The 55,607-nt window shown below is 65.6% G+C and carries 57 protein-coding genes and 1 pseudogene (1 of these 58 running past the window's edge); 27 read left to right on the top strand and 31 right to left on the bottom strand.

Going from position 1 to position 55,607, the window contains the following annotated elements; all coding sequences use genetic code 11:
* Nucleotides 1–263 precede the first annotated feature (263 nt).
* Nucleotides 264–1,181 (top strand): sugar phosphate isomerase/epimerase family protein, encoded by a 918-nt coding sequence (locus AC4D14_RS17875; protein ID WP_490904026.1) that lies wholly within the window; start codon nucleotides 264–266, stop codon nucleotides 1,179–1,181.
* Between the two features lie 358 nt (nucleotides 1,182–1,539).
* On the opposite strand, the gene AC4D14_RS17870 is transcribed toward AC4D14_RS17875, so the two are convergent.
* From AC4D14_RS17870 to AC4D14_RS17840, 7 genes are all read right to left on the bottom strand, one after another.
* A complete protein-coding gene (locus tag AC4D14_RS17870; protein WP_490904025.1) occupies nucleotides 1,540–2,325 on the bottom strand; it encodes a hypothetical protein in 786 nt (261 codons plus the stop codon).
* A gap of 297 nt (nucleotides 2,326–2,622) precedes the next feature.
* The gene (locus AC4D14_RS17865) at nucleotides 2,623–2,754 is read right to left on the bottom strand and encodes a hypothetical protein (RefSeq protein ID WP_490904024.1); all 132 of its coding nucleotides are present in this window, start codon (nucleotides 2,752–2,754) and stop codon (nucleotides 2,623–2,625) included.
* 646 nt (nucleotides 2,755–3,400) lie between these two features.
* Nucleotides 3,401–3,787 carry a hypothetical protein gene (locus tag AC4D14_RS17860; protein ID WP_490904023.1) on the bottom strand — a complete coding sequence of 129 codons (387 nt, stop codon included), beginning with the start codon at nucleotides 3,785–3,787 and terminating at the stop codon, nucleotides 3,401–3,403.
* A 75-nt stretch (nucleotides 3,788–3,862) separates the two neighbouring features.
* Nucleotides 3,863–4,771 (bottom strand): alkaline phosphatase D family protein, encoded by a 909-nt coding sequence (locus AC4D14_RS17855; RefSeq protein WP_490904022.1) that lies wholly within the window; start codon nucleotides 4,769–4,771, stop codon nucleotides 3,863–3,865.
* Entirely contained in the window at nucleotides 4,714–5,151 is a 438-nt protein-coding gene (locus AC4D14_RS17850; protein WP_490904021.1) for a DUF7800 domain-containing protein, read from the bottom strand. The genes AC4D14_RS17855 and AC4D14_RS17850 overlap by 58 nt, the downstream gene beginning before the upstream one ends.
* 425 nt (nucleotides 5,152–5,576) lie before the next feature.
* Nucleotides 5,577–5,969, bottom strand: a complete 393-nt coding sequence (locus AC4D14_RS17845) for a hypothetical protein (RefSeq protein ID WP_490904020.1) — start codon at nucleotides 5,967–5,969, stop codon at nucleotides 5,577–5,579.
* A 165-nt stretch (nucleotides 5,970–6,134) separates the two neighbouring features.
* Entirely contained in the window at nucleotides 6,135–6,359 is a 225-nt protein-coding gene (locus AC4D14_RS17840; RefSeq protein ID WP_490904019.1) for a YegP family protein, read from the bottom strand.
* Nucleotides 6,360–6,566: 207 nt separating this feature from the next.
* Here AC4D14_RS17840 and AC4D14_RS17835 point away from each other — a divergent pair, with 207 nt between their 5' ends.
* Entirely contained in the window at nucleotides 6,567–6,695 is a 129-nt protein-coding gene (locus tag AC4D14_RS17835; RefSeq protein WP_490904018.1) for a hypothetical protein, read from the top strand.
* 138 nt (nucleotides 6,696–6,833) lie between these two features.
* On the opposite strand, the gene AC4D14_RS17830 is transcribed toward AC4D14_RS17835, so the two are convergent.
* Both AC4D14_RS17830 and AC4D14_RS17825 read right to left on the bottom strand, forming a co-directional pair.
* The gene (locus AC4D14_RS17830) at nucleotides 6,834–7,103 is read right to left on the bottom strand and encodes a hypothetical protein (RefSeq protein WP_490904016.1); all 270 of its coding nucleotides are present in this window, start codon (nucleotides 7,101–7,103) and stop codon (nucleotides 6,834–6,836) included.
* A gap of 46 nt (nucleotides 7,104–7,149) precedes the next feature.
* A pseudogene (locus tag AC4D14_RS17825) lies at nucleotides 7,150–7,692 on the bottom strand (FGGY family carbohydrate kinase); the annotation flags it as partial.
* 259 nt (nucleotides 7,693–7,951) lie between these two features.
* Between AC4D14_RS17825 and AC4D14_RS17820 the strand changes: the two are divergent.
* Nucleotides 7,952–8,449, top strand: coding sequence for a hypothetical protein (locus AC4D14_RS17820; RefSeq protein WP_490904015.1), 498 nt, complete (start codon nucleotides 7,952–7,954; stop codon nucleotides 8,447–8,449).
* A gap of 1,084 nt (nucleotides 8,450–9,533) precedes the next feature.
* Here the strand turns inward: AC4D14_RS17820 and AC4D14_RS17815 are convergent.
* Together AC4D14_RS17815 and AC4D14_RS17810 are read right to left on the bottom strand one after the other, a co-directional pair.
* A complete protein-coding gene (locus AC4D14_RS17815; RefSeq protein WP_490904014.1) occupies nucleotides 9,534–9,884 on the bottom strand; it encodes an ArsR/SmtB family transcription factor in 351 nt (116 codons plus the stop codon).
* A 63-nt stretch (nucleotides 9,885–9,947) separates the two neighbouring features.
* The gene (locus tag AC4D14_RS17810; RefSeq protein ID WP_490904013.1) at nucleotides 9,948–10,688 is read right to left on the bottom strand and encodes an aquaporin; all 741 of its coding nucleotides are present in this window, start codon (nucleotides 10,686–10,688) and stop codon (nucleotides 9,948–9,950) included.
* A 45-nt stretch (nucleotides 10,689–10,733) separates the two neighbouring features.
* Between AC4D14_RS17810 and AC4D14_RS17805 the strand changes: the two genes are divergently transcribed.
* The 6 genes from AC4D14_RS17805 (at nucleotide 10,734) to AC4D14_RS17780 (ending at nucleotide 15,691) form a co-directional block, all read left to right on the top strand.
* Nucleotides 10,734–11,408, top strand: a complete 675-nt coding sequence (locus AC4D14_RS17805; protein ID WP_490904012.1) for an arsenate reductase/protein-tyrosine-phosphatase family protein — start codon at nucleotides 10,734–10,736, stop codon at nucleotides 11,406–11,408.
* A gap of 195 nt (nucleotides 11,409–11,603) precedes the next feature.
* Nucleotides 11,604–12,026 (top strand): arsenate reductase ArsC, encoded by a 423-nt coding sequence (locus AC4D14_RS17800; RefSeq protein WP_490904011.1) that lies wholly within the window; start codon nucleotides 11,604–11,606, stop codon nucleotides 12,024–12,026.
* 35 nt (nucleotides 12,027–12,061) lie between these two features.
* On the top strand, nucleotides 12,062–13,051 hold the full coding sequence (gene trxB / locus AC4D14_RS17795) for a thioredoxin-disulfide reductase (RefSeq protein ID WP_490904010.1): 990 nt from the start codon (nucleotides 12,062–12,064) through the stop codon (nucleotides 13,049–13,051).
* A 52-nt stretch (nucleotides 13,052–13,103) separates the two neighbouring features.
* Nucleotides 13,104–14,480, top strand: coding sequence for an FAD-dependent oxidoreductase (locus tag AC4D14_RS17790; RefSeq protein ID WP_490904009.1), 1,377 nt, complete (start codon nucleotides 13,104–13,106; stop codon nucleotides 14,478–14,480).
* 37 nt (nucleotides 14,481–14,517) lie between these two features.
* Nucleotides 14,518–15,180 (top strand): arsenate reductase ArsC, encoded by a 663-nt coding sequence (locus tag AC4D14_RS17785; RefSeq protein WP_490904008.1) that lies wholly within the window; start codon nucleotides 14,518–14,520, stop codon nucleotides 15,178–15,180.
* A gap of 370 nt (nucleotides 15,181–15,550) precedes the next feature.
* Nucleotides 15,551–15,691 carry a hypothetical protein gene (locus AC4D14_RS17780; RefSeq protein ID WP_490904007.1) on the top strand — a complete coding sequence of 47 codons (141 nt, stop codon included), beginning with the start codon at nucleotides 15,551–15,553 and terminating at the stop codon, nucleotides 15,689–15,691.
* On the opposite strand, the gene AC4D14_RS17775 is transcribed toward AC4D14_RS17780, so the two are convergent.
* Nucleotides 15,688–17,001: an FAD-dependent oxidoreductase gene (locus AC4D14_RS17775; RefSeq protein WP_490904006.1), complete on the bottom strand. Its 1,314-nt coding sequence runs from the start codon at nucleotides 16,999–17,001 to the stop codon at nucleotides 15,688–15,690. The two genes, AC4D14_RS17780 and AC4D14_RS17775, sit on opposite strands and share 4 nt — an antisense overlap.
* Before the next feature lie 128 nt (nucleotides 17,002–17,129).
* Here AC4D14_RS17775 and AC4D14_RS17770 point away from each other — a divergent pair, with 128 nt between their 5' ends.
* Nucleotides 17,130–17,708, top strand: a complete 579-nt coding sequence (locus AC4D14_RS17770; RefSeq protein ID WP_490904005.1) for a TetR/AcrR family transcriptional regulator — start codon at nucleotides 17,130–17,132, stop codon at nucleotides 17,706–17,708.
* Nucleotides 17,709–17,929: 221 nt separating this feature from the next.
* Here AC4D14_RS17770 and AC4D14_RS17765 read toward each other — a convergent pair whose 3' ends face one another.
* Entirely contained in the window at nucleotides 17,930–18,250 is a 321-nt protein-coding gene (locus AC4D14_RS17765; RefSeq protein WP_490904004.1) for a hypothetical protein, read from the bottom strand.
* 162 nt (nucleotides 18,251–18,412) lie between these two features.
* Between AC4D14_RS17765 and AC4D14_RS17760 the strand changes: the two genes are divergently transcribed.
* Together AC4D14_RS17760 and AC4D14_RS17755 are read left to right on the top strand one after the other, a co-directional pair.
* A complete protein-coding gene (locus AC4D14_RS17760; RefSeq protein WP_490904003.1) occupies nucleotides 18,413–18,706 on the top strand; it encodes a three-helix bundle dimerization domain-containing protein in 294 nt (97 codons plus the stop codon).
* 75 nt (nucleotides 18,707–18,781) lie between these two features.
* Nucleotides 18,782–20,302, top strand: coding sequence for a CYTH and CHAD domain-containing protein (locus AC4D14_RS17755; protein ID WP_490904002.1), 1,521 nt, complete (start codon nucleotides 18,782–18,784; stop codon nucleotides 20,300–20,302).
* A 45-nt stretch (nucleotides 20,303–20,347) separates the two neighbouring features.
* On the opposite strand, the gene AC4D14_RS17750 is transcribed toward AC4D14_RS17755, so the two are convergent.
* Nucleotides 20,348–20,860, bottom strand: coding sequence for a hypothetical protein (locus AC4D14_RS17750; protein WP_490904001.1), 513 nt, complete (start codon nucleotides 20,858–20,860; stop codon nucleotides 20,348–20,350).
* A gap of 170 nt (nucleotides 20,861–21,030) precedes the next feature.
* On the opposite strand from AC4D14_RS17750, the gene AC4D14_RS17745 reads away from it, so the two are divergent.
* The gene (locus tag AC4D14_RS17745) at nucleotides 21,031–24,963 is read left to right on the top strand and encodes a Pls/PosA family non-ribosomal peptide synthetase (protein ID WP_490904000.1); all 3,933 of its coding nucleotides are present in this window, start codon (nucleotides 21,031–21,033) and stop codon (nucleotides 24,961–24,963) included.
* Nucleotides 24,964–25,004: 41 nt separating this feature from the next.
* Nucleotides 25,005–26,372 (top strand): M1 family metallopeptidase, encoded by a 1,368-nt coding sequence (locus tag AC4D14_RS17740; RefSeq protein ID WP_490903999.1) that lies wholly within the window; start codon nucleotides 25,005–25,007, stop codon nucleotides 26,370–26,372.
* 138 nt (nucleotides 26,373–26,510) lie between these two features.
* Here AC4D14_RS17740 and AC4D14_RS17735 read toward each other — a convergent pair whose 3' ends face one another.
* Nucleotides 26,511–27,203 carry a 4'-phosphopantetheinyl transferase family protein gene (locus AC4D14_RS17735; RefSeq protein WP_490903998.1) on the bottom strand — a complete coding sequence of 231 codons (693 nt, stop codon included), beginning with the start codon at nucleotides 27,201–27,203 and terminating at the stop codon, nucleotides 26,511–26,513.
* Nucleotides 27,204–27,574: 371 nt separating this feature from the next.
* On the opposite strand from AC4D14_RS17735, the gene AC4D14_RS17730 reads away from it, so the two are divergent.
* Nucleotides 27,575–27,736, top strand: coding sequence for an ATP-binding protein (locus AC4D14_RS17730; RefSeq protein WP_490903997.1), 162 nt, complete (start codon nucleotides 27,575–27,577; stop codon nucleotides 27,734–27,736).
* A gap of 230 nt (nucleotides 27,737–27,966) precedes the next feature.
* Entirely contained in the window at nucleotides 27,967–28,569 is a 603-nt protein-coding gene (locus AC4D14_RS17725; RefSeq protein WP_490903996.1) for a hypothetical protein, read from the top strand.
* Between the two features lie 215 nt (nucleotides 28,570–28,784).
* Here the strand turns inward: AC4D14_RS17725 and AC4D14_RS17720 are convergent, their stop codons facing one another.
* Both AC4D14_RS17720 and AC4D14_RS17715 read right to left on the bottom strand, forming a co-directional pair.
* Entirely contained in the window at nucleotides 28,785–29,537 is a 753-nt protein-coding gene (locus AC4D14_RS17720; RefSeq protein ID WP_490903995.1) for a hypothetical protein, read from the bottom strand.
* Nucleotides 29,538–29,727: 190 nt separating this feature from the next.
* On the bottom strand, nucleotides 29,728–30,114 hold the full coding sequence (locus AC4D14_RS17715; RefSeq protein ID WP_490903994.1) for a VOC family protein: 387 nt from the start codon (nucleotides 30,112–30,114) through the stop codon (nucleotides 29,728–29,730).
* 1,183 nt (nucleotides 30,115–31,297) lie between these two features.
* On the opposite strand from AC4D14_RS17715, the gene AC4D14_RS17710 reads away from it, so the two are divergent.
* The 3 genes from AC4D14_RS17710 to AC4D14_RS17700 all read left to right on the top strand — a co-directional run bounded on the left by AC4D14_RS17710 (nucleotide 31,298) and on the right by AC4D14_RS17700 (nucleotide 33,236).
* Nucleotides 31,298–32,164, top strand: coding sequence for a DUF2382 domain-containing protein (locus AC4D14_RS17710; RefSeq protein WP_490903993.1), 867 nt, complete (start codon nucleotides 31,298–31,300; stop codon nucleotides 32,162–32,164).
* A 158-nt stretch (nucleotides 32,165–32,322) separates the two neighbouring features.
* Nucleotides 32,323–32,946 carry a hypothetical protein gene (locus AC4D14_RS17705; protein WP_490903992.1) on the top strand — a complete coding sequence of 208 codons (624 nt, stop codon included), beginning with the start codon at nucleotides 32,323–32,325 and terminating at the stop codon, nucleotides 32,944–32,946.
* Between the two features lie 95 nt (nucleotides 32,947–33,041).
* Nucleotides 33,042–33,236 (top strand): hypothetical protein, encoded by a 195-nt coding sequence (locus AC4D14_RS17700; RefSeq protein WP_490903991.1) that lies wholly within the window; start codon nucleotides 33,042–33,044, stop codon nucleotides 33,234–33,236.
* Between the two features lie 322 nt (nucleotides 33,237–33,558).
* On the opposite strand, the gene AC4D14_RS17695 is transcribed toward AC4D14_RS17700, so the two are convergent.
* Nucleotides 33,559–33,981: a hypothetical protein gene (locus AC4D14_RS17695; protein WP_490903990.1), complete on the bottom strand. Its 423-nt coding sequence runs from the start codon at nucleotides 33,979–33,981 to the stop codon at nucleotides 33,559–33,561.
* The gene (locus tag AC4D14_RS17690; protein WP_490904044.1) at nucleotides 33,947–34,498 is read right to left on the bottom strand and encodes an MFS transporter; all 552 of its coding nucleotides are present in this window, start codon (nucleotides 34,496–34,498) and stop codon (nucleotides 33,947–33,949) included. Before AC4D14_RS17690 ends, AC4D14_RS17695 begins: the two co-directional genes overlap by 35 nt.
* Between AC4D14_RS17690 and AC4D14_RS17685 the strand changes: the two genes are divergently transcribed.
* From AC4D14_RS17685 to AC4D14_RS17675, 3 genes are all read left to right on the top strand, one after another.
* Nucleotides 34,409–34,714 (top strand): hypothetical protein, encoded by a 306-nt coding sequence (locus tag AC4D14_RS17685; RefSeq protein WP_490903989.1) that lies wholly within the window; start codon nucleotides 34,409–34,411, stop codon nucleotides 34,712–34,714. The genes AC4D14_RS17690 and AC4D14_RS17685 overlap by 90 nt on opposite strands.
* Nucleotides 34,715–34,827: 113 nt before the next feature.
* A complete protein-coding gene (locus AC4D14_RS17680) occupies nucleotides 34,828–35,079 on the top strand; it encodes a hypothetical protein (RefSeq protein ID WP_490903988.1) in 252 nt (83 codons plus the stop codon).
* 986 nt (nucleotides 35,080–36,065) lie between these two features.
* Nucleotides 36,066–36,524 carry a GNAT family N-acetyltransferase gene (locus AC4D14_RS17675; protein ID WP_490903987.1) on the top strand — a complete coding sequence of 153 codons (459 nt, stop codon included), beginning with the start codon at nucleotides 36,066–36,068 and terminating at the stop codon, nucleotides 36,522–36,524.
* A 219-nt stretch (nucleotides 36,525–36,743) separates the two neighbouring features.
* Here the strand turns inward: AC4D14_RS17675 and AC4D14_RS17670 are convergent, their stop codons facing one another.
* Both AC4D14_RS17670 and AC4D14_RS17665 read right to left on the bottom strand, forming a co-directional pair.
* Nucleotides 36,744–37,352: a flavodoxin family protein gene (locus tag AC4D14_RS17670; RefSeq protein ID WP_490903986.1), complete on the bottom strand. Its 609-nt coding sequence runs from the start codon at nucleotides 37,350–37,352 to the stop codon at nucleotides 36,744–36,746.
* 729 nt (nucleotides 37,353–38,081) lie between these two features.
* Complete coding sequence (locus AC4D14_RS17665; protein WP_490903985.1) at nucleotides 38,082–38,717, bottom strand: DUF305 domain-containing protein; 636 nt, start codon at nucleotides 38,715–38,717, stop codon at nucleotides 38,082–38,084.
* A gap of 508 nt (nucleotides 38,718–39,225) precedes the next feature.
* On the opposite strand from AC4D14_RS17665, the gene AC4D14_RS17660 reads away from it, so the two are divergent.
* Nucleotides 39,226–40,389: a heparan-alpha-glucosaminide N-acetyltransferase domain-containing protein gene (locus AC4D14_RS17660; RefSeq protein WP_490903984.1), complete on the top strand. Its 1,164-nt coding sequence runs from the start codon at nucleotides 39,226–39,228 to the stop codon at nucleotides 40,387–40,389.
* A gap of 107 nt (nucleotides 40,390–40,496) precedes the next feature.
* On the opposite strand, the gene AC4D14_RS17655 is transcribed toward AC4D14_RS17660, so the two are convergent.
* From AC4D14_RS17655 to AC4D14_RS17645, 3 genes are all read right to left on the bottom strand, one after another.
* Nucleotides 40,497–41,636, bottom strand: coding sequence for a sensor histidine kinase (locus AC4D14_RS17655; RefSeq protein ID WP_490903983.1), 1,140 nt, complete (start codon nucleotides 41,634–41,636; stop codon nucleotides 40,497–40,499).
* Nucleotides 41,633–42,355, bottom strand: a complete 723-nt coding sequence (locus tag AC4D14_RS17650) for a response regulator (protein WP_490903982.1) — start codon at nucleotides 42,353–42,355, stop codon at nucleotides 41,633–41,635. The genes AC4D14_RS17655 and AC4D14_RS17650 overlap by 4 nt, the downstream gene beginning before the upstream one ends.
* Nucleotides 42,356–43,284: 929 nt before the next feature.
* Entirely contained in the window at nucleotides 43,285–44,055 is a 771-nt protein-coding gene (locus AC4D14_RS17645) for a GVDTG sorting domain-containing protein (protein ID WP_490903981.1), read from the bottom strand.
* A gap of 561 nt (nucleotides 44,056–44,616) precedes the next feature.
* Between AC4D14_RS17645 and AC4D14_RS17640 the strand changes: the two genes are divergently transcribed.
* From AC4D14_RS17640 to AC4D14_RS17630, 3 genes are all read left to right on the top strand, one after another.
* A complete protein-coding gene (locus AC4D14_RS17640; protein WP_490903980.1) occupies nucleotides 44,617–45,087 on the top strand; it encodes a hypothetical protein in 471 nt (156 codons plus the stop codon).
* 125 nt (nucleotides 45,088–45,212) lie between these two features.
* Complete coding sequence (locus AC4D14_RS17635; protein ID WP_490903979.1) at nucleotides 45,213–47,030, top strand: glycoside hydrolase family 15 protein; 1,818 nt, start codon at nucleotides 45,213–45,215, stop codon at nucleotides 47,028–47,030.
* 40 nt (nucleotides 47,031–47,070) lie between these two features.
* Complete coding sequence (locus AC4D14_RS17630; RefSeq protein ID WP_490903978.1) at nucleotides 47,071–47,847, top strand: SDR family NAD(P)-dependent oxidoreductase; 777 nt, start codon at nucleotides 47,071–47,073, stop codon at nucleotides 47,845–47,847.
* A 57-nt stretch (nucleotides 47,848–47,904) separates the two neighbouring features.
* Here the strand turns inward: AC4D14_RS17630 and AC4D14_RS17625 are convergent, their stop codons facing one another.
* Nucleotides 47,905–48,498: a TetR/AcrR family transcriptional regulator gene (locus tag AC4D14_RS17625; protein ID WP_490903977.1), complete on the bottom strand. Its 594-nt coding sequence runs from the start codon at nucleotides 48,496–48,498 to the stop codon at nucleotides 47,905–47,907.
* 648 nt (nucleotides 48,499–49,146) lie between these two features.
* Here AC4D14_RS17625 and AC4D14_RS17620 point away from each other — a divergent pair.
* On the top strand, nucleotides 49,147–49,956 hold the full coding sequence (locus tag AC4D14_RS17620) for a GAF domain-containing protein (protein WP_490903976.1): 810 nt from the start codon (nucleotides 49,147–49,149) through the stop codon (nucleotides 49,954–49,956).
* Between the two features lie 220 nt (nucleotides 49,957–50,176).
* On the opposite strand, the gene AC4D14_RS17615 is transcribed toward AC4D14_RS17620, so the two are convergent.
* The 6 genes from AC4D14_RS17615 to AC4D14_RS17590 all read right to left on the bottom strand — a co-directional run.
* Nucleotides 50,177–51,058 (bottom strand): DNA/RNA non-specific endonuclease, encoded by an 882-nt coding sequence (locus AC4D14_RS17615; protein WP_490903975.1) that lies wholly within the window; start codon nucleotides 51,056–51,058, stop codon nucleotides 50,177–50,179.
* A gap of 402 nt (nucleotides 51,059–51,460) precedes the next feature.
* Nucleotides 51,461–51,955 carry a hypothetical protein gene (locus AC4D14_RS17610; protein ID WP_490903974.1) on the bottom strand — a complete coding sequence of 165 codons (495 nt, stop codon included), beginning with the start codon at nucleotides 51,953–51,955 and terminating at the stop codon, nucleotides 51,461–51,463.
* Nucleotides 51,956–52,296: 341 nt separating this feature from the next.
* Complete coding sequence (locus AC4D14_RS17605; protein WP_490903973.1) at nucleotides 52,297–52,986, bottom strand: DUF8692 domain-containing protein; 690 nt, start codon at nucleotides 52,984–52,986, stop codon at nucleotides 52,297–52,299.
* A gap of 263 nt (nucleotides 52,987–53,249) precedes the next feature.
* Nucleotides 53,250–53,702: a MarR family winged helix-turn-helix transcriptional regulator gene (locus AC4D14_RS17600; RefSeq protein ID WP_490903972.1), complete on the bottom strand. Its 453-nt coding sequence runs from the start codon at nucleotides 53,700–53,702 to the stop codon at nucleotides 53,250–53,252.
* A gap of 423 nt (nucleotides 53,703–54,125) precedes the next feature.
* Entirely contained in the window at nucleotides 54,126–55,016 is an 891-nt protein-coding gene (locus AC4D14_RS17595) for a diacylglycerol/lipid kinase family protein (RefSeq protein WP_490903971.1), read from the bottom strand.
* 122 nt (nucleotides 55,017–55,138) lie between these two features.
* A protein-coding gene (locus AC4D14_RS17590) for an alpha/beta fold hydrolase (protein ID WP_490903970.1) crosses the window boundary here: on the bottom strand, nucleotides 55,139–55,607 show its end. 1,430 nt of this gene lie beyond the right edge of the window; the window shows 469 of its 1,899 coding nt (coding positions 1,431–1,899); its start codon lies off the right edge, out of view; its stop codon occupies nucleotides 55,139–55,141.

The raw sequence follows: 55,607 nt of genomic DNA, 5'->3' as shown, positions 1-55,607 counted from the left end.
CGCCGTCCACCGCCACCGGATGCCCAGAGTAATTCTCTGGTAAACCCCCCTGCTGAGGAGCAGACGGAGTGGGAGTCTGAGGGAGGGCCGATCCGTACTCGTGCTCGATCATGAAAGGTTTCGGGACTTGACGAAAAGACTGCTCGGAAGATGCGGGTACGCGCCACGTAACGACGCCGGAAAGGCGGCCGATGCATCGCATAGCGTCGCGCCGGCTGCGGAACATACTCACCCATGAACCACCCCTCGCAGGAGCTGCCACGATGACTACTTCCGTAACAAAATCGAACTCCAGCCCTGCTCTCGACCTCGTGTTTTGGACCGCCTCGGTCCGGACGCGCCCGTTCGAAGAGCAGGTGAGGGCCGCCGCCGCCGGCGGATTCACAAGTTTCGCTCTGTCGCCCGACGGTTACCAGGCGGCCCGGGCTTCTGGGCTGTCGGACCGGGACATGATGAGCATTGCCGCCGATGCCGGTGCTCCGCTGCGCCACCTCGACACGATCACCGACTGGGCCCCGGTGCGCTACCCCTCCTGGCTTGAGGGACCCCTGAAGGACCGCTTCGACGTCAGCTCCGATGACATTCTGGCGATGGTCGATACGTTCGGAATGGAAACGATCCTCGCCTTCCCCGGCTTCGACGGCACCGAGGGACTGGAACTGGAGGCACTGGCCGACGGGTTCGGCCGGTTCGCCGACCGGGCCCAGGAGCGCGGAGCCCGGGTCCAGCTCGAGTTCACGCCGGTGACCGGCGTCAAGACCCTCGCCGCCGCCTGGGACATCGTCCGCACTGCGGCCAGTCCGAACTCCGGACTCACCATCGACATCTGGCATTTCTACAAGGGCGGGCTGGATCTCGAACTCCTGCGGAAGATTCCCGCCGAATACCTGTGGAGCGTGCAGCTGACCGACGGCACCAAGGGGCCCAGCGCGGCGAACCTGCTCGAAGAGGGCCTGAACGGACGCATGTTCCCCGGCGACGGCGAACTTCCCATCCAGGATGTCCTGCAGATCCTGCGGGAGAAAGGCAACCTGCGCCAGGCCGGCCCGGAAACCTTCTCCGCGGCCGCCAATGCCATGGCACCGGAAGAGGCGGGCCGTCGCGACGGGGAAACAAGCAGGGCTGCATTGACTGCGGCCGGAATCGCGGTGCCCCCACACGACGGGGCACGACGGTCCTGAACCCGCTCAACACGCCGCCCGGCCCGCGGCAGAAAGGCCCCGCACTCCTATGTTTCGACACGGTGCTCGATATGTACCTCACGACCAGGATGCGGGAGCTCCGTTCCGACATCGAGCAGGTCACGAAGATCCGCGAAGCCGCCGCCGACAGGGCGACTAAACTGACCACACCGCGGAACTGACAGCCCGGACGGGGGCTGGCCGCCAGCCAACGAGGGGAACAGCACCGGTCAAACCCGTTCGTTCACCGCCAGAGGCGGCCAGATCGAAGGCGGGAACCGACATCCCAGCGCGGAACACACCGCGCTGACTTGTCGCGTACACGATCCCTCAGGGCCGCTTTGGGATCGTTGGTGGCTTATTCTTCAGCAGCGAGTCGAGATAGCTTGCATGTTCGATGATCGAACCATGACGAGAAAGCCCTGCCCTCTCTCCAGTGCGCGAGGAAGTTCAGGTAGCCGATGTGATAGCCATAGTCGATACCGGAGAATGACTCGCCCGTCCGGTATGCAGGTGCTTCTAGCAACCCTACGAATGTGCTCATGTCTGTGCCAGCGCCTTCAGCGCGCATGAACCGAACCACACCAGGGTTGATCGCAAGCTCGAAACGGACTGACGGGCACCGGGCCGCACCGTTGAGGAATCTTCGGATGTCGTCCGGTACCGGCAAATCGTACGTCGCCAGCATGCATCCGAGCTGTTTTGCAAAGTACCGCGCTAGATCCTTGGAGCCGCTCCGCCAGTCTTTGCCGTATACGTCTTTCCAATTGAAGCGGGTTGCATCGGCCATCACATCGAAACGCGAGACGAGGAACGCCTCGAAGGCGTCGTATGCGCGGTCGAAAGTCTGACTCTTGGAATCGTTGCAGCTCGCGCACATGTTCCTGCGCCAGCGGACCTGGGCGCCCTTCTTGAGTGTCTGAAGAGACCTCTGATAGTCCGAGCTCATTTTGAAGACGTTGCTCGGCTTTGTAGTGCCGTCTTCAGCTCTCGCCACCCGCCGAAGCGTTGACGCCTTTATCCGATGCTCCTCGGTAGTGGCAACATCACCACACCACCAGCAGCGGTCAGTGGCAGGGACTCGAAAACCATCAAGTGCTGGATCAGGCTCCAGCACTCCGCGCCTCATGTCTTCAGCCCCCACTGCATCATTGTCTCGCGACGAAGTGACATCCGCTCGGTTTCTGCTTCTGGCGACACGGATTGCATATATAGAGCGCCGGCTAGCCGTTCCACCACCGCGACACTGCTTTCGAGGTGGGCTGTCACTGCAATTGCCGTTTGAAATTGGGTATCGCCGAGTCGCGTATACCTCGCCCGAGAAAAAGCCCGGTGAGGGTAGCCCAACCGCTGCACTGGATGCAGGGGCCGCATACGGGTCGCGGGGGCTCACTGAAGTCGCGTTGGGCAGTGCCGGCTTGGCAGGACCGGTGAGTGAACTTCAGTCGATCCAGCCGGCCCACATCTCCTTCAGGGAGCCTGTCGCTGTTGCGGTGCCCCCTGGCGGCGCTAAGTCGCCCTTGATGATTCCGTCATCGAGGTCATTGGCTGTGACCTTGCGTTCGGACTTCATTGTGTGTCCTTCGGGAAGTTCTAGGATAGAAGAGCAGAGGCAGCGGCATAGAACACGAATGCAGCCGACGGGCTGAAGAGCACCAAGAGAGGCACCGAGTCGCGCTGGAGACCTGCTTGACGTCTAGACCTGGAATAGGCGTAGTAGACACCCGCGAGAACCAGCAGTGTCGGCACTGCAACAATCACCGCCATAAAAACAGCAACAAAAGGTTCCTGCGCGAATCGGGGATTCGGGGTCACATTTCCTAGGAGATCAGCGATTTCATTGGCCAAAGCGAAACCGACGATTCCGCCAGGGATGAGAAGTACAAGACCGAATAGTGAAGCGAGGACTAGGATCGCGATTCTAAGGGAGCGTTCTCGCTGCCTGAGGAGTCGACGCCGCTGCTGAGCGGCCATCAGAGAGTCCGCAACGGCGCACTGAATCTGACACACATTCCAAAGAGGCCAAGCACCTGTCCACCATACGCTGCCGCATCCAGACCTTCGCCGTTGTATCGGGCCAAGGTGGCTTGAGTTGGTTGCTCGTCGAAGTCGAGAGTCGCGGTCGTCCGAGGGTGAGCCGAGAGTGCCAGTGGAACAGTAACTGAATGGTTTAGAGACCCATGCGCTCGAACCGGGGGACACGGCGCTGGAGGCATTTCCTACTGTCGCCGTCCTCTCCGTGCCCGAGTGCCCTTGGACGTCGAGAGCGCTGACTCGGGCACAGCTTCCCCTCCCGGGATGTTCCCGGACCCACGCCGCGGCACTGTCATGGCGGCAACCTGCCTGAGCCGGGGGTGGAGATGGTCCTCGCCGTCCACCGTTCCGGACTGCCACGACAGCGTGAGCCCGTCCGCGGTGTCCTCGAGCGATGCGAGGTTGTTGTCGAACCACGGGCCCCTGATGTTCCGCCAACGGAACGGTGGGTTGGGAACTTTCACGGAGCGCGCCACGAGGGCCCCGAGAGGTGCCGCCACGGCGTAGGAGAGGATGGCGGTGGAGGAGCGCAGGAGCCGCGGCAGCGGATTACGGATCGGGGAGCAGACCACCTGGAGGATACGGCTGCCCCGACGTCCTGTCCACTTCCGCGACGTACGAGAAGTGGACGTCTCCCGACAGGAAGGTCACCGTCTCCGGTGCCGGGCCCCGGTTGCCGTCTGCCACCTCCGTCGCCATGAGGGCCACGGCGCGGAAGCTGTTCTGGAAGGAGGCCCAGTGTTCGAGATCCATGCCTGCCGCAGCTTCTCACCCAGCCGTGCGCCCCGCGCGCCCCACGCACCCTGTGCGAGGGCCTCGTCCCACGACTCGATGTGATGCAGCCCCAGCGGCAGGAGGAACGGCAGCGAGGTTCCCACCAGCAGGTGCCGGAATCCGCCCACCATCCTGTGATCCAGCCACGCCGTCTCCTCCTCGGTGAGCAGGGCCCGCGCATCGGGTGTCAGCACGCGGGATCCGCGGGAGTCGACCACGATCAGGCGCGAGTCATCGAAGTCGCGGCAGTAGCTCCAGCGGTAGCTGGCCGGGTCCTTGTCCGCCCGGTCGGCGAAGGCGTCGAGCTCCTCGCTCAGGTCGAGCTCGGCGGCGTCGTGATGGTTGACGATCCGTTGCCAGTTGCGGTCCTCGGCGCGCCGGTCCGGTGACATGTTGCCGAGGTGCTGGTACACCCAGTACGACGCCAGGCCCGCGACGATCCGGTCCTGCCACCAGGAGGTGGCCTCCATTTCCTGCTTCCAGGAGGTGGAGGCGTTCCAGTCATCGCGGATGTCGTGGTCGTCGAAGATCATGGCACTGGGAAGGGTGGACAGCAACCAGCGGTTGGCACTGTCGGACCGGGCCAGGTTGTACAGGTGGGCGTACTCCTCGTAGTCCTTCAGCTCGGCGCCGGGCTCCTCCTCGATGTCCCTCCGCCCGCGGATGAACTGCTGCATCTCCTCACTGGTGGAATCGGCGTATACCTGGTCGCCGAGGAAAAGAATCAGGTCCGGCCGCGGTGAACTGTCGTCCTTTGTCCGGTTGAGCGCGTACGCACGCATGGCATCGATGCCGTGGGTCCGGTTGCCCTCCTTGGTGTAGGGACGCTCGTGCGGCAGGACCCGAAGGCCAGTCGCAGGGGCTTCCCCGGGGTGCGTGTCGCAATGCTCGAGGGCGGGAATTCGGGAACCGATCCCGGGTCCGGCCAGGCCTGCTGTCCGTTGATCTCCACCGTGTAGGAGGTGACGCTTCCCGGCTCGAGTCCGTCCACCTCGACGAGCGCGTAATGGTGCCCGTGGACCGCGAACGTGCGTGCTTCCCAGGATCGCTGGGCGGCCCGGACGACGACGCGTGCCGCGGTGCCGACCTCCACCCAGATACTTGCCGAGGTTTCGTCGACGTACCGCAGTATGGGGCCAAGGACCAGGGGAGTTGGTGTCATACGCATGTTTTACCCTTCGGCCCGCAGGCCCCGTTGCTATTCAGTGGCTGAGGGCGCGAGCCTGAACGAGCGTGATGCGGTTTCTGCGCAACGCCGTACGGAGCAAGCGGTCATGCCGGCTAAGTTGACGCGGTCGGTGATCTCGAATCAAACGGCCAGAACGATCTGGCAAGTCGCAGGGCGATCCTGAACAAGCCGTCCTGCCGGCCCTGAAGATGGCGGTCCTACCCACCCGGGCGTGAAGGTTGGCGGACACCTGCGCTTGATACGTTTAAGGTGCCCGTCGAGTTCGACGCCGGCGCCGTGTTCACCCGTAGCACCCCACGGGTGGGATTCGGAAAAACATTCGTTGAGGTCGACGCGATGTGCGCCGTTCCCTGAACTTGCCGGGACCTTGTGCGGCTCAGGGGTTCGAGGGTTTGCAGCTATCTAATCCTTTGAGCTGCCGCAGGGTTTTCGAGCGTTGCTTGAGCGAGGCGCGCCCGGGAAAGTGATCGGTCGAGTCTGTCGAGGTCCAGTACGGCGGCCGAGAGCATCCGTTGACCATTGTCCTGGCTGTAGGACTCTGTTTGAAGGTTCCGGTGCGCGTATTGGACCGTCTGGGCCAGCGTGGTCCGTTCGTGCTCCAACGACACCACATGTTGCCGTACCGCTATGAGGTCCGCAGGAATGTCCGTGTCCCAATTGTCATCGATCTGACACACGGGAAGTTCTACCTCGCGGAAATGGAGCTGTCCTGACTTTTTCATGAATCCCTTTTTCATTATCAGTAGTTCGTCCGGGCCCGGTTTGTGCTGCTCAGTCTTGCTCGAGGTCACCACAACTCCTGAGATGCCCAGGTAGTGCGAGGATCGGCGGAATTGACCCTGCCACAGTCGTAGCCGAGCAGATTGACATTCTCCGGGGCGGCAGCAGCGAAGGTCTAAGCCGCGGTTGTTAGCGGACCATTCACAGGTGGGCCGATCGTGTCCGACGGACAGATCTCAAGAGGGGCCCGGCTTCTCCACCACTGCTTCATGAAGAATCGGTGGGCAAAGGTCCGCGATTAGACCCATTCCGGCGCACTCACGGACGACACGGATCCCCTCGACGGCCAAGGCCTTATTAGAGAACTGCCCCGATATGGCTACGACTTCCCCGTCGGGAGCCTTCAACCTGAACCCGAAGGAATTGCCTCCGTCATAAAAAAGCTCGAACGTTCCGGCCATGGCTACCTCCTGTGATCGCCCGAGCAAGGACCGCTCGGGCTCGTCATTTAGTCCGGGGCTCACCGTCACCTGCCAGTCGGCCCGGTAACGGGACAAACCCCCTAAATGTGACCCCAACCACCCCTGTAGCGTAACGACATCAACTCGTACTAGCGAGTAACCCCCGCCGGGGGGCCTGAACGCGCGAAGAGACGCGCGAAGGGGCGCATGACCGAAGAAGCTGCCCGTCTCGTCGCCGCCCTCGCACCCAGAAGATGGTCCGCCAATCACGAAGCGCTGGGCAAGTCGGAGCTGATCTTGAAAGCAGGATCAGCATCGGTGTTCGCAACACCATGATGAGGATGGTGCCCGCCGGACCAGCAATGAAAGCAGGAGCATCGGTCCTCACCTGGAAAGCCACGACCTGAGCATGCGCCGATTGCACCTGACCGTGACAGGTTTGGGTCCACCAACGCGTTCGGCGGACCCATAGACTCACTGACGGGGATCGAGTTGATGGAGCGCGCGCGGACGCATGCTCCAGGGGCGAAGCTCCTCCTTCTCACGGCTTACGCGGACACCGATGTCGCAATCAAAGCGATTAATGACATCGGGCTTGATCATTACCTGCTCAAACCTTGGGATCCGCCCGCTGAGCGGCTGTATCCGGTGGTGGATGACCTGCTCGATGACTGGCGTCGGGCTAATACCGATCACACATCCGATGTGCGGGTGATTGGCGCCCGCTGGTCGGACCGTCGCCACGAGATCAAGACATTCCTTGCCCCGCAATCATGTGCCCTACCGCTGGCATGACATCGAAAGGGACACGGAGGCCGCACATCTGCTGGATCTTGCAGGAAATGTAGGCGAAGTCATCCGTCTCGGCCGGTACCCCGGCGACGGCGGAGGCGGTGTCGTGCGATCCGACAGCGACCACCGGGGTTGCTGCCGGGAGACCAGTGCGCTCGGCTATGGCGGGGAGCAGGGTGCCGATGGTTTCGCCGGGCCGAATCAGCGGTGGGAAAAGGTTCTCCGGCAGCTCCAGGGCGGCGAAGAATTCGGTGGCCCACTGACCGGCGATGGCGTCGAAGAGGCCTGTGGTGGAGGCGTTGGTGGCTTCGGTCCGGCGCTGGCCCGTCAGCATGAAGGCGAACAGGTCCGGGATGAGCAGGGCCTGAAGGCCGTCACAGTCAGGCTCGGCGGCCAGTTGGTAGATGGTGTTGAAGGGTAGGAACTGCGACCCGGTGGTGGTGTAGAGCCGGCCCGGGTCCAGTTCCCGGTGAACCCGGGCCACGGCAGTCCTGCTGCGTTCGTCGCGGTAGCTGGAGGGCCGGGCGATGAGATCACCGGAGAAGGTTCCCGGCGCACTGACGGCCCGCGGCCCGGTCGCCTGCGGCTGCCCTGCTGATCCGGCCAAGTCCCCATCGTTCATGGTCCCATTATGAGCGCGCGGCTCACTCACGGTGTTGCCGGGCGGGCTGGGCACCGGCCTACCCCGGCAACACATCACGCCGTTCCGCCGGTATGCCCATAGTCCGGGTGATACGGGCATGCCGGCCCTGCCCCGAGGGCGTCTTCCGCCGCCGCGGGCCTGTCGATACTCTGATTCCATGGAAACGGTGCTGACCTCGTGGGCGGAGTTCAACGTCGCAATCGCCGGAGCCGGCGCAGCGCTCGGCGGGCTGCTTATCGTGGCCCTATCCGTGAACATCAAACAAATCGTGGAATCGCGCGGCCTGGCCGCACGAGCCGGAGCGGCCATCTCAGCGCTGATCCTTGGTGTGGTCCTGGCGTGCGTCGCGCTCATCCCGGACCAGCCGCTGTGGGTGTTCGGAACCGAGGTCCTGGCCGGTGCCCTCGCTGGAGGGGTGGTCGCGGCCCTGGCAGGCAGGGCGATCCTGCAGGACGGCAGCCCCGAGCGCCGACGGGATTGGGACACCCAGCACATCGCATCATTCGTGATGCCTCTCGTTATCTACTTCGTGGGCGGCGTGCTGCTCGTACTATCGGTTCCCGCAGGCATGCTCGTGGTGGCCCTGGCCACCATCGTGGCACTGATCGGCGCCGTCATCTTCTCCTGGGTCGCGCTCGTCGAAATTCTGCGCTAACCCAAAGCTCAGTCGTATCCGCGAACCAGCGCTCCATGTCGACGCCGTGCTGCCGGGACCGGGCGATGCCTGTCCGCTGCCGTTCCCAGATAGGAGAAGTCCGGGCCCGGTATAACCTGGTCCGTCCACTCGCAGAACGCCCGACTCCGTCCTCGTGCGGCCGCCCTACCCTGCTGGACGTTCAGGGCCGTAGGTGTTTCTTGGGCGGTTGCGAGCAGTTCTTCGTGTCAGGTTGGGTATGCCTGACTGATCAAATCCCTCGCATTTGCCTCCGACTGCACAGTGACAACACCCCTAGGAGATACGGAAGCAGTAGAGGAGCAGCCCGACCGGACTGACTTAGGCAGTCACGAAGAACTCCATCATGTAGCCATCGGGGCGCGGAGCAGCTGATTTTTCGAGGAGCTCGACGTCCCAGCCGGTCACGGATCTCGAAAATGAGTTGCTCTTCCCTGTGCTGCTGGGGACTCTTTTCGTTCGGCATGGCACCCTCGCTCGGCGTCAGCCGAGTCTATGACGCCCACCGGCGGTGATCGGCGGCATCGTTCAGCAGGTAGGACTTTAGACCCCCCACAGTTCCAGGACCTGATTGACCCGGGCCGCCTGCGGGGCGGCGTTGGTGTAGCGGAAGGTGTCCCGTTGGCCCGCTCGGCCTCCTGGTCCGTGTCGCCCCAGTGTGGACAGTGTCCACACTTTGGGTCTCGGACTGGGCCGTACCGGTGCCGGTTTGGGCCGGATTGCGGATGTTTTCGGGAGAGTGGCGGGATTTCCGGGGCCGAGTGTCCGGTTCGAGTCCCACTTCGGGCACATGTTTTCCCAAGTCAGAGACCTTTTTGCTCTCTGACTGTGGACAGCCGACCCAATTCTGCGGTCCGGGTGCCGGTTCTGGTGGCTGTTTTGGAGTTTTCCCGGGGGCTGGGTGCCGCCTTTCTGTCGCGAAACCCGGTTTGGGCGTTCTTACTACTTCATGGGGAGCGGCGGGGTAGCTGCATGACTTGGGTGAGGATTCTTTGACCTGACCATCCTCCTAGCCGGGCAGCTCTGCCGAAGCATCAACCCCGCATTGGGCGGACTGCTGCCGCGGTCATAGCTGTGCGAGGCTGCCGACGATGTCGTCCAGGGCACCGGGGGTGAGGGAGAAGTAGGCCCAGATGCCGCGCTTCTCACGCTGCAGCAGGCCCGCTTCGAGAAGGACCTTCAGGTGGTGGGACACGGTGGGCTGGGTCAGGTTCAGCGGGTCGGTCAGGTCACAGACGCAAACCGTCCCGGCAGGTGCCGCCTTGATCATGGAGAGCAGACGGAGCCGGTTCGGATCGGCCAATGCCTTGAAGACCACTGCCCGCTCCTTCGCCTCGGCGGCATCCAGGGCAGAGGGCCCCGCCGGGTTGCACGTTGCTTCGCCGGGGGCCGGAGCGAGGGCGGGCTGAGGGTTCATGCACCCATTATGGCGTATCGATGCACATCAATGTCGGTCACTATCTGCGGCCCTGCAGGGGAGTCAGTTTCTGGTCAGTTGACCGTCATGGGGAAGCACGGCGTCGTCCGCGGTGTCGGAAGCGGAAGGAAACAGGGCCAGGACCAGCACCAGGCCTGCTGCGGCGCCGATGAGCTGCGCGGCGACGAAGCCGGGGACCGAACCCGGGGCGATGCCGGCGAAGGTGTCGGTGAAGATCCGGCCGACCGTCACGGCGGGGTTGGCGAAGGATGTGGAGGAGGTGAACCAGTAGGCGGCCCCGACGTAGGCGCCGACCGCCGGGGCGGCAAGGGCGCCGCGTTTGGTGGCGGCCAGGGAGAAGATCAGCAGCATCAGCCCTGCGGTGGCCACGACCTCGCCCAGCAGGTGTCCGCCGGTGGCCCGGTGGGTGGTCGAGAGGGAGGTCCCCGCCTCGAACATGGCGTTCGCGCTGACGCTGCCGCCGATGGCGCCCAGCGTCTGGGTCAGGACGTAGACGCCCAGCCCGGGCAGGGTCAGCCCGGTGCGCCGGCGTCGGCCCAGGACCCAGTCGACAAGGGATACCACCGGGTTGAAGTGCGCACCGCTGACCGGGCCGAAAATCAGGATGAGAACGGTCAGACCCAGCACGGTGGCGGTGCTGTTCTGGAGCAGCTGCAGCCCGACGTCGTCGGGGGAGAGCTGCTGGGCGGCGATCCCCGATCCGACCACGGTCATCACAAGCAGGCTGGTGCCGAGGAACTCGGCCAGGGCGCGGCGCCACAACGGCGGCAAAGGTGAGGTCATGGCACCAGCTTGACGGATTCGAATAGCTCAGTCAAAGTTGAGTCAATGAGCACTGAACCAGTAGAGGCACTGCGCCGGCGGGCCGCCCGGCACGCCGCCCTCGCCGATCCGGCGCGGCTGCGCATCGTCGACCTGCTGACGCTGGGGGACTTGTCCCCAACGGAGCTGCAGGCCGAGCTGGTGATGCCTTCGAACCTGCTGGCCCATCACCTGCGCTCCCTGGAGGAGGCGGGCCTGGTGACGCGGCACCGTTCGGAGGCCGACCGGCGCCGCAGCTACATCCGGCTTGCCTCCGGTGCCCTGGAGGGCCTGGTTCCCGGAGCCGGGCACGCAGCGCGGCGGGTGCTCTTTGTCTGCACCCGCAACAGCGCCCGGTCCCAGCTCGCGGCCGCCCTCTGGCAGCAGGTGAGCGAGATTCCGTCGGCCTCGGCCGGAACACGCCCGGCGGAGCGCATCGCCGAGGGCGCCCTCGAGGCCGCCCGCCGGCACGGGCTCGACCTCCAGGAGCGCCCCCCGCAGGGCCTGGACCGGGTCGCCGGGGACGGGGACTTCATCGTGACGGTTTGCGATAACGCCCACGAGGAACTTCCCACCCTGCGGGGGATCCATTGGTCAGTGCCCGATCCGCTGCGGGCCAACACCACGGAAGCCTTCGAAGACGCCTTCGCCGACATCTCCCGACGCGTCCATGACCTCGCACCCCGCCTCCACGCAGCCTGATCGCCACCCAGTCACCCTGCACCACCGGCGACCCGAAGGTGCATTGAACTGGCCACGTGCTTACATTGACAACCATCGATCAATCGTTCGATACTCCGTATATCGACATCCATCAATGCGGATGAGTTTGTGCGGGGAGCGGATGAACCAGCACCACCAATCCATCCCAATCCCACACCACCCTCAGGAGACCCAGTGAGTACCGATACCATCCAGAAGCCCTCCGTCCTGTTCGTCTGCGTCCATAACGCCGGGCGGTCCCAGATGGCTGCGGCCTTTCTCAGCAGCCTGTCTCAGGGGGCCATCGAGGTCCGCTCCGCCGGTTCCCAACCGGCCGAGAAGATCAACCCCGCGGCTGTGGAGGCGATGGCCGAGGTTGGCATCGATATGTCCGCGGAGGTCCCCAAGGTCCTGACCACCGAGGCCGTAAAGGACTCCGACGTCGTGATCACCATGGGGTGCGGCGATGAATGCCCGTTCTTCCCCGGCAAGCGCTACGAGGACTGGGTCCTGGAGGACCCCGCCGGAAAGGGTGTCGAGTCCGTGCGCCCGATCCGCGACGAGATCAGGGGCCGCATCGAAGAACTCATCGCCTCCTTGACCCCCGCCGCGAAGTAACGCCCGACCCCGACCCGAGCATCAGGAGACTCCCCGTGAGCGCAACCTCAACCACCGAACAGCTGATCATCATCGGTTCCGGCCCCGCCGGGTACACCGCGGCCATCTACGCCGCCCGGGCCGGGCTGGAACCACTGGTCCTGGCCGGGTCGGTCACCGCGGGCGGTGCCCTGATGAACACCACCGAGGTGGAGAACTTTCCGGGCTTCCCCGGCGGTATCCAGGGCCCGGAACTGATGGGCGGGCTCCAGGAACAGGCCGAACGGTTCGGCGCGAAGGTCATCCTCGACGACGTCACCGAGGTTGCACTCGCCGGTCACCTCAAACGCGTCATCACGGGCGGCGGGCAGACTTACGAGGCCCCGGCCGTCATTCTCGCCACCGGCTCGGCCTACAAGGATCTCGGACTGCCCGAGGAAAAGAAGCTCAGCGGCCACGGGGTGTCCTGGTGCGCCACCTGCGACGGGTTCTTCTTCCGGAACCAGGACATCATGGTGGTCGGCGGTGGCGACTCCGCCATGGAGGAAGCCACCTTCCTGACCCGCTTCGCGAAGTCCGTGACCGTCGTGGTTCGCAAGGACGAGCTTCGGGCCTCGCGCATCATGGCCCAGCGGGCCAAGGACAACCCCAAGATCAGCTTCTCTTGGAACTCCGCCGTCACCGCCATCCACGGACAGGACAAGGTCACCGGGGTCACCCTGACGGACACCCGCACCGGGGACACCCGAGAACAGGCGGCTACGGGCCTGTTCGTGGCCATCGGGCACGTCCCGCGCACCGAGCTGGTCGCCGGACAGGTGGAGCTGGACGCCGAGGGCTACATCAGGGTCGACGCACCCACCACCGTCACCAACCTGAACGGCGTGTTCGCCTGCGGAGACGCGGTGGATCACCGCTACCGCCAGGCCATCACCGCCGCCGGAACCGGATGCGCGGCAGCCCTGGACGCCGAACGCTACCTCGCCGCGCTCGATGACGCGGACAGTATCGCCACCGCACTGGTGGAAGAACCCACCCACGCCTAAGCGCCACCAGACCGCCGACAACCGCCCCGCCGTTGGATAAGATCGAGGACCCGTGGAATCACCGAACACGCTGCCCGTCGCAGTGATCGGGGCCGGGCCCGTCGGCCTGGCAGCCGCGGCCCACCTGCTGGAGTGCGGCCTCGAATCGTTAATCTTTGAAGCCGGGGCCGCAGCCGGGGCCGCCATCGAACAGTGGAGGCACATCCGGCTTTTCTCCCCCTGGCGGTACAACATTGACGCCGCCGCTACCCGGCTGCTGGAGGCCTCGGGCTGGGTGCCCCCGCGGGCGACAGCAGTGCCCTACGGCGGGGAACTGATCGATCACTACCTCACACCCCTGGCCGCACTGCCGGCGATCAGCTCCCGGCTGCAGACATGCGCCCGGGTAGTTGCGGTCACCCGGGCCGGCATGGACAAAACCTCTACCCGGAACCGTGACACCACACCGTTCACCGTCCGCGTCGAACACCAGAACGGGGGAACCCGGGATTACACGGTCGCGGCGGTTATTGATGCCTCCGGCACCTGGTCCACCCGGAACCCGCTGGGCACCTCCGGCCTGCCCGCCCCCGGAGAGGACGCCGCAGCGGACCGGATCTCGGCGCCGCTTCCGGATGTCGCCGGCCGGGAGCGTGCCTCGTTCGCCGGCCGCCGCGTCCTGGTCGTCGGGGCCGGCCACTCCGCCGCGAACACCCTGATCAGCCTTGCGGACCTGGCCAGGGACGACCCGGCCACCCGAATCCTGTGGGCCGTGCGAAGTGCGTCCGCCGAGAAGGTCTACGGCGGCGGGGCCGCGGATGGGCTGCCCGCCCGCGGCCAGCTCGGATCACGCCTGCGGCGCCTCGTGGAGGCCGGCAGGATCGAACTGCATGCCGGCTTCGGCATCGCCTCCCTCACACCCACCGACTCCGGGGTGAGCGTTACAGCCATCGACGGGCGCACCCTCGAGGTGGACATCGTGGTGCCCTGCACGGGCTTCCGCCCCGACCTGGGCATGCTGCGTGAACTACGGCTCCACCTGGACCCGGCCGTGGAAGCCCCGGTGCAGTTGGGCCCGCTGATCGATCCGGAGTTTCACTCCTGCGGCACCGTCCCCCCGCACGGCGCCAGCGTACTTGCCCACCCCGAAAAGGACTTCTACCTCGTGGGCATGAAGTCCTACGGCAGAGCCCCGACCTTCCTGCTGGCCACCGGGTACGAACAGGTCCGCTCCGTGGCAGCCGCCCTGGCCGGGGACCGCCACGCCGTCGACACCGTCCACCTCGAACTCCCTGAAACCGGTGTCTGCTCCACGGACGCCGGCACCAGCTGCGAGGTTCCCGCCGCCGCCACGCCGGTCGACGAAGAGACCGGCTGCTGCACCGAGCCGGAGACCGTCCTGATCGGATTCCCCACCGGGCTCTCCCACGGCCGCACCGGCAGCAACTGAACCCCATCCGGATCCAACCTACCCTCGGAGCTTCGCCATGACTGATCACCACGAAACAAGCCGCTTGGGACTGCAGGACAACACCGAGGTCCTACAGCGGATCAGCGCCCGCCTCGGCGAAAGGTTCACCGGAGTTTTCGCCGCCGAAACCGTCGAACGCTACGTCTTCGAGTCCTACACCGCCCTGGCCCGCACCGCGAGAATCACCACGTTCCTGCCTGCCACCACCGAGCACTTCGCCAGTGACCGGCTCAACGCCCTGGCCAAATCTAAGGGAGCTCTCGCCTCCGAGGTACCCGAGGTCCTGTTCGTCTGCGTGCAGAACGCCGGACGCTCCCAAATGGCCGCGGCCCTGCTCGCTGTGGAGGCCAGGGGCAGGATCAAGGTCCGCTCCGCCGGGTCGATGCCGGCGGCCGAACTCGACCCGGCGGTCGTGGCCGTCATGTCCGGGATGGGGCTCGGCCTGTCCCGGAACTACCCCAAGCCCCTCACTGACGACGTCGTGCGCGCCGCCGACGTGGTGATCACCATGGGCTGCGGCGATTCATGCCCCATCTACCCTGGAAAACGCTACGAGGACTGGGACCTCCCGGACCCGGCTGGACAAAACCCCGAAACCGTCCGGGACATTCGGGACCGGATCCACGACCGGGTAAAAATCTTGGTCCACTCACTCTCTCAGGAACCACCGCGCGGATGACCCGGGCAACACCCTGCCCACGCATACACCCCCGGCGGTGCTCCTTGTATGCCGCAGGAACGGTGGCTGACCCCAGCCCGCCGCGGGCCTGATCAATCATCCCGCAGGGGGCTCCATCACCGTCCACTCCGCCGGCATGACCCGGGTGACTCCCTGAATCCCCACGCGGTGGATTCCTGTCCGAACTGGGCATCGACCTCCCCAACGAACACTCCGAGCCCGTCACACTCTTTCGCCTGGGTTGTTGAGTCACTGGTCCGCTAGACGTTCGCGGATGCATGCGATCTGGCCCGAGGGGTCACCCTCTCCCAGAGGACGCTGGATCCAATTCGTCGGGGTTAGAAAGGGGGACGTGAGAGGGGCGTAGTCCGTGCGGGGCTCAGCTCAGGATCCGGCGACGTACCCCGGCACCGCGGTTGCCGTGGGCCAGCACCGATCGGTGCGATTCGGACTGGGCGAGGAGCTTGACGCCCGGTCGATTACCCCGGTGCTCATGGCCGATTCCATCTAGGCGGCGTGGTCGGTAGGGGTGAGGGTGCGGCCGCGAAGCTGCTCGTAGCCGCGCACGAGGGCGGACCCTGCGCGGGTGGGTACAAATGGTGAGAGAACGAATCCCTGCTCGACGGTTTCGTGCCGCCAGTTCGTCACGGCATCACGCGCTCGAGTCATGAGGTCCAGCCATACGCCCCGCCGATGGTCCCCGAAGCGTTGCAGGACCCTGGTGTGGAGTTCATCGAGGCTTCCGCCGCCGGTCAGGTGACGTGCCAGGATGCCGGAAAAGATCTCGGCGTCTTCGATGGCAAGGCTGGCGCCCATGCCAATGGTGGGCAGAAACGCGTGGGCGGCATCACCGAGCAGGACGACGGGCAGGCCAGCGGTGTAGGGCTGGGCCAGCGGATCGCTGTCGCGCATTGACCACAGGTAGACGTCCGGGCTGACCCAATCTTCGACGAGGTCGAGTGCCTGCAGAACCAGGCCGCCAGGTCCGGGAACGTCCGCTGCGATCCGCCGGGCGAGGGACCGCCGCTGCGCGCCCGAGAGATTCTGCCAGGCAGCATCGGGCGGGAGCCCTTGTGAAACCCAGATGTGTGCGCGTGTGGCGTGATCGAGACCAAGCGCCAGTGTCAGTCGGCCGTTGCCCGCAGGGAACCAGACGGCGGTGGCGAAGGAGCCCCGCATGAAACGAATCGTGTGGCCGTTGGCACTGCTGGAAAATCCGGGCGGCATATTGCCGTCCGGTGCTTTTGTAGCGTCGACCAGCAGGTAGATGGTGCTGAAGCCGCGGTCGTGGGTCACCGCGTCAGCGGGGAAAAACTGCCTGCGGGCGACGGATTGCACACCGTCGGCAGCAACGAGCAGATCGAAGCGGCGGGCGGGCTGACCATCCGCGAAGGTGACTTCGACCCTTCGTCCACCGTCGGCCGCCACGATGGCGTTGACGTCGTGTCCCCGAAGCAGCGGTGCGGCGCTCAGGGACGCTAGATCCGCGAGGAATTCCCGGCGCAACACACCGATCGACCACCGCGGGTCGACTCGCAGCGCCAGCTGCCGGTGACCGTGCCTGTTGTAGAACTCGATCCGGTCGACGGGGTTACCGCGGCGCCGGGCCGCATCGTCGGCCCGTACCCGGTGTAGGGCTCGCATTGCGCGGGCCTGGATGCCGTACTCGACGCCCGGGTAATCCGCGGTGCTGTTGTAACGGTCGAGCACGGTTATATCGACCGATCCGGGCGGCGCGTACCGCTGAAGGGTTACAGCGGCCGTGAGGCCGGCTGGCCCGGCGCCCAGAATGCCGACCTTCATTTTGCTATCCAGTCGCATAGCAAAATTTTGACCCGTGGTGCTGTTCCTGTCAAGATGTGGCGATGACGTCTCCGCGGCCACACCGGGCTACCCGCCGCACCACCGGTCGCCGTCCCGATGCGGTGGCCGCGGAAACCAGAGCGCGGTTGGTAGTAGCAGCCCGTACCCTCTTCGCCCAGCGCGGCGTCGACGCTGTCGGCACCCGTGAGATTGCGGAGGCCGCAGGCGTCACCCACGGCCTGGTGCGTCATCACTTCGGTTCGAAGCAAGGCGTCTGGCAAGCCGTCGTGGACGCCGCGGACGCGGAGTTCGCAGCGACCATCCAGCCGCTGGCCGACGCCATCACGCGCACCGAAACCGAAAGCCGCTGTGAGCCGGACACGGCAGCCTTCATCGAAGGCTTTATTAGCGCGTGCGCACGCCAGCCCGACATTGCGCGGCTCCTCGTGCACGAGGGCTCAGTCCCTAGCGATCGCCTCGACTACCTCCTCGGAAGTCTCAACAGCGCACGGGCCGCCGTGGCCCCTGTCGCAGCACGATTACGAGCCTGCGGTGCCCTGCCCGACGTAGACGACGACGAGTTCCTGCTACTACTTCTGCTCGCCGGCATGCTGCCCTTCGGCGTCCCGGCGCTTGCGCAGGGAGTACTCGGTCAGCCTCTCGCCCCGGACCGTCACGCGCGCGTTCTCCTCGCAACGCTGTTCAGCGGCACCAGCGACCGCTAGCTACAGGCGCTGGCAGCATCACGTCCGGACGTAAGCCATCTGATTCATCGGTACATTCCACGCCGGGCTACGCCCAGCATGCCGGAAGCCTGCCCGGGCACCCACAGCATTGACTGCTATCAAAGTTGAGGAGTGGTGTGCGCCGCCGGCTTCTTGTGACCTGAGCGTCGCATGGTGGAACCTGATTCCCGGCTTGCTTCTCCGCCGTCGTCCTTCTATCACTATCCCGGGGTGTGCGCCTCGAAGGTACGATCGCGCGCAGGAACGGAAGCGAGGATGCCTTGAGGATCAACATCGACCCTGTCCATCATGGTCTGGACGTGACGCAGGATTGGACGCAGTTCACTCTGACGTATCTCCCGTAACGAGGTGATAGAGCGGCCGGTGCATACCTCAATTACCCTGGCAAGTTCGGGACGGGTGCGAACGCGCGCGTTGTAAAGGCTCTGCTGCAGCATGAGTATCTGACGTTCACGCAGCGGACTATCCGCACGAAGAACAGACAGTGCGTGTACCTCACTCAGGTCGATATCCGGATTCATTTTCCGAGCCTAAGCTCCCGCGGTGTCCGACCGGTTGGCGCAGCATGAAAGTCCCGTGAACATCCCGGTCAATTTTCACGTAATGGAGGGTGCTGTGAAGCGCGACCGGGAACGGACACGCGCCGACCCGGACATCTGAAGGCCTCCCGTCACCGAATCCGGGTGCCGCGCGGAACACCCGCAACCGTCCGGCAGCTTCGTACCTATCTGTCACTCAGGGATTACTGTCATGCACCTTTTGGGCCGCTTGGGGCCCGCTGCCCAGACGCCCCGCATCCGCAGGTCGAGGTCATTTTCGAGGAGGAGTGCGACTCCCTGGACGGAGGACGGGTGCGCACCTACATCGCGATCCGAGTCGAGCACAGTGCCCGAAACCTGACCTGCCGCCGGCTCACGGTACGACGACGGCGCGCCGGACCTCTGCTAACGGGTCCGCGGTCGCCAAGCAAGCTTTGATGCCCCAGGCAGCCGATCCGCCACGGGCATATCGTGTTTCTGAAGTTTCCGCCGTGGCGGAGATAAGCTCCGGCTATGGATTCCACGTCGATGGTGGAAATAGAGCAAAAGTACGACGTCGGGGACGGGACCGCGGTCCCGCCTCTGCTGAACCTGCCCGGTGTTGCCCGGGTCGACCCGCTGGTGGAATACCGGCTTGAGGCCACGTACTTCGACACCGAGGATCTGGTCCTGGCCTCGGGGCGCATCACGTTGCGGCGCCGGACCGGCGGCGGCGACGCAGGCTGGCATTTGAAGCTTCCCCTGGCCGCGGATGAACGGCGTGAGTACCGCGAGCCGTTGGGAGAGGTGACCGATGGCGTCCCAGAACCGCTGCTGCGATTGATCCGCGTCCATATCAGGGACACAGTACTGGTTCCGGTGGTGCGGCTGCTGACCCGGCGCACCGTGTACCGCCTCCGAGGCGAAGACGACGGCGTCCTGGCCGAGTTCAGTGATGACCGGGTTGAGGCGCAGACGCTCGCCCCGAAAGGATCAGCACAGCACTGGCGGGAGTGGGAGTTCGAACTCGTTGACGGATCCCGGGAACTGCTCGACGCCGGGCAGGAGCTTCTTGCCGCCGCCGGCGTCCGGCCGGCCGGTCATGGTTCCAAGCTGGCACGTGCCCTTGGCCCACGCCTGAACCCCGGCACCAAGGCTCCGCCGGCCCCCGAACCCGGGGCTTCCGCGGCCGACGTCCTTCTCGCATACCTTCGCGAGCAGGTGCAGGCGCTGAAGGATCAGGATCCCCGTGTGCGGCTGGACGCCCACGACGCGATCCACCAGATGAGGGTCGCCACCCGGCGCATGCGCTCGGTGCTGGCGACCTACGGTGGACTGCTGGAGGACACCGATGCGGTGAATCGCCTGCGCCAGGGGCTGAAGTGGCTGGCCGGCCTGCTCGGTGAAGCCCGGGACGCCGAAGTCATGCATGAACGGCTCAAGGACCTGGTCGCTGCCGAACCCGTCGAACTGGTCATGGGTCCTGTCACCCGCAGAATCGATCTGCAGCTCGGAGCCGACTACCAAAAGGCACACACCGGGGTGGTCGAGGCACTGAACGGCCAACGGTATTTCCGCCTGCTTGACGCGCTCGAATCCCTGTTGGCCGCCCCGGCCCTGACGCCGCTGGCGTCAGGACGCGCACACAAGGTGGTTCCAAGGCTGGTCAGGCGCGACGTCAAACGGCTGCGCAAGGCAGTCCGGAAGGCACATGAGCATCCGGCCGGAACCGGCGGCGATACGGCCCTGCACCAGGCACGCAAGAAAGCCAAACGCCTGCGTTACGCCGCCGAAGCGGCCGCTCCGGTCAACCCGGGGCGGGCCGCGCAGCTGGCCGACGCCGCCCATGGCGTACAGAAAATCCTCGGTGACCATCAAGACAGCGTCGTCACCCGCGACCTGCTGCGCCGCCTCGGTGTTGATGCCTTTCTGCAGGGCGAAAACGGCTTCAGCTTTGGCCGTCTCCACGCCCTTGAACAATCCCTCGCCAGTGAAATCGAGGTCAAGTTCCGCCGCGAATGGAAGAGCTTCCGCCCCCCTTCCCTGAAGAAATAGCGGTCACCGAAGAAGGAACGCCTAGGAACTGGGCCGGCCCTGACTTCAGAGCACGGCCCGGAAGGCTTCGACAAACAACTGCGCCCGATCCTGGAGGTATTGCTCCAACGGCACAAAGACGTGCCGGGACCGGGTCTGATGCGTCCGGCTGATGGCCGCGATGTAAAGCCGGGAGGTGTCGGGGTCCAGAACAAGACGCGGCGGCGGATACCATTCCGTCGCCCCTTGCCCTACCCCGGCGTCCTCAAGATCCTGTCCGCGGGCCAGCTGCACGTAGCCGATGAGGGCCTCCGCTAGGGGGATGCCGGCGCCGGGGCCGCCGAGCTCCAGCTGCGCCGACCGACTGATGGTGAAATAGATTGGACCCTGCGGGTGATACCGCAATACACCGGCCGTGCGGCGGAAGCGGGCGTCAGCGACAGGGAAAACGGGATCGGGCAGGGCCGTGAGGATCCCCGCGCCCGCGTACATTTCGTGAATTGAAATGCCAAAATCCCGGAGGAACGGCGCGAGCAGCTCCAGCCGGCGCTTCAACTCCTCTGGGCCGGGGTTATGCATGGCCCGATCCTACCCGCGGTGTTCCGCGTCCCTACCACCCCTATCCGACGGGAGAAGGCTCCTGCGGCCCGGGGCGGAACTGCACCGGGGCTGCGACACAATAGTGCCGGGCGGGGGACATACCCCGTGGCGATTAGCCGCCCCGGCCCGTCCTCGGACAGAATGGGACCGTGAGAGCCCTCCGTCCGCAGCTGGCCCGCGCTGCCCATGCGGCTCCGCCACGCACCCTCATCCACGTGCTGAGGGAAACCGTAAAACGCTTTCCTGACTCATCCGCCCTGGATGACGGAGATACCTCGCTCAGTTACGCGGAGCTCCTCACCGAGGTGCAGCGCCATGCCACGGCGCTGCATGGGGCCGGTATCGGTGCCGGAGACAAGGTCGGTGTCCGGATCCCTTCCGGCACAAATGAGTTGTATGTGGCCATCCTGGCCATCCTGTATGTCGGTGCGGCCTACGTTCCGGTCGACGCCGATGATCCGGACGAGCGTGCCCGCCTGGTGTTCGAGGAGGCAGGGGTTGCCGGGGTCGTGCGCGCAGGTGAGATCATCACCGCCCCGGACCGTGTCCGGCCCTTTCCCGCGCCCCGCCAGGCAACCCCGGACGATGACGCGTGGGTGATTTTCACGTCCGGATCCACCGGCACCCCGAAGGGGGTGGCGGTCACTCACCGCTCCGCGTCGGCCTTTGTGGACGCCGAAGCGCGCCTGTTCCTGCCGGATGAACCCGTGAACACCTCCGACAGGGTATTGGCCGGGCTGTCCGTGGCGTTCGATGCTTCCTGCGAGGAGATGTGGCTGGCCTGGCGCAACGGAGCCTGCCTGGTCCCGGCCCCGCGGTCCCTGGTCCGGACGGGAATGGACTTGGGTCCGTGGCTGATCACCAACGGCATCACCATCGTCTCCACCGTTCCCACCCTTGCCGGGCTCTGGCCGGCCGAGTCGCTTGAAGCGGTCCGGCTGCTGATCTTCGGCGGCGAGGCCTGCCCGCCGGACCTGGCCGCCCGCCTCGCGGTGGAGGAACGCGAGGTCTGGAACACCTACGGGCCCACCGAGGCGACGGTGGTGGCGTGCGCCGCCCGAGTGGACGGGGCGGGACCGGTGAGGATCGGGCTGCCACTGGACGGCTGGGACCTGGCGGTCGTCGACCCGGACGGGATCCCCGTGGTGGAGGGGGAGAGCGGGGAACTGATCATCGGAGGTGTGGGCCTGGCCAGGTACCTCGATGCGGCCAAGGACGCGGAGAAATACGCGCCCATGGCCACCTTGGGCTGGACCCGGGCGTACCGCAGCGGTGACCTGGTCCGCTACGAAAAGGAAGGCCTTGTCTTCCTCGGGCGCGCTGACGACCAGGTCAAACTCGGCGGGCGCCGGATCGAACTGGGTGAAATAGACGCCGCCCTCCAGACCCTGGCCGGCATCCACGGCGCCGCGGCCGCGGTGCAGACCACGGCCGCAGGCAACCAGGTCCTCATCGGCTACCTGGCGCCGGCCCCGGGCACCGCCCCGGATCTGGCCCGTGCGCGGGAACTGCTGGCGGATGTGCTGCCGGCGGCGCTGATCCCCCTGCTGACCACCGTTGGATCCCTTCCGGTCAAGACCAGCGGAAAGGTCGACCGGAACGCCCTGCCCTGGCCGCTGCACTCGACTCTTTCCGGGGACTCCGCTCCGGCCCTGAACCTGGATCAGCGGACAGCATGGATCGCGCAGCAATGGGCCGACATTCTGGGCTCGGCGCCGGAAAGCCTGGACGCCGACTTCTTCGCCCACGGCGGAGCGAGCCTGGCCGCGGCCAGGCTCGTCTCGGCCCTGCGCGTGCGCTACCCGACCATCACGGTCGCGGACATCTACGCCCGCCCCCGGCTCGGCGCCCTCGCGGAACTGGCCCGCCTGTCCGACCCGGAGGGCGGCGACGAAACCGCCGCCGGGACGGAACGCACCGTCAAGCCCACCGCGGTGAAGTCCCAGATATTCCAAATTCTGGCTGGAATACCACTGCAGCTGCTGGTATCCATGCGGTGGCTGACGTATCTGATGGCCATTAACAACCTTCTCGCATCTTTGGGGGTGCTGCGGCTGGCCCCCGTCGTGTCCTGGTGGTGGGTGCTTGCCTCCTGGGCCGTCTTCGTGAGCCCGTGGGGACGGATGGCCGTCTCGGCCGGGGTGGCCCGGGTCCTGCTGCGCGGCGTCACGCCCGGCAGTTATCCGCGCTCCGGGAAGGTCCACCTGAGGTTATGGCTGGTCGAACAAATCTCTGACCTGTCGGGCGCAGTCAGCCTTGGCGGGGCGCCCTGGATCCCCTACTACGCGCGTGCGCTCGGGGTGAAGATCGGCAAGGACGTCGACCTGCATTCCGTGCCTCCCGTGACAGGGATGCTGAGCCTGGGTGCGGGATGTTCGATTGAGCCCGAAGTGGACCTCTCCGGGTGGTGGATCGACGGAGACCTGGTTCACATTGGAGACATCCGGGTCGGTCCGGGCGCCACCGTAGGCTCGCGCAGCACCCTGATGCCCGGCACGAGGATCGGAGCAGGCGCGGAAGTTGCCCCCGGCTCGGCGGTCACGGGCAAGGTCAAGGCCGACCAGCGGTTTGCCGGTTCACCGGCACAACGCCTCGGCAAAGCACAGCACGAGTGGCCCGCCCCGTTGCCGGGACGGCCCGGTACAAGGTTCTGGTTCCCCGCCTACGCCCTCGCATCGGCGCTGCTGGCCACCGTCCCCTATCTGTCCGCCGCTGCAGGAGCCGCGTTCGTGGCCGGTGCCATCGGCGGCCAGGACTCGGTCTGGTCCTCGTGGCCCGTGCTGCTGTGGGCGGTTCCGGTGGCGGCGCTCATCTGGTTCCTGTCCAACATGATCCTCATCGCAGCCATTGTCCGGCTCCTTGGGCGCAACCTTGCGCCTGGCCACTACCGGGTCCGCAGCCTCACCGGCTGGCGGGTTTGGGCCACCGAACGCCTCCTTGACCTCGCACGGGACCTGCTCTTTCCGCTCTACGCCAGCCTATTCACCCCGGTCTGGCTGCGGCTCCTCGGAGCCACGGTGGGCCGGAACGTCGAAGCATCAACCGTGCTCCTCCTGCCGTCCATGACCACGGTTGGAGACGGCGCGTTCCTGGCCGATGACACCAGAATTGGCTCCTACGAACTCGGTGGCGGCTGGATGAAGATCGGCCCGGCCAGGATCGGGAAACGGGCCTTCCTCGGCAATTCCGGCATGACCGGGGCCGGACGCAGCGTCCCGAAAAACTCCCTGGTCGCCGTCCTGTCCGCAACACCGGTCAAGGCCAAGGCCGGAACATCCTGGCTGGGCAGTCCGCCGGTCCGGCTGCGCCGGGCCCGGATGGACATGGACCAGAGCCTGACCTTCAACCCTTCGCTGCGGCTGAAAATCTACCGCTCCTGCTGGGAGCTGGGCCGGGTGGTCCCGGTCATCCTGACCACCGCCATCGCCGCCGGCATCCTCGCCGTCCTTGACCTGATCGCTGCGTGGAACGGGTACCCCGCCGCGTTGCTGCTCGGAACCGTGGTGATCCTGGGCGCCGGCGGTGTCGCTGCGGGGAGTTCGGTCGCGGCGAAATGGCTTTTGGTGGGACGGATCCGCCCGGGAGAACATCCGCTGTGGAGTTCGTTCATCTGGCGCAACGAGGTCGTTGACACCTTCGTCGAGATGGTCACCGCACCCTGGTTTGCCCGGGCCGCCGCCGGCACCCCCGCCCTGGTGTGGTGGCTTCGGGCACTCGGTGCCCGGATCGGGCCGGGCGCCTGGTGTGAAAGCTATTGGCTCCCGGAAGCGGACCTCGTCAGACTGGGCGCGAACTCGACCGTCAACCGCGGGTGCGTCATCCAGACCCACCTCTTCCACGACAGGGTCATGAGCATTGACACCGTCACCCTCGACCACGGGGCCACCATGGGCCCGCACGGGGTGATCCTGCCAGCCGCCCGGATAGGTGCCGGGGCCACCGTGGGCCCGGCTTCCCTGGTCATGCGCGGCGAAACCGTTCCTGCCGGAAGCTACTGGATTGGCAACCCGGTCAGCCCCTGGACCGCCCCGCCAGGCACTGAGCCGCCCACCACCCCCGCCTCGAAAGCCCTCGCACGGTGACCCCGGAGGGCCGGCCCGCGCCCACTGAGGGAACCACGAGCATGCCAGCCACCGCTGCCCACGGTCCTGCTGATTCCTACACGCCCGGACACGGAAGCCGGGACTACCGGGTCTCCCGCTATGAGCTGGACCTTGACTACCGGGTCAGTACCAACCGGCTCGCCGGCCACGCCACCATCACCGCGCAGGCATCCATCACACTCGATACGGTTGTCCTGAACCTCGCCGGGCTCCGCGTGCAGAAGATCCGGTTCGCCGGGCAGCGCGTAAAACGGTTCGTTCACCGCGGCACTCAGCTGATCATCACCCCGGAGCGGCCCCTGCCCGCCGGCACCTGGTTCAGCCTCGACATCCGCTACGGCGGTACCCCTGCACCCCTGCTCGGGAACTGGGGCGAGGTCGGTTGGGAAGAACTCACCGACGGGGTCCTGGTGGCCGGGCAACCCACCGGTGCGGCATCCTGGTTCCCCTGCAACGATCATCCGGGCCAGAAAGCCAGCTTCGGATACACGATTACCACCGACGCCAACTACCGGGTCATCTGCAACGGCGTCCTGGTCTCCCACTCCGCAAAAGCCAGCCGCGAAACCTGGGTTTTCGACCAGCCGGAACCCATGGCCAGTTACCTCGCGACCGTCCAGATCGGCCGCTATGACCTGCGGACCCTGATGTTCTCCGCCGATACGACGGACCACCGGGCAGGCCGGCGGGACGGGCCCCGGCCTGTCCTTCAGTACCTGGGCGCACCGCCGGCCCTCATGGCCAAAGCCCAGACCGCCCTCGCGCGCCAGGGGCAGATGATGGAACGCTTCCAGAGCTGGTTTGGACCCTATCCGTTCCCCACCTACACCGTCGTCGTGGCCGGTGACGAGCTCGAAATCCCGCTCGAAGCCCAGTCCCTGTCCGTCTTTGGACCCAACCACCTCACCCAGGACTGGGAATCCCAGCGCCTCATTGCCCATGAACTGGCCCACCAATGGTTCGGGAATTCACTGACCGCCACCACATGGGCCGACATCTGGCTCCACGAAGGATTCGCCTGCTACGCGGAGTGGCTTTGGTCCGAGGCATCCGGAAACTCCACGGCAGCAGACCGGGCCCGGGCCGCATGGCGCGGGCTGTCGGTAAGCCCGCAGGACCTCATGGTGGGCGACCCGGGACCGGAGAGCATGTTCGATGACCGGGTCTACAAACGGGGCGCCCTCGCGGTCCACGCCCTCCGCCGGGCCGCCGGGGACGGGCCGTTCTTCAGTTTCCTACGGGCCTGGACCGAGGAACACCGCTTCGGATCAGTGACAACCCGTGACCTGTGCGTCACCGCCGACCGGATCTGTGGTGCCGTCCCGGGCTTCGCTGCCCGCACCATCCTCACTCCATGGCTGTACCGGCTGCCGCTGCCCGCACCTTGAAGCGCTCCTCTGAGTACGATCCGGCCGGTATTCACCTCACGGCCCCGCGGTCAATACCGCCGTGTGAGCAGGTCTTTTCAACGACCGCAGCCAGGTGCCCGGACCCCGCCCGCACTCCGGAACCGGTAGAAGCCGGCGTCACCGGACGATATCGGCCGTTCCGAGATGGCCGCGGCCCAGCGCTTCGGAACTCGACCATCGCCCGGGGAAAGTATTGCGCCGTCTTCCCCTCACCACCGGCCCCGGGACCCGAAGGGCTGCGGTGAAGGTGAACCCATCGGGCTGCAATGTTATTGCGCAGTCGGTGAAATCGAGCCATTGTCCGGTCAAAGGGAACCATGCCTTGAACACGCTCTCCTTCGCGCTGAAGAGGAGCCGGTCCCAGGCAATGGCCGGACGTGACGCCGAGAGGGAGGCGATCGCGCTTCTCTCTTCCTCACGGGCTATCACCCCCAGCACGCCGCCGGGCAAAGGCATGTGTGGTTCGGTGTCAATTCCGACAGAGGCGATGGAAGGGACGCGGCCGACAGCCGCAGCCCGGTACCCCTCACAATGGGTCATGCTTCCGACCACGCCGACGGGCCAGAGCGGTGCACGCTGCACTCCCGGCAGGAGCGGGCCGGGCTGAATGCCGAGGCGGGAAAGAGCCCTGCGGGCACAGAGCCGAACCGTCGCAAATTCGCGGGGCCGCTCATTTAGGGCATTTTCGAGAACCGCTTCCTCCTCCGGATAGAGCTCCACCGTGGATGCGTCGGTGAAGGCCTCCTCAGCGATGACACCGGCCGGTACGACGTTTGAAATCAGGGATGACGTGGGTGAAGCCTCATCCACATTTGCCGGCCCGCCGCTCATCGGCGGCTGAGTCAGGGGACCTGTCAGGCGCCGCCCGTCCGTTCCCACGGGTAACGGCCCAACGGGGCATCGCCGTTCCACAGGCCGAGATTGGATCGGGCCGAGACGCTGCCCGGCTCAACCGGGTCCCCGCACTGTGCGCAGGCCAGCCGCGGCTGAAGGTGATGATCCGCGTGCCGGAAGTCGACCGGCGCGGTCAGGTCCGAGTGTTCGCATCATCCGGGGAAGTGCCGGCCGGATGCTCGCCACCGTGGAGGACGAGCTCGCGTTCTCCCGGATCGGCGGCACCCAAACCCTGCGGGTGATCGATCACGGCATGAGCATTCCCGCCGCGGACCGGGACCGGGCCCTTGAGCCCTGGTCCGCCTCCACCGCGAGAGCGACCCCCGGGAACCGGGATCGGGCTCGCCACCAGCGCGCGCGTCGCCGCCGCCCACGAGGGCAGCCTGACGATCACCGACGCCCCGGGTGGCGGCACCACCGTTACCGTCGACCTCGGATCCCGTGCATAGAAGATTTATCCGGATTCTCGGGAACCGTCGACCCGCCACGGTGGATCGGGATCCCCGACCGCAGACGCGGCCGGCCACCGAGGCCTGGTCACGGGGAGTAACACGACGGCTGGGCACGGGGAACGCGCCCCCGGACGCCACCACGTCAACTGTTGCGCTGCCGCAATTCCGCCTAAACTCCAGCACAAGGCTTGACATACGGTCGGGGAGTATCGAATTTGGGGGTGACCATGACTAAACCCGCAGAGACAGGCGCGGTTTCCAGAGCCCCCACCGAGGCCCGCGGATCCCCGCAACCGTTAGCCGCCGGTACTGCGGGCCAGTCCGCGAAAACGGGCGCGGACGGGGCGGCCGGGTTGGACTACCGGCAGTTGCGCGAGCTGTGCGACCGGACCTACGCACTCCTCGAGGCCGCCCATCCGCCCCGGCAGGCCAGAGCGCAGTACGAGGCCCTGCGCGATGCGCTGCACAGCCGGACAGTCGCCCCGCCGGCGGCCGTCCGGAGGGAAGCGGTCCCGATGGTGCCACGGCCCACGACGGGTTCACCCTTCGCGTTCCGCGACAACCAACTCCTGTCCCGGTTCGAGCTGTACAGCCGCGGCGCGCTGGCAGGATACGTCAGGTATGACCTCCATGCAGGTCAGCTCGTGCTGGTGCAGACTGTTGTGCAGCAGCCCTTCCGCACCTTGGACACGATGGTGCAGCCATCGCTGCTTCACCACGTCATCCTCAACGTGCACCGTCGCCGCCTGGCACTTACCGTGCGCTGCCCCCAGGTTCAAGCGTTCCTTGCCGACTACCCCCAATACGCGAACATGGTTGCCCAGCGCTGACGGCAGCTTCGCCGCAGCGCCCGGCCGTCCAGCGCTGCCCGCGTAGGCACCACGCCGGCCTGCTTTCCCTATATGCCCTCCTCGGAGGACCGAAGACACGCCCGGTGCCGCCCTTCAGGACCGATCGCCCCGCACGAATCCGCCTTTTCCGGCAACCTTGTTTTGATTTCCCGCACCGGACCACCCTCCGCTAGCCTTATTTGTAAGCATGCTGACTAATGGCTACCCGGGGATTCAACTGTTCCGCTTCTGCGGAAATGTGTGGTCCCGCGAACCCGGTTCGAGGTCTCACCGTGGATGAACGGACACAGCAGGAATACATTATCGCCACGGCCGCCCGCCTCGGGCTGGAACCGGCGGAGCTTTGGGTTGAATACTTCGCAATGGGCGGGTCCGGCTCGCAGCTGGAGATCGAGGCCTACCTGCTGGGGTTGCAGGTCCTGACCGCACTCGAGCGCGACATCCTCGCCCATGCGCTGAACGAAATGCTTGAAGACACCGCCTCGGAGCTCCGCGTCCCCTACAGCATCGACCGCCCTGCGGCACCCCGGGAAAGGGCCGCCGACGGATTGACGCCGGCGGAGCCGCCGCAGGGGCCGCTGGACCTCCGCGCCGCGGGTGCGGCGTTCCTCACCGCCGCGGAAGCCGAAACGCAACGGATGCGCGCCGTTGAACGGACCGGGCTGGTGGACACTCCGGCGGAGGAACGCTTCGATTCGATCACCCGGCGGGCGAGGGAACACTTCGGTGTCAGCTCCGCCGTCGTGGCGCTGATTGCGGGCTGCCGGCAGTTCCTCAAATCCGTTACCGGCCCGGTGGGCCAAAACATCGCCCGGGAAATCTCCTTCTGCAACGAAACCATCCGCAGCGCCGGCCCGCTGATCAATAACGACACGCTGGAAGATGCACGGTTTAAAGCCAATCCCCTTGTCCTGGGCGAGCCCCACATCCGCTTCTACGCCGGCCACCCCTCACCGGGCCCGGCGGCTGGACCATCGGCACTCTCTGCATCATCGATCAAAACCCCCGCACCTTTTCCGCGGAAGACCGACAGATGCTCCGGGCCCTGGCCGAAGCCGCCCAGCACGAAATTACCCCCTGAACCAACATCGGCCGCGGTACCGCGCCGACCGTCGGGCCGGTGCGGCGCCCCGCCGGTCAACTGCTCCCGGCGGCCCCCGCGCCGCCGGGCTGCCACAACTGAACGAGGTTGCACTCCGGATCGCGCAGAGACGCAAACCGGCCGTTTGGATATTCCTCCCGGTCCATCTCCACCCACACGCCGGCGCGGCGCAGTTGGGCGACCATCGCATCAAGGTCGGCCACCCGGAAATTCAACGCCCACGAATGGCCCTTGCCACCCACGTCCTCCGAGTCCGGCGGCATCACTGCGAAGATCGTGGGCCCGGCCTCCTGCCACCAGGGCATTGCATCGTAGGACTGCGGTGGAGCATCGACACCGAGCATGTCGCTGTACCACTGGGCGAGCCCGCCAGGGTCCGCGGCGGTCACAAACACTCCACCGAATCCCGTCACCCGTTCCATGAAGCCTCCCGTCCCGTCCGGTTTACAGGAGGCGCCCCCAACCCAGCCCGGCGGTCATGGGCCCCAGCGTAAGCGTCAACCCCCGCCGGTTCAACACGCTGCCCATGCAGGAGCCTCACCGACCACGTGGAAGACCTCAATCTGAGCTGGCCAAGAAACCGAGGGCGGAGCAGGGACACCGGTGAGCATCGATCCCGGACGGCCCGAACCTGGATCCGGGCGCGGGTCGAGGGTTTTGGTTTTGGTCACCGTGCCTTTCGGCACGAAGTGCCTCGTCTGGCTGCGGGGTGAATGGGCCAGCCGAAGTCCGGGGGTCCGTGGAATACCGGAGGGAGCAAAGCGAGTGAGGATATGCCGCGAAAGCCCCCGGCGCAGACTTGCCCAGAGGGGAGCAGGCAGTAGGCTGGTCTGCCGAAAGGAACGGCGCAGCCGTCAAGGAATCCAGGCGCGCAGCGCCCATCCGAAGAGCGTCTGCCCTAGACCCAACACCGCCCTAGAGAGCACGCACAGAGACAAATCCGGAAGCGGAGCAAGCTGGGAACTCAGGTGCCCTAAGTTGTTCCGCCGCCTCGACGCGGTGCGCCACTCCATAGGAGCATGTAACAAGGGAGGACGGGAGGCTGATCGAGGCTCGTCGGCGTTCGCTGGTGACGACCGATGCCCGATGGTGCACTGGATATGAAAATGCGCACGGTCCGTTAGGTTTACTTCGTCCTGCGGAGGAGGTCCGCACCCTGTCCATGCAGGGTGCGGCCGATCCGATGCACGTCTCCTGGACGGAATACGGGCGGACCTTGTCGAAATTCTCCGCCCACGCCCGACATGTGAGAAACACGCCAGGCAGCCCCACGGTTCCTGCCCCGAGTTAGCAGGGGCAGCCTGAGATCCGACACGGTGTGCTCCCGTACCGGTGCGGCGGATTCTGCCGGTGCCGGTGCACAAATCCGCGACCGCACTCCAAAGAATCAGAAGTTGCGTTTGACTGCCACTGCGGTCAGAGTAGTAAGCATGCTGATAATCAGTTGTTCGTGACAGTCAAGCAATCGGCCGGCGTACCAATAGCGGCCCCGGCACCACGGTAATAAGCCCCGGCGAGTCAGGGTTGCAATGAGTTTCTTAGCTCTTGAGGTACCCGTTGTTCCACCGATCCACCTTCATTACAATCACAATGTAAGGAAAAACCATGATCACCCAGCAGAATCTCGACACCATCCTGTCTAAGGGCGGCAACGTTGTTGACGTTCAGGGCACCAAGATCGGTTCCATCGGCCAGATCTACCTGGATGACCAGACCGGGGATCCAAATTGGGTCACGGCGAAGACGGGGCTCTTTGGTACCTCCGAGTCCTTCGTTCCCCTTGAGGGCGCCAACGCCGACGGCAAAGATGTCAAGGTCCGCTACAGCAAGGACCAGGTCAAGGGTGCACCGCGAATTGAAGCGGACGGTGCGCTCAGCCCCGAGGAAGAAGACACCCTGTACCGGCACTACGGTCTGGCCGGCGGACATCAGAACACCACCCCGAACACCACAACGGCGCCCCCCGTCTCGGGAACCGGCAAGAACACCACCGGCTATGAGCCCGGTTTCCAGCACGGCGATGAGCGGGTCGACCGCTCGGCTGACGGGAGCACGGTGGGTTATGACACCTCCGGACCGACCACCGATGAAGCGATGACCCGCTCTGAGGAACGGCTCCGGGTCGGAACCGAAACCCGGGAAGCCGGCAGGGTGCGCCTGCGCAAGTACGTGGTGACCGAAAACGTCACCAAGACGGTTCCGGTCCGGCGCGAAGAGGTCCGCATTGAGCGCGAACCCATCACCGATGCCAACCGGGGCGACGCCATGGACGGGCCCGCGATCAGCGAGGAGGAGCACGAAGTCATCCTCCATGAGGAGAAAGTCGTCATCGACAAGGAAGCCGTTCCCGTTGAGCGGGTGCGCCTGGATAAGGAAACTGTCCAGGCCCAGGAAACCGTCTCCGGTGAAATCCGTAAGGAAAAGATCGAGATGCTGGACGCGGACAAGCCAGGCAAGACCGACCGCCGCTAGTTGACCGAACCCCGCCGGGAGCCGTCACCGGCTCCCGGGGAAGTTCCCTTTACGCACCGGCGTACGGTCTTTCGAAGGGCGCGACACAAACATGTCCGTCACCCGGCTTGCGAGCGTGGTGACGGACAAGAATGCGAAACACCATTCCAAGGAGAGTCATGGCACAGGACCACAACGCAGGAGCAAGCACACCCAAGGGCCGGCGCAACGATGTCGTCAATGCCCAGAAAGAAAAGTTCGGCGGCATCAAGTTCGGGTCTGCCTTTTTTGGTTGGCTCACCGCGATCGGCATGACGGTCATCCTGAGCGCCTTGGCCACCGCGATCGGCGCGGGCGTCGGAGCCGCCAACAACACCGATGCCGGCGAAGCCGCCAACCAGGCAACGCAGAACGCGGAAACCGTCGGTATTGTCAGTGGCATCGTGCTGGCACTCATCTTGTTCCTCGCCTACTACTGTGGTGGCTACGTCGCCGGCCGTATGGCTCGTTTCGACGGAGTCAAGCAGGGCCTCGCGGTCTGGCTGTGGGGCATCGTCATCGCCATCGTTGTTGCCATCCTCGCCGCAATTGCCGGAGACCAATTCAACGTCCTCTCACGCATCGGCGGAGCGCCCAGCATTCCCGTCGACGGTAGTCTCCTGAGTGCCAGCGGTCTCATCGCCCTGGCCATCGCCGTCCTCGTTCCCCTCATTGGGGCGATCCTTGGCGGCAAAGCCGGGATGCATTTCCACCGCAAAGTCGACCAGGCCGGCATCGACCACCAGGCCGGGCTGACCTCCTAACCTGACACACCAGGCCGGGCCAGGCGCGTCATCAGCACCGCGCGCCTGGCCCGGCCATCTTCCATCACTCCACCAGATTGTTGAGGTAAGGCACCATGCCAAACGAAACCACCACAGGCCCGCGAGACAGCTCCACACCCCCCGCCGGACAGGACACAGCCGACCAGGACGTTCTTGATGAACTTCCCGCAGGGGAGTCCGGGCAGGCAGAAGCCTTTCTCGAACAGCTCTCCGAAGCTCCCGCCCTCGAAGAGGACGCAGACAGCCTGGTGAAACCCGAGAACAGCTGATCCCGAGGGTCGTCTTAGCATCATGGGTCGCGGAGGTCAGGCCTGTAGGAGGAGCTGGACGAACCCGCGCACCAGAGGACGCCTTCATCGTTACGTCGACGCCTGGTCAGCTTCATCTGGATCCTCACCAGCCGGTAATCACCACGCGTCCTATAAGCCGTTCCACCGCGACACTATTTCCGAGCGCGACTGCCCCAAAAATTTCCATATGACTTCCGATCTTGCCGAGTCGCGTATACCCCGCCCGCAAAATTGTCCCGCCGGGCCGCTCAACTAAACCACCAAGATCTGCCTGAACCGAGGGGTAGCTCTTCGTCGTCGCCTACTGTTCGCAGGGGGAGGCGATCGCAATGAAAAGGGCGCCCGCGAAGATGCCAATGATGATGACCAGTGTGGTTCGTTCCCCGAGCAGCGTCGCAGCGGCTCCTCCGATCACAGCGCAGACGGCGCCCATGGTGCGGTTCACGGATCGCATCGTGCCGTTCACCCGACCCAGGAGCGCGTGGGGTGTCAGTCCTTGGCGGAAGCTCAATTCGTTCGCGTTTTCCAACCCGCCCGTGAAACCCTGGAGCGCGAACGCGGTGAAGACCAAGGCGGAGGCAATGGTGTCTGCCTGGGCCGCGCCGCTGGCCGTCGCGAGAGCGACCAGTGTCCAGGCGAGAGGGTAGATGGCCCTGCCTACAGTGATCGTGGCTCCTGAGCCGAAGCGTTCACCGGCGCGCGAGGCGACAGTGGCGCCGGCCAAGTCCGCGATTCCTCCCACCGCAAACAATTAAGCCAAAGAGGAATGCCGTGAAGCCTAGGGTGCGGAGGGTGAAGACCGCCAGAACGGTGAGGGCTGCGGCGTTTCCGATGAACCATACATGCGTGGACCAGGCCAGCGGCCCCAGAATGCGGTGGCGGTAGGTCCACCGCAGGCCCTCGGCAATCTCACGCCGGACCGACCGCGGGCCTGATTCCCGGCGGACGGATGGTTTGAGGCGGAGCCCGGCGATCAACACGGCATCGCGGATGTAGGTCACGGCGTCCACAGCAATGGCCAATGGCGCGCCGATGGTACCGAGGAGGAAACCTCCCAGTGCCGGACCGACGGTCTGCGCGCCCGCTTCGGCCTGGTCGAGCCGGGCGTTGGCGGCGCGCGCCGTTCCGCGATCTGCGGTAACAGTGACTGGGTGGCGGCGAACCCGAAGACGGAGAAGATGCCGAAGAGGAGGAGCAGCATGATGAGCACCCGCAGGTGCAGCACCCCGAAAGCAAAACAGGTCGGGATCAGGGCAAAGCTCGTGGCGCGCCCGAGGCTAGCCCACTGGATGCCTCCCGCCAACCACTGCTCCTACATCATCCAGTGGGTCACGGTGAAAGCCCGCTGGGGCATGACCGTCGACTCTCGCGAAGAGACAGCCCTGGTTAACAAGGCGGACAGGTGCCCGGTCCGCCAACTCACCATCACTAAGTACGAGGCTGGCCCTGACCTGTAAATGAGCCCCCACGCTTCACCGTGTGGGGGGGCTTCTTCATATGCGGCCGAGTTGGCCTATCCCTTGGGGAGTCCAAAGTATGCTCGATGGCACCGCGGTTCCCAGGAAAGGCAATGATGAACGACGACAGCAAACTCGACCCGAGCGAGGATTTCCCTGCCAACTTGGACGGCCTGCCGACCGACGACGTGAGCGTGCTCAACAGCAAGGTTCACCGCCAGATGGACGCCGAGTACGTCGAGGAGGGATCGCTCGACCCGGAAACCGAGGGACGAAATGAGGAACTGCGTCTTGAGCTGGATGACCGGGACGAGGAAGCGGGCAAGGCTGAACGACGCCCGGACCGCCGCGAGCACGAAGCCTGAACGAAAACAAGAGCTCAACCCGCAAAGAGGGCAGCGGATCTTCGTCGAGATCAAGCCCTACGCTGTCTCGCATGGGGTCGCTGCGTCTTCAGTCAGCAATCAGGGTCTGCCCCATCTGCCAACGTGCGACACACCACCTCGTGATGTTTGCGGACAACCACTCAGAGGTGGGACGCAACGCCGAGAACTGTCGAGTGAATGCACGCGATGCCACGCAAAGTCCAAATGTAAATGATCCCGGGGACCCCGGATCCCAGTTGACCCGCCCTAGGCCGACGCGAGGTAATAGAGGTGGTTACCTTGGTCAAGCAGTTGGACATGGTGCCGGCCCCCTCATGCCACGTGGCAGCAAGGCCGGATGCCAGGGCGCTGCGGGCGAGTTCTTGCAGGGCCGTATCTGGTCTCGGGGCGGAAGGCTTCCTCCCTTTGAGGCGGAGGGAGGAAGCCTTCGTTCGATACAAGGACTCATACCTCAAGTGCGGCGCTAGCCAGGTTGGGCCCTCCTCGAAGGCTCTGGTGTTACTGCGTTCCGCCACACCCAGCCTTCGCGCATGGTTTGGGTGGCCGGCTCAAGGAACCGGATCTTCACGGCTTTGCTGTTCCACCCAGTCGCGCGAGCCTCTAGTTGGACGGCCTTGGTTGGGTAAGCAGTCAAGGTTGTCCACCCCGGACAGGTCGGGCAGGCCCCTGGCGGATGCCCTCTAAATTGATGGACCCGACAAGGAGCTGAATGTTGCCCAGTTCTTGATGCACCTCACGAATCCACCCCGGATGCCAATAAGCCGGCTGTCTTTCTGCCGCGATCCAGCCTAAACTCCAGCACGGGGCTCCGGTGGGGGATCGGAGGAAATTGAACGTGGGGGCTGATCGTGACTGAACCGGCGCAGACTTGCACAGTTTCTGATACCGGAAATTCCGCGGAAGACCCGGAATCGGGGTCCACTGAGCCGTCACGTGCCGGAACTCCGGGACAGGATGCGGAAGGGGTGGCGGCCCGGTTGGAGGACCGGCAACTGCGTGAGCTGTGCGATCGGACCTACGAACTCCTCGAGGGCGATCATCCGCCCCGCCAGGCCCGAGCCCAGTACGAGGCCCTCCTGGATGAACTGGAACAAAGGGCAGCCGCTGCGAAGGCCCTGCGGCCCGTGACGCCGTCGCCCTTCGCGTTCCGGGACAACCCCCCGCTGTCCCGGTTCGAGCTGCATTACGGCGGTGCTTTGGCCGCATATGCGACGTACGAGCTCCGCGCAGGGCAACTGGTGCTCATGAAGACCGTTGTGCAGCCGCCCTTCAAAACGCTGACCACCACGGTGCAGGCGGCACTGCATCGGCACGTTGCCCTCAACCTGCACCGCCGCCGCCTGCCACTCACCGTGCGCTGCCCCAAGGCCAGGGCATTCCTTACCGAATACCCCCAGTATGGGAGCGTGATTGCCCAGCGCTGACCGCAGCCCCGCCCAGGATGGCTGGTCAGCCACGCTCCACAGAGGAGCACCAGGCCGATCACCTCACCCGGAGGTGTTCTCCTAGGGAGGCGGCCGCAATGCTTCCTTCCCGGCGAGTGGCACAGGCCATGGAACGGGCAGTGCACGATCGCCGGTTCGCCGTCCACCCGCCCAACTCAAGGAACGGACCGCAATGAAAGGGAATGGAAGGAAATGGGTTCAGCCGGCGGGGTAGGGGATGGGCTTGAGCAAACGGGCGAGGTGGACGGCGTTGCGGGCAGCCCCTGCCGTGGTGTCGGCGATCTTCTCCGGGACAGAGCCGAGGTCCTTGAAGTCGATGGTCTGCATTGCTTCACCGACCCAGTAGGTGCTGCCCTGGGCGGGGAGGGTGAAGCCGATGTCGTTGAGTCCCTGCTGCATATCCGCCACCGTCTTGTGGGCGCCGTCCTCGTTGCCCACGACGGCCACAATCCCCACTTTCCCGTACATAACAGGCCGCCCGTCGTCGTCGGTTTCTGCTAGGTCGGCGTCGAGGCGCTCGAGGACCCGCTGAGCGATGCTGCAGGGGTGGCCCATCCAGATCGGGGTGGATAGGACAAGAATATCCGCGGCGAGGATCCGCTCGCGGATCCCCCGCCAGCCATCCCCTTCACCCATGTCCTTTTCCACGCCGGGCATCACATTGTGATCGACCACCCGGACCGAGGAGGTGGTGACACCGTGCAGGGCCAGCTGGTCAAGAACGCGGCGTGCCATCAGGTCACTGCTCGAAGGTCCCGGGGAGGGGGTGAGGGAACAGATCAAGGCAATGGCGGCAAGGTCGGTCATGGTGATCCTTTGTCTCGCGGCGATTCGAAGGAGGAAGCTGAGGGTTGCATCATGCCGCAGGAGGAACCGGCCTCGGTCGCGGCCGGTGCCGACGCTGACCACGAATCGAGAATCGGCCGATCCCGTCACCGTTTTGCATGGCGCCCATCTGGGAAGGGATCCACAGCACGGGGAAGGCGGAATGTCCGGAGTCCGACGCTCTCGAGGCCCGGATCCTGACAGGTCAGTCGGTGCGGGCCGAGATTCCCGCGGCGGGCCCTCGGCGCCCCTGGCGCCAGTTCCCAGCGAGTACCGCCAGGCGGACCATGGTTTCATCCGATGGATCCGGCTGCGGGGCTGAGTTCGGGCGCAGTACCCGTGATCGAATAGAAAACGCCCACGGCCGCCACAAAATCATCGACCGACGGTCCCGGTCCGCATGGGTGATCAGCAGGATCCGGTTGCTTACCCGGTCCACACACCGTGGATGTGGCTGTGTGGGTCATCACCTGTGCTGGCCGCAGGCTCCGTTTCGTCGGTGCCGGCCAGTGACGCCCAGCACGTGGTGGCAGGGCGGATCCGGGGACGAGCAGGATCACCGGCCGCGGCGGCTTCACCTCCGGGAGGTTCCGGGGGCACGCATCTGAAAGGGCAGGGGTAGTGCAAATCCGGTACCCAGATTGGGGGAGAAGGCCCGGGCCGGGCCTGCGGTGCGCCAGTCCGCCGGGCGTGGTAGGGGTCTGCCGCCGGTTAGAGGCCGGCGAGCAGGGTTTCCATTTCCCTAATCTCGGCCTGCTGGGTTTCTACGATGATTTCGGCCAGGGCGACCGCCTCAGCATTCTGCCCGTTGTCGATTTCGTCCTGGGCCGCGTCCACCGCGCCCTCGTGGTGGACGGTCATGAATTTCAGGAACAGGCGCGATGCCTCATCGCCTTGGGCGGATTCAAGGTCGGCCATCTGGTCCCCGCTCATCATCCCGCCCATGGTCCCGGAGTCACCGCCTCCGTGTCCACCACCGTGGCCGGGCTCTACGGGTGCGCCCCAGGCTTCAAGCCACCCGGTCATGGTCTCGATTTCGGGGCTCTGGGCGTCCTTGATGCGGGTGGCCAGATCGGTGACCCCGGTGTTAATGCCGTCTTTGGCCAGCAACATCTCGCTCATCCCCACCGCCTGCCTGTGGTGGGGGATCATCGACTGGGCGAACATCACATCCGCATCGTTGTGTTCGGTTGCTGCTTCCTGCCCCGCCCGCGCCGAGGCGTAGGCGCTTTGGTCTGGGCTGGGAGGCATGGTGGAAGTGGTGTCCGCTCCGCCGGTGGCGCCGCATCCGGAAAGGGCGATGGTGGCAAGTGCGGAAAGGGAAAGGTAACGCCTGGGAGTCTTCATGGTGTCGGATCCTTCAATGCTCGAATTTACAGCTGTGGGATAGCCCGCAGGGCGGGGCGTACCGACGCTTCGGAGGTGGGTCCCGGTCGGGACCGGTGTGCGCCGTGGGAGGCGGAAGGGCGCGTATCTTGATGTACTGCAGGTACAGAACTGGGTCAGGGAAAGAAAAGTACCGGATTCGATGCCTGATCACCACCGGGTTCCTTTCCATGTCCGCGCCTTCCTCCAGCGTACTCAGGACGCTGCTGTCCGGCCCCGCCGTTGCACGGCAGGCCTCAGGCCGCTGCTCATTCTTCATGGAATCTTGAGAAACCCGTAACCTGGGCGCGACGTGCCGCCGGGAAGCTGGATGCAGCAGGGTCCCGGCTTCCGGGACCTCGGGCCCGGCCGTCGGCCGCACGCCAGGAGGTCTCTGACGGGGCCGGCACGAGCAGGGGACGTTATGGGTGGGATGTCACGGGCAGGGAAAGCCGGCCAGGCGGGATCAGATGAGGCATCGGTGCGGCCGATGCGCCGGTTGGCCGGCATCGACGCGGCCCGGGGGCTGGCGCTGATCGGGTTGATGGCCATCCACCTGCTGCCGGATGGCAGCGAGGAGGCGGGGGAGCCGAGCTGGGCGTGGATCCTGTTCTCGGGAGACTCGGCGGCGCTGTTCGCCCTGCTGGCAGGGGTGGGGCTTGCGCTGACCTCCGGGGGCCGTCACCGGCACGAGGGCAGGGCGATGACCGCCGATCGTTTGGGGCTTGTGGTGCGGGCTGTGCTGATTGGCGCCGTGGGGTTGTGGATCGGGACCGTGATGCCCGAGGACGCGCCAACGGACAACATCCTGATTTACTACGGGGTGTTCTTCCTTCTGGCCCTTCCGTTTCTGCACCTGGGCCCGAAGGCGTTGTTCGCCTCCGCGGCGGGCTTCGGGATCCTCGCCCCGATCCTGATCCAACGGTTAGAGGAAGTGCTGCCCGACTTCGTGTCCCAGAACCCCACGTTCAGCGATCTGGTGACCGAGCCGGGGGCGATAACCGCTCAGCTGGTGCTGAGTGGCACCTACCCGGCTCTGGCCTACATGACCTATGTACTGGCCGGGCTGGGGATCGGGAGGCTGGACCTGCGCAGGACCGAGGTGCAGATCCGGATGCTGGTCATCGGTGCCGGCGTGGCGATTTTCGCCCACACCGCCTCCCACCTTCTGCTCTACGCCTTCGGCGGCTATGAGCGGTTGCTGGATGCCTCCTCGATGAGCGAGCACGACCTGCAGGAGGCCCTCATCTGGGGGCCGGATGAGGTGCCGGCTCCCACAGGGTGGTGGCTGGTGATCACCACCCCGCACACCAACACCCCGCTGGCGATCGCGGCCAGCCTGGGTGTGGGCCTGATGGTCCTGGGTGTCTTCCTGCTGGTGGGCTCGAAGGCCGGGCCGTGGCTGCTGCCGTTGTCGGCGATGGGCGTGATGACCCTGACCCTGTACACGGTGCACCTGGTGGGGTTGTCCCTTGAACTCCACTACGACCAGCCCTACCTGTGGTTCACGATCAATGTCGCCGCAGCGGCCCTGTTCGCGGTGCTCTGGCGAGGAACCCTGGGACAGGGGCCCCTGGAGCGGGTGGTCGGCACCAGCGTGAAGGGCACCCGCCGGCTCGTGCTCGGTCGGGCCCGCGGCGGCACGCAAGGGTGACCGTCATAGCACCACCAAAAGGCTCCACTCCAGGGCAGAAGAGGGTCCTGCCACGGGCCCATCCCGCCATCGTTGCGGGTCTGCTGCCTAGGCACCTGACTGCCGGGTCAGTTCGGGGGTTTGCGGCGGGGCAGGCGGATCCGGAAGCTGGCACCCTGCCCGGGCCCGGGGCTGGCCGCCTCCACGGTTCCGCCCTGGGCCTCAACCAGGGCTTTGCTGATTGCCAGGCCCAGGCCCGAACCCCCACGGCGGGCCTCTCGCCCGGTGCCGGCCCGGTAAAAGCGCTCGAAGACGTGCGGGAGATTTTCGGCACTGATGCCTGCCCCTGTGTCGGTGACCGTGAAAGTGACCGCCTCCCGGGCGTGATCAGTCTGCACGGTGATGGAGCCTCCGGGCGGGGTGTGGCTCAACGCGTTTTCCAGCAGGTTGCCCAATACCTGGCCCATCCTCTCCCGATCCAGCAGCACCGGTGAGGCGTTCCTGCCGGTGCTCTTGGAGGTGATCGACACGCCCTTGTTGATAGCGCCGGGCTCCAGGGCCGCAACCGCCTGAGCAGCCAGGTGCTGGGGATCCTCAATGGTGAGCTGGAGGTGGGTCATTCCCTCCTCGGCGGCGGTCAGCTGCCGGATGTCACGGGCGAGCCGTTCCAGCCGGGTGATCTGGGCGGAGAGAATACCCGTGGTCCGCTCGTCCAGGGCCACGATCCCGTCCTCGAGACCCTCGAGGTGGCCTTTGAGGCTGGCCAACGGGGTGCGCATCTCGTGCGCTAGATCGGCCAGCATCTGGCGCCGGGTGGTGTCCACCGCGCCGAGTCGGGCGGACATCTCGTTGAAGGAATTGGCGAGGGAGTCGAACTCCGGGCCCAGCAGGGTGGGGCTGACACGCACGTCATAGTTGCCCGCGGCCACTTCCCCGGCGGCGGCTGTGAAGGAAGCCAGGGACCGCCCTATGGTGCGGTAGAGGTAAAAGCTGAGCAACCCGGCGATATAAAGCGCCGGGAGGCCGCCGAGGGTCAGGGCCGTCAGACTCACCGAGCGGAAAGCGGCCCCCAGGTGGACCAGCCCACCGGCCTCATCGGCGTGACCGGCCTCGATGAGCTCGTGGTAGAACATGGACGGCCCCACGAGCACCGCGGTGACCACCACAATGATCAGCCCGACCAGCAGCACCGCGCTCTGAGCCAGCATCAGCCGCACGGTCAACGAATTCCACGGCCGGTTCCGGGCTGAAATAGTGGTGGTGCTCATCGTCCGGTGCCCATCCGATAGCCGATCCCGCGAATTGTGTGAATGAAGCGTGGACGGGCGGCCTCATCGCCGAGCTTCCTGCGGATCCTTCCAATGTGCACATCGACCAGATGCTCGTCCCCGGTCCACCGGGTGTTCCAGACTATCTCCACCAGCCGCCGGCGGGACAGTACCAGCTGCGGGTGGGTGATCAGGGCGGACAGCAGATCGAATTCGATCCGTGTCAGCACCACCGGAATCCCGGAAAGGCGGACTTCCCGGGCGGACGTACTGACCTCCAGATCCTCAATCTGCACGAACTGCCCCTGAGCACCCCGACCCTCGGGCCCCTCCGCGGTGGAGGTGCGGGCACGGCGAAGCATGGCTTGGACCCGGGCCACCAGCTCGCGCGGGCTGAAGGGCTTGGTCACATAGTCATCGGCCCCCACCGACAAGCCGACAATCTTGTCGACCTCATCATCCCGAGCGGTGAGCATCAACACATGGCAGTCGGAAAAGGTCCGCACCTGGCGGCACACTTCAATCCCATCGATCCCAGGCAACCCCAGATCCAGCACCAGCACGTCCGGAGCGAACCCGCGCACCGCCGCCACGGCCTCGATCCCGTCGTGGCGCACCGCGACCTCCAACCCGGCCCGGCGCAGATACCCCTCGATGAGCCGCGCCAGATCCCCCTCGTCATCGACCACCAGCACCCGCCCGGCCGCCGATACGGACATCAGATCCCCTCCTCCATAGAAATACTGCGGATCCTCCAAGCCCGAGGGCCGGGCTGCGGCTCACCGATCTTGTTCACGGTGCTTATCCTCCCGCACCAAGGCCCTTTCCCGTTGCCCTCCGAGCCGGTGGGCCGCCATTGCCGTCGGGCTGCTCTACTGCTAAGGGGCCCCCGCAGGGCGCAGCCTTGAAAACACCGCGCAACAACCCCTGCCGCCCGCTGGGCCGGTGCCTGGGCCGTCAGGATGTCATCGTGGGTCGGCGCGGCCTCGCCGTGGTGTTTAGGCAGCTCAGCCCGCCCCGCTTCCTCGGGCAGGCGTGCGTGGCTGTTTAGCGGGCAAGATCGGTTCCGGCGGATTATCCGAAGGAAAGCGTGGTACCCAGCCCCAGGGTGCATGTACGGGGAGTACGCAAGATCTGCCGCACGAGTACCCGCGGCAGACCGGTTCGAATTCCACACGTACGATCATTCCGTCCGGGTGGACCGGCCGGAATCGACCTCCGATGGGTGGGCTCCGGCGGTCGGCGGGCACCCCCGCAGGCACATCGAGTCCTGACAAAGCGTCCCTGGAGCACGGCACGCGGTTTGTTGACCGCTGCTGAAGTCACTGCGTCTCACCAATCTTCGAGGTGGGGCGATTTGCAGCTCGCGGCTGCGATGGCCGCGTCAAACCTCACGAGCCGGATACCGCGTCCTGGCCGCTGAAGAACTCCACCATCGCGGCGGACGTCGATGTCGGCGGGCCCGGCGGAGCTGATGCCCTGCAGGGCCAGTGAAGTAAGAACGCGGTGAGGCATCGAGCTGCTGGTATCGAAAGAGGGGCGGAAAACAACAGGCCACCTCAGGAGCCGAAAAGCTCCTGCGGTGGCCTGTGGCGCCGGTTAGCGGATCAGGGTGATTCGTCCCGGCGCCGATCCGTGCTGGTCTTCCCTACGCCTGATCGGCGCTGCGGCGGCGGACCATGTAGGTACCGCCTGCGGCTGCTGCCAGGACGAGGCCGCCTCCGAGGGCCAGAACGCCCATGTTGGAACCGGCTTCTTCGGTTGCCCCGGTGTCGGCGCCGCCGTTGGGCATGGCACCCATCTGCGAAGGGATGAGGGTTCCGCACAGCGCCGGGGAGGTGGCCGCCAGCGGAAGGTCCTCGGTCAGGTCGCTCTTGGCCGCCTGGGCCTCGGCGCTCAGGGTGGCCGGGTCGAGGCCGTGCACGACGACGACGGCTGTGCCGGCTTCGAGCGAGGCCTTGGTCTCGGCGTTGATGTCGAAGGTGCGCTCGATGGTGTAGCTGCCGCCCTGGCCGCCCAGCTTGACGTTCAGGCCCTCCTCGGGGCCGGTGGCTCCGCTGGTGGTCAGGGTGGTGAGGATGCCGCCGTAGGCGGGCGCGCCTTCAGTGGTGTTGATGACGCCGTCACCGTTGGTGTCGGCATCGGGGGTGGGGCACTGGCCCTTGGCGCCGCCGTGGATGTGCTGGACGTGCGGGTAGGGTCCGTCCATGAAGGTCTCGGCCAGGCCGGAAACCTGCAGGTTCACGGTTGCCTGGTCGCCCTTGACGTCAACGGTGATCGTTCCGGCGCCGGTGCTGCCGTTGAGCTGGCCCAGGGTCGAGGAATAGGAGCCGTCCGCTGCCATGGCCGGCGCGCCGGAGAGGGCCAGCATGCCGAGGGCGAGGGAGGGTACTGCGAGAAGCCGCATGTTCTTGTTCATGGAAATTCGTTCCTTCACTGTGCGGTGAGTGCACACGTCGATTGTGTGCCTATCGTGTGGTTCGTCACGCTCTACTGCCTGGATTGGACTGCGTGCAAGAAAACTCAGCAAGCTTATGTTTCCCCACAGTGCATACTGTGGCAGGAAAGGCCGAGGTTGGGAAGGGGCGTACGCGACTGCTGTGCCGGATGTGACTGCTGACAGGCCGCGGTTCCAGCGGTGACGTGGCTCCGGCGAAGGAGTGGCCCGCCTTATCCGCACGCTCAATCAGCGGCCTCCACCGCGTGTTCTCCTCCGCTTCTCCGGTGCGGGCGCCGGCTGATGATCAGCTGGGGCGGTGTGGTCCCATGGGTGAAAAAGGTCCGCTGGTATTGCCGTCTAAGGGTTTCCGGCAGGGCCGGTCCTTCACCGCGCACGTGCTTGTCGCGCGCCGGAGATTTATAGCTAGGGCGAGGGGAGGTGTGCCGCGGCCCGAAAACCGTCTGCCTAATCGCCCTGCCGCCGTGAAGTAATCCGCTTGAAATGGTTGCGGGCACCATGGGAGAGGACGATACTCACAGCATGTCCACCCAGAAGCCATCCCTGATGGAATCAATTGTCCGCGGCATGGTGGCCGGTGTCGCCGGGACCGTCGTGATGACGGCCTTCCAGAAATATGTTGAGATTCCCCTGACCGGACGCGAAACCAGCTACGCGCCCGCGGATTTCGCCGAACGCATCCTTCCCATCCATCCGACGAGCCAGCAGGGGCGCGAGCGGCTGAACACGGTGACCCACTTCGCGCTGGGAACCATGTGGGGTACGGCGTACGGCGTCACAGCCCACGCCGGCCTGCGTGGAGCCAAAGCGGTCGCCGTGGTGTTCCCCGTTGTCTACAGCACCGATGTGCTGCTTAATACGGCCCTGGGACTGTATCAGCCTGGAACCTGGAGTGCGAAGGACTGGACCGTGGATTTGACCAACAAGTTCGTTCAGGCCGCAGCGACCGGAATGCTCTACGATCACGTCTTCGCACCACCCCAAACGCGGTAGGAAACCGACCGGCAGGAAGTCGCCCCGCGGGCCTCAGCGCCGCTCCCGCGAACGGAGATTCCGGTCCGGTCGAGCCAACCTTGGACTGTCGGGGGAACTACACCTGGCGGCCGTTGAGGAGAGAGATGAACTCTGAATCGGCCGGCGGGGAGGGACGGACGGCTGCGGTCATCGCCGACTACGGGCTGCTCGGTGACTGTCAGGGAGCGGCCTTGGTCTCACGCGACGGGTCGATCGACTGGTGGTGTCCGGCACGCTTCGATGCTCCCAGCATTTTTGGGCGGCTGCTCGATCCGCGGGCGGGCCACTGGGTCATCCGCCCCGCAGTGGAGTACACGCTCTCCCGCCGGTACGTGCCCGGAACCATGGTGGTGGAAACGGCATTTCACTGCCCGGGCGGGATGCTGCTCCTGACGGACTGCCTGGCCCTTGGCCCGGGCGAACGCGGGCACGCGATCGGGCGCGGCTCCCCGCACACACTGCTGCGCCGTATCGAGGCGGTCCGCGCGGACGTGCCGGTCCTGGTCGAGCTGGCCCCGCGCCCGGAGTACGGGCTGATCACACCGCATTTCATCGGCACTTCGACGGGATGGGAGATCACCGGCGGCGCGGACAGGCTGACCCTGACAGTGTCCCCGGGCCTTACCAGCGGCGGTGGCAGGGTGAGTGGATCGTTCCTGCTCAGGGACGGGGAACGGATGGATTTTTCTCTCCAGCACAGTGTTTCCACCGCCCGGCGTGTCCCGGCACCGGAGAGTGTCGCCGGGCTGGAGGACACCACCGCGGCCTGGGAGTCGTGGAGCCAGATGCATCGAAGCTACACCGGCGCCTACGAGGAGCAGGTTCACCGCAGCGCCCTGGTGCTCCAGGCCCTCACGTACAGTCCCACCGGCGCGGTCGTGGCAGCCGCGACCACCTCCCTTCCCGAGGAACCCGGCGGAGGCGCGAACTGGGATTACCGGTTCGGCTGGCTGCGCGATGGCAGCTTGACGCTCAAGGCCCTCTGGGCCGCGGCCTGCCCCGATGAGGCGCACCGGTTCTTCGAGTGGATCACCGCCTCGGCCGGATCCCTCGGCGTGAACCGTCTGCCGATCATGTTCGGGGTTGGCGGGGAACATGACCTGACCGAACACACCCTCGACCACCTCACGGGATACCTGCAGTCCCGTCCGGTGCGGATCGGCAACAACGCCTGGACGCAGAAACAGCTCGATGTCCTCGGCGAGGTTTTCGAATGCGCCTGGGTGCTGCGGGACGTGCTGGGGGATCTACCGGAAACCACCCGTGAATTCCTGGTGGCCGTCGCCGACCTGGCGGCCGGAACCTGGACCGAAACCGATGCAGGGATCTGGGAAGGCCGGGAAGGCACCCGGGACTACCTCACCTCCAAACTGATGTGCTGGGTGGCCCTTGACCGGGCGGTGAAACTGGGAGGCAGGCTTGCCGCCCCGGACCGGGTTCCCGTCTGGGAAGCCGAACGCGACAAAGTCCGGGCCGCGATCCTGGACCGGGGTTGGGACGGCACCGTCGAGGCGTTCACCGGCGCCTTCGGCTCCGATCACCTGGACGCCGGCGTCCTGCTGATGCCGATCATGGGATTCCTGCCAGCAGAGGACGAGCGGATCCTCTCCACCCTAGATGCCATCGAACGGGACCTGACCTCCGGCTCCCTGGTCCAGCGCTGGACAGGATCCGGAGATGAGGGAGCGTTCATCATCTGCTCCTACTGGCTGGCCGCAGGGCGGGCCATGGCCGGGCAGACCGACCGGGCAAGGCAGATCTTCAACACTGTGACCGGCCACGCCAACGACCTCGGACTTCTCTCCGAAGAGATCAGCATCAAAGACGGAACGCTGATCGGCAACTTCCCGCAGGGCCTGTCACACATCGGCCTGATCAACGCGGCCTGGGCCATCACCGAGGCCGAAAACAACCGGGCCTAAACCCACCCCGGGCCCACTACAAGTAAACGGAGGACATCAAATGGGACAGCTGCAGGACAAGGTCGCGTTCATCACCGGATCCGATTCAGGCATCGGGCAGGCAACCGCCATCGAGTTCGCCCGCGAGGGCGCCGACATCGTCATCCACTACCTCCACGATCAGGACGGAGCCACCTCGACGAAGGAACAGGTCGAAGCACTCGGGCGCAGAGCCGTTATCGTGCACGGGGACCACGGGGACGAAGACCAGGTCATCAAAATGTTCGAGACCGCCTTCGCCGCCTTCGGCCACGTTGACATCCTGATGAACAATGCCAGCGCCGACGCCTCCGGGACGTACGTCGCCGACCTCGAAATCGCCGATTTCGAACGCACCCTGCGCAGCAACCTCATCGGGCAGCTGATCTGCTGCAAACACTTCATCAACCACCGCAAGCAACAGGGCGGCGGGGGGAAAATCCTTAACACGACCTCCGTCCACGAGGAGCAGCCCCGTGCCGGAGCCGCCGACTATGACTGCTCCAAGGGTGCCCTGCGGAATCTGACGCGCACCCTGGTGCTTGAGATCTCCGACCTGGGCATGACCGTGAACAACATCGCCCCGGGCATGGTCCTGACTCCCTTCAATCAGAAAGCCATCGATGACCCCGAATACCTCGAGCAGCAGGTTCAGACCATCCCGCTGAAACGTGCGGCCGAACCCAGGGAAATCGCGCGCCTGGCCGTGTTTCTGGCCTCCCCGGACGGGGACTACGTCACCGGGGCAACCTATGTGATGGACGGCGGACTGATGCAGATGGCAGGACAGGGAGCCTGACCGAACCGCCCACCCAGCCACGGGCGCCCGCGCCCCAGGTAAACGACGCGGCCATCGTCACAGCGGGACCTCGGGAGCCGTCCGGTGGTGCTCGATGAGGAACTCCGCCATCGGTCGTGCACGCCGGGCGGCCTTGGTGTCTCCTTCCGTCGCCGCGACGATGGTGCCCTTGATCAACAGCATCCAGGCGTGCGCGAATACTTCCGCGTCCCCAAGGCCCGCCGCCGCGGCCGCTGCCTGGACGTGCAAACGTAGTCTGTCGAGGTACCGGTGGCTTTGCTGTCCCAGCGGATGCTCCGGTCCCAGTTCGAACAGCACCCTGATGTAGGACGAGGACTCAAAATCCGGGCGATGGAACCATTCGTCCAGGGCATCAAATGTGGCCCGCAACTGCTCTTCGGCGGTGGCGCCGGGACGGGCGGTTCGAGCTTGGAAATGGTCGACCACGAATACCTGCCAGCGCCGCTCAAAGAACGCCAGGATCAGGTCCTGTTTGGAGGGAAAATGGTGGTAGAGGGTTGCTTTGGACACTCCGGATTCCTGGATAAGCTCATTCACCCCCACGGCGCGGACACCGCGACGCATGAAGAGCTGATAGGAACAGGCCAGTATCTTTTCGCGTGCCCCGCGCGGGTGTTCTGAAGGCTCCATTGCCATCCTTACCGGCACCCACAAGAGGGGCCCTGCCTGCAGTGTAAGGGAATCTGCCCGAGTATTCTGCAGGTGGATAGAAAGAATCCGGAGTCATATGGGCAGCCCGGCCCATGGTCTTATACGAGGAAACCCGGTGCATTCCGGTCGGTCCAGCTGATTTCGCGAGCGAGATCATGAGTAAGAAGCGGGCCTATGGAATATTCGGCAACAAGAAATGAGGAACGGATCAGGCTCAGAGGCGTCTGGTGCGAATTCCGCTACCACCTTCCTCTCTGGAGTGCCTCACATTTCGGGACTGTCTGGGCAATCTTCAAATGCCCCAACCCGCCCACGCGCATATTTCCCACCCGTGCCACCCCCTTTCGGATGAACACACGCCGGAATCAGCTGCTGAGTCCGTCCGGGAACCGATCTGCCTCCCGCTGCTGCAGTCCGCGGGTGCCCGGGGGCCAGCCCAGAGCACCTGTAGGAACGATGCCCGTAGCGGGTCCAGTCCGTTTCGGCAGCCTGTTTCCGGTTTCCCACACCGGCCGAGCCCCCGCTAGCCATGTTCATAAGCATGCTGATTAATTGCCGCCCAGGGATTCAACTGTTCCGCTTCTGCGGAAAATATGTGGTCCCGCGAACCCGGTTCGAGGTCTCACCGTGGATGAACGGACACAGCAGGAACTCACGATCGCCGCAGCCTCCCGCGTCGGGCTGGCACCGGCGGAGCTGTGGGTCGAGTACTTCGCCCTCGGCGGGTCCCTGTCACAGTTGGAGATCGAGGCCTACCTGCTGGGGATGCAGGTCCTGCCCGCGCTGCAGCGCGACATCCTGGCACTCGCCCTGAATGAACTGCTTGAGGACACCGCCTCGGAGCTCCGCGTCCCCTACACCACCGACACCCCTGAGGGATCCCGGCAAAGGGCCCCCGACGGATCTGCGGAGGCGGACCTGCCGCAGGGGCTCCAAGACCTCGGAGCAGCGGGCGCATTGTTTCTCACCGCCGCGGAGGCCGAAACCCAACGGATGCGGGCTGTCGACTTGACCGGGCTGCTGGACACCCCGGCGGAGGAACGCTTCGATGCGATCACCCGGCGGGCGCGGGAACACTTCGGGGTCAGCTCCGCCATCGTGGCCTTCATCACCGGGCACCGGCAGTTCCTCAAATCGGTCACCGGCCCGGTGGGTCAGAACATCGCACGGGAAATCTCCTTCTGCAACGAAACCATCCGCAGCGCGGGCCCGCTGATCATCAACGACACGCTCGAAGATGCACGGTTCAAGGCCAATCCCCTCGTTGTGGGCGAGCCCCACATCCGCTTCTACGCCGGCCACCCCCTCGTCGGTTCCGGCGGTTGGACCATCGGCACGCTGTGTGTCATCGACCAGAACCCCCGCACCTTTTCCGCGGGAGACCTGCAGATGCTCAGGGCCCTGGCCCAAGCCACGCAGCACGAAATCACTTCCTGAACCGCCGATGGCCGCACATCGCGGAATCTGCGTTGCCGCGGCGGCCCACTGGTCAGCCGCCGTCCGGAGCGTCCAGCGCGTGCATACGACGCGGATCCGCGGGCCGTCGACGAGCCGTGGCGGGAACCATTGCAGCCGTGCCGGATTCACTTCACGCAGATCAAATACAATCCGCGGAACCGCTGATGTTCTTTGGTCAACTCCTGCTGCGCCTGCGGCGCTACCGGGACCAGCTGATGTCGCTCAGGGCGGACAGCTCCAGCCACGCCGATTCCCTGCCGCTGGGTGCGGCGGAGCGCACCGGGGGCATCCGGTCGACGGCGGCCAGCCGGTCCAGCCCGAGCCCGGTCAGGGCGGCGATGTCGGCCACGGGCACCTGGAAGGTCCGGAACGGGCCCAGCGGCGGGGCCTCCCCGAGGAGCCGGCGGGCCTCGTCCAGGTCCGGCAGCACCGGGGTCTGGTCCACGATGTACCCGGTGGAGGCCAGGTTGCCGCCGTGGAGGAACGCGGCGACCTTGAAGAAGCGCAGCGGGATTTCCACCCCGCGGTACACCGGGTCGGCGTCACTGAAGATCGGCCCGGTGAGCACGATCAGGCGCCGGCGGTGATTGGCGGCGTGCTCCAGCAGGTAGGACTCCAGGCCAAGCCAGAGTTCCAGGCCCTGGTTGAAGCGGGCGGCCTGCGGGGCGGCGTTGGTGTAGTGGAAGGTGTCCCGGTTGGCCTGCTCGGCTTCCTCGGCGGTGTCGCCCCAGACGGCCGAGGCCCGGCGGGCCAGGTGTCCGCGGTCCAGGTCGTTGTCGGCGTAGACCCGCTCCCCGGTCTGCTGGTCTTCCTCCAGGCGCGGATCCAGCCGCCAGCGCAGCCCGTCCCGGTCCCGGTCCATCAGCCGGGCGCCGTCGATGCCCAGGGCGGCGACGGCGGCCAGGCGTTTGTCCAGGCGCATCAGGACGCTGAAGTGGGTGTAGGGGAGCAGGGCAGTCTCCACGTCCAGGGTCAGCCGCGGCACCGGGACGGCCACGCCCAGGAACCGCTCATCGAAACCGGTGCGGCCGGAAAGATCTCCGACCGTCAGGGACGGGCGCTCGGGCGGCAACTGATTCATCCGCAGAACCTATCAAAGGCAGGTGACGGCAGCGTGAACACGCCGGGTGAAGGTCGGACAAGAGAACCTCACCGACAACCAGCCACGACGGTCCAGGCAATACCGTCGGCCGGACCAACGGTAAGCCCCAGTCCTGGGCGCGGCCAGGACCCGGGGCATGATCCTCCATCGCTGAAGGCAGGGCTGACGCTCAACGGTACCCGAGGACCAGCCCTCACACAGCACGACCGCTGTGGGCGCTCCGACGCAGTTTCTGCATGAGAAGGTGAAGGTTCCGGGCAATCACCGGTTCGTGCACCGCGATGGACAGCAGGCGCGGCGGTCCGCGGGAATCCGGCCTCGGTGGGGTTCGGAGGCGGCGCAGGACGAGCCGCTGCAGACAATTCCGGTGAGCCGCCGTCGTCACTCCGGCAGATAGGGCCGATACGGGTCCAGGGTGCCATCGACCACCGGCACGAGGAGGTCGACCGTACCTTCACTGGTTTCGGCGGTCAGCGTCGTCCGTGCACCCGGGGCGTCCCCGGCGCTGTGCAGCAGCGTCGGGTTCGTATCCAAGGGAAGGCTGCCCTGCCCCGGCACGACGACGATCCTTCGCTCGTCTGCGTCGCTGATGGTGACCTCAACCGGCGTCTCTGAGTTGTTCTCCAAAGTGCCCAGGATCCGGGCGGGGCGCCCCTCTGCGGCGGTGACGAGAAGGACGCTGCGCAGGTCCACTGCTCCCACGCTTTTGTCATCACCCACCGCCGTCGAGTTCCAGTTGTCCGCGCCCCCGGAGGCACAGCCAGTGAGCGCGAGTGCTGCACCGGCCAGCACTGCGGCAAGCCTCCCGCCGTGATGTTCATGACGTTGCCGGGGGAGCGGGGGCGGTCGGTGAGGGGGATCCGGGATGGTGTACATCGCTGCCTCCTTGGGAGTTCGCGTTCCAATGGTGTGCTTCGACCGTAGGCAGATCCCGGCCTGCCACGGAACGGGCGAGACCAGCCCGCAACAGCATTCCAAGGCTGTGCCGAGAAACCACGGCGGACCCGGGAGCGTGCCGGCCGACGCGGGCACTGTGCACGCCGATCCATGTCCTGAGGGCCGTGCACCAGTGCACACTGCTGATCAGCGGCACCGATGCGGCGGCCCCACCCCGACAGCCGAGCACCACCAGGCCGGACAGGATCCACGGCCACACCGGTCAGAAAGGGAAAATCCGGATACTTCCGGACGCTCCGCGCCAATCAACGCTGCGGACACTACATCGCCGGTTGACGTTCGGCCGGACGGTACGCGGTTGCGCGTTCGACGGGGCGGTACTCGATGAAGTGAAGCAGGGAGGCAATGCACAGGGCGATGCCGAGCATTTCCAGTGTTTCCTCCAGCAGGGTGAGCACGAAGAACGCCGGGGTGAACCCGGTGCCTGCCAGTGCCAGCCCCGCGAGGGACTCCACGCCCATGCCTCCGCCGACGAACACGGCGCCGGCGATGATCAGCCCGTTGCGCACCCCTGCCGGAAGCGAGAGAACCATGCGCAGCAGAAGCAGCACAACCACCGCGGCAATCACTGCTCCCGGAATTACCCACACGAACCCGAGCTCGAAGGGAAGGAACTTCACCAGGGCGGCCCCGATCACATCCAGGCGTTCGTGCAGCTCGAGCATTTCATCGATTGAGAACAGGACGCACACGGTGGCGAAAAACCACCATGTGCGCCGGAAGCGGGACGCGCTGCGGGCCAGGTAGCCGCCAACAAGGCCGGCAGCGATCCACATGACGGAGCTGTACCAGGTAGGCACATTGATTTCGCGGCCCACATCGAAAAAGTAGAACCAGAAATGAATGTCATCGAAGGATTCCGGGGTGGATTTCTCCAATGCCAGGAACAGGGAACCACTGGCAGCGCTGAGAATCAGGCAGGGAACCAGCAGGATCACAAATGTCCTCAACAGCGGTATCCGCCGCCATGGCCGGCCACCGGTTTCGGGTGTGACTACTGGTAATTCCGCCGGGTGGGAGGCATCACGGGGTGAACTGTTTGGCACGGATTACCTCACACAAAAAGTCATGGAATTTAGGAATGCGGGGTCCCCAGCCTACGGGCTGGTATTCGCTATGTTGACGACGAGGGATGGGTGGGGAATACCCCGCCTCAGGGTGAATTCAGATGAGCGGCGGCGTCACCCTCACTGGCTCAAAGCAGGCGAGCGTCCTACCCGTCGCTATCCGACCGATGCGAAGGCGCCACCGCCTGCGCACGGTCCTGGCTGATAATTCGGATCAGCGCCGCCCGTAGGGCCTCCGAGCCCAAACCGGCGCCGTCATTGAAGTCCTCTTCTGCCTGATCAACCTTCTCCAGAATGGCCCGTCCCTCACCGGTGATCTGGACTGTCACGTTCCTGCGGTCGGTGATGCTGCGGGCCCGGGCAACCAGCGACCGGCTTTCCAGCCGGGCAAGGAGGAATCCGACCGTCTGGCCCTGCACCCTCAGCCGACGCGCCAATTCGACCTGGGATATTGGTCCCGATTCGGCGAGGGCCCGCAGCGTGTTGATTCCGGCATGAGTGACACCCAGCTCGACGAGATGCCCATTCCACGCATGTTCGGTCACCCGTGCCGCCGTGAGGAGAAGCCGTGTCGTTGTCCATTGCTGCGTATCAATCATGTGACCGTTCCCTGCGTTCGTCGGCAACCGATGCGAAGTGGGCTTACTAACTGTTTTCGGTAACCCTAGCCTGATCAGCACGGCGGGGCAGCCGAACTGTCTTCGACGGTCGTCGGCCTTGCCCCACGGTTTGAAGGCCGTACCTTCCAGGAGCCGCAGTCAGAGTCCGCTGACCGTCGGGAACGACGGAACGGGCCACTGCGATCGGCCGGGGGACCCGCGAGGCGTTGACGCCGTCCTTCCGTGCCTGCCGGCAGATCCTCGACGAAACGTTGCGTACCAGGGGTGATTTCCTCCGAAACCGGCACTGCCACCCTCTGCACACGGGTGAAGGACGCCACCACGTACCGGGTGTGGGCACTGCCGATCAGCTTGGGCCACAGGCCGCCTTCGCGCGGCCCGGGAAGGATGGCCGACCGAAGGTCATCCGAGGATGGACAGGGCCCGCGGGATGCTGTCAATGATGACGGCCGTGTTGGCGTCAACGGATTTCACTTCGCCGTCGATCTGATACGGCATGGGCTTGAGAGTCGAGAACCGGTAGTGCGCGTAGCTGGGCTGGTCGCCCAGTCCCTTGGTGGTGGCACGCAGGGCGGTGAGCAGGATCCGCCACTTGGCCATGTGCGGGAAGATGATGACCTCGAACTTCCCGTCGGCAGGGTGGTCACCGGCCTCGCTGAGGGTCGCGTACTTGGCCATCTCGGAGATGTTGGCAAACACGAGACTGTCGAACCTGCGGCGCCTGCCATCGCTCTGGCGGATCTCGAAGGGTTTGAACTTCGAAAAGGTGCGCACAACCGAAAACATTTCCTTGATGGCGCCCTTGCTGCCCTTCTCCAGGTCGATCGCCATCACCGGCGTCAGGCCGAACCCGATGTACGAGTGAGCATACACCGGGTCTGCGTCCGGCTCGTCCATGCTGATGCGCAGCAGATCGATCCGGCGCACATGGCCCTCGATGATGGCCTCGGCCAGGGGCTTGCGCCCCGTGACGCGGCTGTGGTCGTTGGCGTTGCCGGCGGCCAGCACCGCGCACACGGCGTCGTCGCTGCCGCTGGCCATGACACCGTTGACGACCTCGTTATACCCGCCGTCCCCGCTGACCGACACGACCAGGGCGTTGGGCGCCGAGGCCGCCTTCCGTGCCAGATCCACCGCGTGGCCGGCGTGTTCGGTGGGCTGGAGTCTGACGTCCGTCCCGGGCAGCGAGGGCGCCAGCTCATCGCTGAGCTCCGCGGCGAGCTTCGGGGCGTCCCCGGTGCTGTTGGGATTGAAGATGACAGTGATCGTGTCGAACCTGCGGGGTGATGCCATTGGTCTACCTATTCCTGATCATTGGGCCCGGGACGAAGGATCCCGGGCCTGACGGGGTACGTTCCTTCCACGCGTTTCCGCTGGCGGGAAGATGAAGCGTTTGACGTGCGGTGGTTGCGGACCTACGCCGCTTCGGGTTCATCCCGGCGGTCCGCGGTGCCGGCCAGAAAGGACAGGATGCGCTCGGCAACGGCTCCGGAGGCGCTGTGGTGCACACCGTGGAAGGCTCCGTCGATTTCCACCAGTTCCCCGTCCGGGGCGGATTCGGCCAGGTCGCGGGACCAGATGGATCCGGCAACGAGGTCGCGGGAACCGCGCATGATCAGCACCGGCTGCCCGGCCAGGGGCAGGCGTTCCTCGAGGGGGTATTCCATGGCCACTTTGAGTTCGGCCAGGTACCAGCGCGGTCCGCAGCGGAGCATATCGGTGAACTGAAGGGTGTTCAACACCGGTTTCTCCAGGGCGTTGTTCACCGTGAGGGTAAGGGCCTGCTCGGGCACGGTCCGCCGGTGTGCGTCCACGGCCGCGCCGATGAGCACCAGGTGCGAGACGAGGCCGTGGCGTCGGAGCGCCAGCTCGGTGACGCTCTGG

The sequence above is a fragment of the Arthrobacter sp. TJ-254 genome (assembly GCF_058269175.1).
The sequence above is the reverse complement of the archived record's forward strand: the minus strand, read 5'-3'. Positions and strand labels throughout refer to the sequence as shown.

Bases quoted from the DNA above. Each gene is read 5' to 3' on its own strand.
- AC4D14_RS17755 (WP_490904002.1), top strand. From the start codon at position 18,782: ATGGATTCCACGTCGATGGTGGAAATAGAGCAAAAGTACGACGTCGGG.
- AC4D14_RS17840 (WP_490904019.1), bottom strand. From the start codon at position 6,359: ATGGCCGGAACGTTCGAGCTTTTTTATGACGGAGGCAATTCCTTCGGG.
- AC4D14_RS17715 (WP_490903994.1), bottom strand. From the start codon at position 30,114: ATGGAACGGGTGACGGGATTCGGTGGAGTGTTTGTGACCGCCGCGGAC.
- AC4D14_RS17610 (WP_490903974.1), bottom strand. From the start codon at position 51,955: ATGTACACCATCCCGGATCCCCCTCACCGACCGCCCCCGCTCCCCCGG.
- AC4D14_RS17765 (WP_490904004.1), bottom strand. From the start codon at position 18,250: ATGAATCCGGATATCGACCTGAGTGAGGTACACGCACTGTCTGTTCTT.
- AC4D14_RS17835 (WP_490904018.1), top strand. From the start codon at position 6,567: ATGACCGAAGAAGCTGCCCGTCTCGTCGCCGCCCTCGCACCCAGAAGA.
- AC4D14_RS17650 (WP_490903982.1), bottom strand. From the start codon at position 42,355: ATGTCCGTATCGGCGGCCGGGCGGGTGCTGGTGGTCGATGACGAGGGG.
- AC4D14_RS17740 (WP_490903999.1), top strand. From the start codon at position 25,005: ATGCCAGCCACCGCTGCCCACGGTCCTGCTGATTCCTACACGCCCGGA.
- AC4D14_RS17640 (WP_490903980.1), top strand. From the start codon at position 44,617: ATGTCCACCCAGAAGCCATCCCTGATGGAATCAATTGTCCGCGGCATG.
- AC4D14_RS17820 (WP_490904015.1), top strand. From the start codon at position 7,952: ATGGAAACGGTGCTGACCTCGTGGGCGGAGTTCAACGTCGCAATCGCC.
- AC4D14_RS17775 (WP_490904006.1), bottom strand. From the start codon at position 17,001: ATGCGACTGGATAGCAAAATGAAGGTCGGCATTCTGGGCGCCGGGCCA.
- AC4D14_RS17805 (WP_490904012.1), top strand. From the start codon at position 10,734: ATGAGCACTGAACCAGTAGAGGCACTGCGCCGGCGGGCCGCCCGGCAC.
- AC4D14_RS17810 (WP_490904013.1), bottom strand. From the start codon at position 10,688: ATGACCTCACCTTTGCCGCCGTTGTGGCGCCGCGCCCTGGCCGAGTTC.
- AC4D14_RS17855 (WP_490904022.1), bottom strand. From the start codon at position 4,771: ATGCGTGCGTACGCGCTCAACCGGACAAAGGACGACAGTTCACCGCGG.
- AC4D14_RS17635 (WP_490903979.1), top strand. From the start codon at position 45,213: ATGAACTCTGAATCGGCCGGCGGGGAGGGACGGACGGCTGCGGTCATC.
- AC4D14_RS17630 (WP_490903978.1), top strand. From the start codon at position 47,071: ATGGGACAGCTGCAGGACAAGGTCGCGTTCATCACCGGATCCGATTCA.
- AC4D14_RS17655 (WP_490903983.1), bottom strand. From the start codon at position 41,636: ATGAGCACCACCACTATTTCAGCCCGGAACCGGCCGTGGAATTCGTTG.
- AC4D14_RS17625 (WP_490903977.1), bottom strand. From the start codon at position 48,498: ATGGAGCCTTCAGAACACCCGCGCGGGGCACGCGAAAAGATACTGGCC.
- AC4D14_RS17725 (WP_490903996.1), top strand. From the start codon at position 27,967: ATGACTAAACCCGCAGAGACAGGCGCGGTTTCCAGAGCCCCCACCGAG.
- AC4D14_RS17615 (WP_490903975.1), bottom strand. From the start codon at position 51,058: ATGAATCAGTTGCCGCCCGAGCGCCCGTCCCTGACGGTCGGAGATCTT.
- AC4D14_RS17665 (WP_490903985.1), bottom strand. From the start codon at position 38,717: ATGAAGACTCCCAGGCGTTACCTTTCCCTTTCCGCACTTGCCACCATC.
- AC4D14_RS17670 (WP_490903986.1), bottom strand. From the start codon at position 37,352: ATGACCGACCTTGCCGCCATTGCCTTGATCTGTTCCCTCACCCCCTCC.
- AC4D14_RS17600 (WP_490903972.1), bottom strand. From the start codon at position 53,702: ATGATTGATACGCAGCAATGGACAACGACACGGCTTCTCCTCACGGCG.
- AC4D14_RS17785 (WP_490904008.1), top strand. From the start codon at position 14,518: ATGACTGATCACCACGAAACAAGCCGCTTGGGACTGCAGGACAACACC.
- AC4D14_RS17750 (WP_490904001.1), bottom strand. From the start codon at position 20,860: ATGCATAACCCCGGCCCAGAGGAGTTGAAGCGCCGGCTGGAGCTGCTC.
- AC4D14_RS17815 (WP_490904014.1), bottom strand. From the start codon at position 9,884: ATGAACCCTCAGCCCGCCCTCGCTCCGGCCCCCGGCGAAGCAACGTGC.
- AC4D14_RS17850 (WP_490904021.1), bottom strand. From the start codon at position 5,151: ATGACACCAACTCCCCTGGTCCTTGGCCCCATACTGCGGTACGTCGAC.
- AC4D14_RS17680 (WP_490903988.1), top strand. From the start codon at position 34,828: ATGATGAACGACGACAGCAAACTCGACCCGAGCGAGGATTTCCCTGCC.
- AC4D14_RS17705 (WP_490903992.1), top strand. From the start codon at position 32,323: ATGGCACAGGACCACAACGCAGGAGCAAGCACACCCAAGGGCCGGCGC.
- AC4D14_RS17700 (WP_490903991.1), top strand. From the start codon at position 33,042: ATGCCAAACGAAACCACCACAGGCCCGCGAGACAGCTCCACACCCCCC.
- AC4D14_RS17875 (WP_490904026.1), top strand. From the start codon at position 264: ATGACTACTTCCGTAACAAAATCGAACTCCAGCCCTGCTCTCGACCTC.
- AC4D14_RS17865 (WP_490904024.1), bottom strand. From the start codon at position 2,754: ATGAAGTCCGAACGCAAGGTCACAGCCAATGACCTCGATGACGGAATC.
- AC4D14_RS17710 (WP_490903993.1), top strand. From the start codon at position 31,298: ATGATCACCCAGCAGAATCTCGACACCATCCTGTCTAAGGGCGGCAAC.
- AC4D14_RS17645 (WP_490903981.1), bottom strand. From the start codon at position 44,055: ATGAACAAGAACATGCGGCTTCTCGCAGTACCCTCCCTCGCCCTCGGC.
- AC4D14_RS17595 (WP_490903971.1), bottom strand. From the start codon at position 55,016: ATGGCATCACCCCGCAGGTTCGACACGATCACTGTCATCTTCAATCCC.
- AC4D14_RS17660 (WP_490903984.1), top strand. From the start codon at position 39,226: ATGCGCCGGTTGGCCGGCATCGACGCGGCCCGGGGGCTGGCGCTGATC.